We start from the raw sequence: 57,671 nt of genomic DNA, 5'->3' as shown, positions 1-57,671 counted from the left end.
CCACTGCTGGTACAGCTGGCCGCCGTAACGGTGCCGCCAGACCCGGGCGTACGCGGCGAGTTCCGTGGTGCCGGCGAGCACCGCGCCGCTGATGCCGCCGAGCGTCTTGTAGAACGACACGTAGGTGCTGTCGGCGAGGCCGGCGATCTCGCTGAGGGTGTGCGCCAGGTAAGGGGTTGACTCCCAGATCCGTGCACCGTCGAAGTGCACGCGCGCCCCGATGGCGTGCGCCGCGGCGGATGCCGCCACGAGTTCGTCCCAGGAGGGGAGTACGAAACCCGCGTCGCGCAGCGGGAGTTCGAAGACGACGGTGCTCACCGGCTCGGCCAGCGCGCTTATCTCGTCGGCGGTGGGGTTGCGGGGCATGGTCGTCGGCCAGGTGCTGCGCAGGCCGCCCAGGTGGGCGTGGGCGTGCCGCTCGTGCACCTCCTGGTGCCCGAGCGGGTGCAGGGCGGCCGTGCGACGCCCGCTGACATCGGCACCGAAGCGCAGTGCCACCTGCTGCGCCATCGTGCCCGTGGGGAAGAAGACAGCGGCCTCGGCGCCGAGGAGTTCCGCGGTCCGCTCCTCCACCGTGGCGACCGGTCCGTCGCCGTAGAAGTCGGGCTGGCCGTCCAGGTCCCCGCCGGCGGCCAGCGCGGCGAGGTGGTCCCGCATGGTGGCCGGCCGGGCCCCGGAGAGGATTCGGTCGGAGGCCGCCTGGGCGGCCAGCCGACGCTGCCTTGTGTCGTGCATTCGCAGATCGTCGCAGACGACCTACCGACCGGCGGCAGGTCATTCCCCTACAGCTGTGGTGGACGCTGCTCGCTGTCGAGCTGCCCCGGATATGGGGCGTCCCATTTCCGGGGCAGCTCGACAGGAGCTCAGCGCAGGTCGCGAGCGGTCGCCGACACGCGTCCGGCCCCGCCACCGGCCTGATCTGTCGCAACGGCCCTTGGTGTGGCGCTCCCGGCCGACCTTCGGATCTGGTGGGGGCTGTCCAACGGAGTCCGGCACGGTATCGGCCTACCAAGTGCAAGTCTGATCCCTGAGTTCTCAAGCCCATACCCCACGTCCATCGCCCTGAAGCGTGCCTTGTGGAGTTCTCCCGGGACCACCAGGGCACGACACGCGGTGGGAGTCCGTGACGCAGCTGTGGGTAGACGTCGCTGACGAGTTGGAGGCCGTCGACACCGACATGCTCCGCAGCGACCGCATTGACGACCTTGGGTTCGGCGGGTGGGTGCCTCCCTACTCCTAACCGGAACGTGCACCGCGCTACTGCGTGAAATAGGCGGCGCTCTCGGCGTCTGCGGGGTAGTAGGACTCGATCGCGACCTCGTCGATCGTGATGTCCATCGGGGTGCCGAATGTCGTGATGGTCGAGAACAGTCGCAGCTCTCGTTCGCCGACGCGAAGGATCATCGGGATCACGACGTCGGTGTCGATCCATTGATTCGAGGCATCGTCGGGTTCGGGCGCCAGCAGTTCCTCGTAGAGCGCGGTGAGTTCAGGGTCGGGAGCAGTGGCGAGCTGGCGTGAGATCCGGGTGCGGAACACCGCGCGCACGTCGGCCAGGTTGACGACCATGCGAGCGAACCCGCGCGGGTCCAGTCCCAGCCGCACCAGGTTGACCGGCGGCCGCAGCAGGTCGGGAGCCACCTGTGCGAAGAACGGGTCGACAGCGCGATTGGTCATCACGATGTTCCAGCGGCGATCGAAGACCACCGCTGGATACGGCTCGTGCGCGCGGAGCACCCTGCGGATCGCATCGTGGACGGCCGACAGTGCATTGTCGTCGAGCGGACGCTCGGCGTAGCGGGGTGCGAAGCCCCCGGCGAGCAAGAGCCGGTTGCGATCACGTAGCGGCACGTGGAGCTGGTCCGCGAGTCGGAGGATCATGTCGACGCTCGGCTTGGATTTTCCCGTCTCGACCAGGCTGACGTGACGGGCCGAGACGTCCGCAGCGATCGCGAGGTCCAGTTGGCTGAGTCCCCGGCGTTGCCGCCACTGCCGCAGAAGTTCCCCGACCGTGTACACGATCATGAAGCGTACGCATCGGTGAGCCGGACGCCATGAAATCCGAGTTCATCGACAACCGAAGCGGCCACGGAAACACTGCGTCCATGACCATGGAGAACAAGAGCATCGTCCAACGGGCGCTGGCAGGGCTGATCGAGACAGGTGACGTTGATGCACTCGCACAGTTCCTGAGTGATGACTTCGTCCACCACAGGCCGGGTTCAACCACATCGACCAAGGGGGAATGGCTCGCCGCCGTCCGCGCTGCGCTGGTGCCGCTCGTCGGCATGCAGGTCGAGATCCATCAGGTGCTGGCCGACGGTGATCACGTCGTGGTGTACTCGCGGCGCTGGCTTCCCGATGCACGACCAGAGATCGCGGTCGTCGACATCTGGCGAATCGAGGATGGGCTGATCACCGAAGGGTGGGAGATCATCGAGCCGGTGGCCCAGGTGGCCGCCAATCTGGTGTGGTGGGAATCAGCTCATCCCTGACCGTGCGTACGGCGCACACCTCGCCGAACGCCAGGCCAGGTCCATTCCTGCCGTGATTGTGGGAAAACGTGGTCCGCCTAGACGTTGAAGCGGAACTCCACGACGTCGCCGTCCTGCATGACGTACTCCTTGCCCTCGATCCGGACCTTGCCGGCCGCCTTGGCGGCGGCCATGCTCCCGGCCGCGACCAGGTCGTCGTAGGAGACCACCTCGGCCTTGATGAAGCCGCGCTGGAAGTCGGAGTGGATCACACCGGCGGCCTCCGGCGCGGTCGCACCGATCGGGACGGTCCAGGCCCGCGCCTCCTTGGGACCGGCCGTGAGGTACGTCTGGAGCCCGAGCGTGCGGAACCCGACCCGGACCAACTGGTCCAGGCCCGGCTCGTTCTGCCCGATCGACTCGAGCAGCTCGCGGGCCTCGTCCTCCGGCAGGTCCACCAGCTCCGACTCGATCTTGGCGTCCATGAAGATCGCCTCCGCCGGGGCGACGAGCGCACGCATCTCGTCGAGGAACTCGGCGTTGCCGAGCTCGGCCTCGTCGACATTGAAGACGTAGAGGAACGGCTTCGTGGTGAGCAGGTGCAGCTCCCGAAGGTGCTCCAGCTCGACGCCGGCTTCCTTGGCGCCCGCGTACAGGGTGACGCCGGTGTCCAGCAGCTCGACGGCCTTCTTCGCGGCGGTCAGCGCGGCCGCGCGGTCCTTGCGGAGCTTGGCCTCCTTCTCCAGCCGCGGCACCGCCTTCTCCAGCGTCTGGATGTCGGCCAGGATCAGCTCGGTGTTGATCGTCTCGATGTCGTCGGCCGGGGACACCTTGCCGTCGACGTGCACCACGTTCGGGTCGGAGAAGGCGCGGACCACCTGGCAGATCGCCGAGGCGTCCCGGATGTTCGCGAGGAACGCGTTGCCCCGCCCCTGCCCCTTCGAGGCGCCGCGCACCAGGCCGGCGATGTCGACGAACGACACCGGCGCGGGCAGCACCTTCTGCGAGCTGAAGATCTCGGCGAGCTTGTGCAGCCGCTCGTCGGGCAACCCGACAACGCCGACGTTGGGCTCGATCGTGGCGAACGGGTAGTTCGCCGCGAGCACGTCGTTCTTGGTCAGCGCATTGAACAGGGTGCTCTTGCCGACGTTGGGCAGGCCGACGATGCCGATGGTGAGACTCACGACGAGCCAGCTTACGCCGACGACCTCCGCCCTCGGGAACGCGGTGCGGTGTTCGCGCGGCGGGTCGTCAGACCGAGGCTTCTTCGGCGAGCAGGGACGCCGGAACTGCCACGCCCCGGTCGCTCAGGCCTGGAGCAGGCGCGGGGTGATGACAGTCTCCGATACGGTGCCGTCCGCGGCGCGGCTGACCTCGTACGCCGAGACGTCCGCCCGGTCCGCGACCGCCTCGACCAGCTTGTCGCCCCGGTAGACGAGGCCGACGCCGTCGTCCGTGCAGTGCGAGACGGGCAGCGTGCCGTCGCCGACCAGCCGATGGATCAGGGGGCGGCGCTGCTCCTCGCTGTCGTAGTGCACGCCGTTGCCGTACGGCAGCCAGCCGAGCCCGTCGGTGTACGCCCGCAACTGCGGCCCGAAGCTGTCGGTGGCACCGCCCTTGTGCCAGCAGATCGAGCCGGCGGACACCCCGCCCAGCACCACCCCGGCCTGCCAGCACTCGTGCAGGATCTCGTCGAGGCCGTGCACCCGCCAGACCGCGACCAGGTTGGCAACGCTGCCGCCGCCGACCCAGATGACGTCCTGGGCGAGCAGGTGGGTGCGGATGTCGTCGACGTTCGGCATCGGGAAGAGCGCCAGGTGCGACATGCGGAACCGGGTGCCCGCGAAGGCACCGTAGAGCGCGGTGAACGTGGTGGGCTGGTCGCCGACCGCCTGCCCCAGGTAGCAGATGCGCGGTTCCGGGCCGGCCTGGGCCAGCTCCGCGGCGAGCTCGAAGATCGGCCCCGGCCGCAGGTCGTAAGGCCCCCGGCGGCGGCTGAAGAAGCCCATGCTCGTGGCGAGGATGGTCGGTTCGCTGGCAGGCACGGTGGTCCTTTCCGTCGCGGGCGGCGGCCCCGCCGACCATCCTGCCCCAGCCGTCATCGGGGCGGCGACCCGGTGGGCACCGGGTCGGGGTGCTGACCACCGCTGCCCACGGCCGGCCGGTGCACCGCCATGCCGGTCAGGAGCGGCGCAGTTGGCGGGGCACGATCACCGACGGCTCGCCGACGGGACAACCCGCCAGGGTCAGCTCGGCGGCCGAGAGCTGCCCGGGCGCCAGCTCGCGAAGCGCGGCGAGCGGAAGGGTGAACCGGGCCTCGGCCGACGGGCCGGCCACCCGCGACTCGCGCAGCATCCAGCGCACCTCGTCCACCGTCCAGCCCAACCCGAACCGCTCGGCGATCTCCCGGACGAGGCGCAGGCCGGGCCGGGTGTCGTCGTCGTAGAAGCGCATGCACCAGTGGTGCACCCACATGCCGAGCGCCCGCAGCCCGTCGTGATCGAGGGAGCGCGCCAGCCGGCCGCAGGCGGTGTCGGCGAAGGGGCGGGCGGGGTCGTCGGCGCGGTCCCGCTCGATCGCGCCGAGGGCAGCCGGCGCCACGGCACGCATCCGGCGGTAGAAGCCCTGGAGCACGGCCCGGTCCAGCGGAGGGTGGTCGCTCCGCGTCGCTTCCGGACCCGCCACGCTCGCCATCGCCGTACCCCTTCTTGAGTTGGTGGCCGGACCGTACCTTCCACTACCGACACTTTCGACGGCGCGGGCGGAACCACCCAGACGGACCCGGACGTCGCAGGGGTGCGTCGACCGGCAGCAACGCCGCCCGAGTCGAGCTTCAGACGCTCGTCTGCTTTCCCGCGCCGGCCTGGGCGTGTGGGGCGCGTAGCCGCCGATGGCTCCAGTCGATCAACGGCTGGAGCAGCGACATCAGCTCCTGACCGTCGGCGGTGGGGGCGTAGCGGATCTGGACCGGCGAGGACGGAATCACCGTTCGCTCGATCAGGCCGTCGGATTCGAGTTCCTTGAGTCGTTGGGCGAGCAGCCGGTCGGAGATGCCGGTCACGGCGGCCCGGTACTCCCCGAACCGGCGCGCGCCACGCATCCCGGCCAGCAGGATCGCCCCGGTCCACCGCCGGCCGACCAGCTCGAGGGAGTCCTGGAAGACTCGGCAACCGGAGTCGTCGATGTTCTGGTACCGCCGCAGGGCGGCGACCTCTGCACTCATCACTTACCAAATGTTAGTAACTAACCTCGGGTTTGCCCACCCGGCGGTCGGTCCCCACGCTTGGTTCCATGACCGACTACCGACAACCGATCACCTTCGGACTGAGCCTCGACCCGTCGAGCGAAAAACTGCCCGAAACACGACATCTGGCCCGCGCCGCCGCCGAGAGCGGCTTGACGTACCTGGCCGTACAGGACCACGCCTACCAGCCCGGCTACCTCGACACCTGGACACTGATCAGCCACCTCGCCGCCGAGACCGACCGGGTCTCGTTCCTCACCGACGTGGCCGACCTGCAACTGCGCCCGCCGACCATGCTCGCCAAGGCCGGCGCGTCGCTGAGCGTGCTCACCGGCGGCCGAGTCGTCCTCGGCGTCGGCGGCGGCCCCAGCTCGGACGCCGTCGCGGCCATGGGCGGCCCCCGGCGCAGCGGCGCGGAGACGATCACGTACACCGCGGAAGGGCTGCAGATCATGCGCCGGGCATTGGCCGGGGACACCGTCCAGTACCTCGGTGAGCAGCACACCGTCGAGGGGTACCAGGGCGGGCCGGTACCACCCACACCGGTACCGCTCTGGCTGGGCGGCCAGCGGCCCCGCATGCTGAAGGTCGCCGGCCGGTACGCCGACGGTTGGATCTCGCCACTCAACATCTACGTGCCACCGGCCGAGGTACCGGCCCGGCAACAGATCATCGACGACGCCGCCCGCGCCGCCGGCCGCGCCCCGACCGAGATCCGCCGTATCTACAACGTCATCGGCGCGATCGGCCCGAACGGCGGCGGCACCGGCCTCGTCGGCGACGCCCAGCTCTGGGTCGACACCCTGACCCGGTGGGCGGTCGACCTCGGCTTCGACACGTTCATCTTCTGGCCGACCACGTCGCCGCGCTCGCAACTGCGTGCGTTCGCCGACCGGGTGGTCCCGGCCGTCCGTGAGCAGGTACGCGAGATCAGGGAGCAGCGATGATCACCCTTCCCGAGTCACTGAGCGGCAGGCTCGTCACACCCGGCGACCGCCGGTACGCGACGTTGCGCTCGACGTACACCACCAGACACTCCCCCGCCGAGGTCCTGCTGCCGCAGACCTCGCGGCAGGTGGTCGACGCCGTCCGGTACGCCCGCGAACGGGGGCTGCCCGTGGCGGTGCGCAGCGGTGGACACGGCCTCGCCGGCACCTCGTCCAACGACGGCGGCCTGGTGATCGACCTCTCCGCCCTGAACCGGGTCGAAGTGCTCGACGAGCGGTCCCGGCTGGTCCGGGTCGAGGCCGGCGCCCGCTGGGCCGAGGTGGCGAAGACGCTGGCCCCGTACGGCCTGGCGATCAGCTCGGGCGACCACGGCAACGTCGGCGTGGGCGGGCTCGCCACCGGCGGCGGCGTCGGCTGGCTGGTCCGCCGGTTCGGGCTGACCATCGACCGGGTCAGGGCGGTGGAGGTGGTGCTCGCGGACGGGACGCTGATCCGCGCGGACGCCGAGCACGAGCCCGAACTGTTCTGGGTCGTTCGCGGCGCCGGGGCGGGGGCCGGCGTCGTGGTGGCGTTCGAGATCGAGGCTGAGGAGATCCGTAACGTCGGGCTGGCGCAGCTCGCCGTCGAGGCCACCCCGGACGGCGCGCCGGTACGGCAGTGGGCGGAGTACATGGCGCTGGCTCCCCGGGAGCTGAGCAGTGCCGCCGTGCTCTTCCCGTACGGCCGCTCGGTCGTCATGCAGATCACCGCGGTGGTGGCCGTCGAGAGCCTGCGCCGGGCGCGCCCGATCCTCGAACCGCTGCTCGCCATCGGCCGGCTGCTCGACCAGCGCACCGATCTCGTGCCCTACCCGGCCCTGGTGCCGACCAGCCATCTGCACGCGAACGTCGGGCAGCAGGCGAACCTGACCACCAACAGCCTGCTCACCATGGACGACGCCGCCGCCCGGGCGATCATGCGGGCCGCGAGCGGCCCGCAGCGGGCGCTGGTGCAGTTGCGATCGGTGGGCGGCGCGATCAACGATGTCGCCCCGATGGCGACCGCGTACCCGCACCGGCACCAGGACACCCTGGCCGTCGGCTCGGTCTTCCCGCCGCAGGGCGGACCCGCGCTGAACGCCGCCTGGCGTGGGGTCGCGGCGCGCTCCGACGGCGCGTACGTCAACTTCGAGAGCCGGCCGGACCGGGCCGCGTTCGACCGGATCTACCCCGGCGAGACCGGCCGACGAGTGGCGGAACTGTGGCGGAGGTACGACCCGGACGGCGTGTTCCGCCCCGCGCTGCTGGGCGGACGGCGGGACCGCACGACCGACCGCAGCCGCTGACGACGGCCCCGCGCGGCCCTGCGGCTGATCGGCGGTACGGCCACGTCCGATTCCCGCCAGCCGGTATCCGCCGGTTGGGGGCATCATCGGTGGCGTGGAGTTGGACTTCGAGCGGTGCTACCGGGCGGTCGACAGCCGTGACCAGCGATTCGACGGCTGGTTCTACACCGGCGTGACGTCGACCGGGATCTACTGCCGGCCATCCTGCCCGGCCACCACGCCGAAGCGGCAGAACGTCCGGTTCTTCCCGTCCGCGGCGGCGGCGCAGGGTGCGGGACTGCGCGCCTGCCGCCGCTGCCGGCCCGACGCCGCGCCCGGCTCACCGCAGTGGGACGTCCGCGCCGACGTGGTCGGCCGGGCCATGCGGCTGATCGCGGACGGGGTGGTCGACCGGGAGGGTGTGCCGGGGCTGGCCACGCGGCTCGGCTACACCGAACGGCACCTGCACCGGATGCTGCACGCCGAGGTCGGGGCGGGACCGCTCGCGCTGGCCCGGGCGCAGCGGGCGCAGACCGCCCGGATCCTGATCGAGACGACCGGGCTCGGCATGGCCGACGTCGCGTTCGCGGCGGGGTTCGGCAGCGTACGGCAGTTCAACGACACCGTCCGGGAGGTCTACGGCGTAGCACCGACGGAGCTGCGCCGGGCCCGCGGCCAGCGGCGCGTCGCGGGCGGCGCGGGGACGATCACGCTCCGGCTCGCGTACCGCCCGCCGCTGCACGCCACCGCGTTGCTGGACTTCCTCGCGCTGCGTGCGCTGCCCGGCGTCGAGGAGGTCCGGGACGGGACGTACCACCGGGGGCTGCGGTTGCCGCACGGCTCGGGCGAGGTGGCGCTGACGCCGGCGGACGGTTTCGTGTCGGCGGTGCTGCGCCTGACCGACATGCGTGACCTGTCCCCGGCGGTGGCCCGCTGCCGCCGCCTGCTGGACCTGGACGCGGACCCGGAGGCCGTGGACGGCACGCTCGGCGCTGACCCGGCGTTCGCCGCCGCCGTCGCGGCCGAGCCGGGCATCCGGCTGCCCCGCTCGGTGGACGGCTTCGAGATGGCGGTACGCGCGATCGTCGGCCAGCAGGTCTCGGTGTCGGCCGCCCGTACGACCCTGACCCGCCTCCTGGCCCACGCCGTCGCCGAACCCCCGCCGCCAACCTCCGGTGATCATGAAGTTGTCGCCTCGGACGACGGCGTGTCGCGACGACAACTTCATGATCAAGCCGGATTCCGGCCGGCCGGGTACGGGTTGCGGGGATTTCCGGGGGCGGAAGCGGTGGCGGGGTTGCCGGACTCGGCGTTCCGGATGCCGGCGGGGCGGCGGGAGACGATCCGGGGGCTGGCCCGGGCGGTGGCCGAGGGCGAGCTCGAACTCGCGCCCGGCGGCGACCGGGAGGAGACCGTCCGCCGGCTGATGGCGCTCCCCGGAGTCGGTCCCTGGACCGCCGGATACGTCGCGATGCGTGCGCTCGGCGACCCGGACGTCCTGCTCCCCACCGACCTGGCCGTCCGGCGCGGCGCGGCCGCGCGGGGCCTGCCCGACGACCCGAAGACCCTGGCCGCGTACGCGGACCGCTGGCGACCCTGGCGGTCCTACGCGGTGATCAGACTCTGGAGAGCGATATGACCACTGTAGACACGAGTGTGCTGGCCACCCCGGCCGGCCCGCTGAGCATCCTGGCCGGCCCGGACGGAGCGGTTCGGGCGGCCGGTTTCACCGACACCCCCGAGGCCCTGCTGCCACTCGTCCACCCGGCGCTACGAGCGCCGCTCCGACACCGGGCCGACCTCGGCCCGGTGACCACGGCCGTCCGTTCCTATCTCGACGGTGACCTGACCGCGATCGACGCGGTGCCCGTCGAGCAACGCACCGGCGGCGAGTTCCTGACGCACGCCTGGCAGGTGCTGCGCGACGTGAAGCCGGGCGAGCCGGTCACGTACACCGGATTCGCCGGGCTCGCCGGACGGCCGCTGGCGGTACGTGCCGCCGCAGCGGCCTGCGCCCGCAACGCGGCCGCGCTGTTCGTGCCCTGCCACCGGGTGCTGCGTACCGACGGGACCCTCGGCGGCTACCGCTGGGGGCTCGACGTGAAGAAGTGGCTTCTCGGTCATGAGCGGCGGTTGACGGCAAGCTGACACCGGCGCGGAGCGCAGTTGACGCTACCGTCGGGTAGTGCTTGCGGAGCGCAACGGCGACCCGCCCGCCCGGGTCGCCGCGGGCCCCCACCCGGTGCACAACCTCTGGCGGCTGCGCCGCTACCTGCGCCCGTACGCGACCGAGTTCGCCTGGGTGCTGCCCGCGGCGTTGGCCGCCACCGGGGCGGGCATCGCCGTACCGCTCGTGGTGCAGCAGGTCGTGGACGGGCCGGTGGCCCGGCGGGACCCGGTCGGTCTGCTCCAGCTCGGCGCTCTGGCGCTGCTGCTGGGGCTGGCCGAGGCGGTGCTCATCTTCATCCGCCGCTGGGTGCAGTCCTCCTCCGCCGTCGGCATGGAGGCGGCGCTGCGGGCCGACCTCTACGCCCACCTGCAACGGCTGCCGGCGAGCTTCCACGACCGGTGGCACTCCGGCCAGTTGCTCTCCCGGATCACCAGCGACCTGTCGGTGATCCGGCGGTTCCTCTCCTTCGGCCTGCTGTTCCTCGTGCTCAACGTGCTGACCTACGCGGTCGTGGTGGTGCTGCTGATCCGCCTGCACCCGGCGTTGGGGCTGCTGGTGGCCGCCAGCGCGGTGCCGCTGTTCCTGATCACGCGCCGGTTCGCCCGGCAGTACCATGCCGCGTCCCGGCGGATGCAGGACCAGCAGGGCGACGTGGCCACCCTGGTCGAGGAGACCGCACAGGGTCTGCGCACCATGCGGGCGTACGGGCGGGGGCCGCAACTGGCCTCCCGGTTCGGGGTCGCCGCCCGCACCCTGCACGACACCGGGGTCGGTAAGGGTCGGCTGCTGGCCCGCACCTCGGCCCTGCTCGACCTGGTGCCGAACCTGACCCTGGGTGTGGTGCTGGCCGCCGGGGCGGCCGCCGCCGCCCGAGGCGTACTGACGATCGGCGAGCTGGTCGCGTTCGTGAGCCTCCAGCTCATGCTCATCTGGCCGGTGCAGTCACTGGGCTGGATCATCGCGAACGGTCAGGAGGCGGCGACCGCCGCGGACCGCGTCCAGGAGGTGCTCGACACTCCCCCGCGGATCGTCGACTCGCCCGGCGCCATCGCGCTGCCCCGCTCGGCCGTACGCGGTCGGCTGAGCTTCGAGCACGTGTCGTTCGCCTACCCGGGCGCGTCGGCGCCGCTGCTGCGGGACATCGACCTGACCGTCGAGCCGGGCGAGACGCTCGCCCTGGTCGGCGCGACCGGCTGCGGCAAGAGCACGCTGCTCTCGCTGGTGCCGCGGCTGCACGACGTGACCGGTGGACGGATCACCCTGGACGGGCACGACCTGCGCGAGTTGCGGCTCGACTCGCTGCGCCGGCTCGTCGGGGTGGCGTTCGAGGAGCCCATCCTCTTCTCCATGTCGGTCCGGGAGAACCTCACCCTGGGCCGCCCGGACGCCGGTGAGGAGGAGATCCGGGCCGCGCTCGCGCTCGCCCAGGCCGACTTCGCGGACGACCTGCCGTGGGGGCTCGGCACCAGGGTCGGCGAACAGGGGCTCTCCCTCTCCGGCGGGCAGCGGCAGCGACTGGCGCTGGCCCGCGCGGTGCTGGGCCGCCCCGCGCTGCTCGTCCTCGACGACCCGCTCTCGGCACTCGACGTGCAGACCGAGGCGCTGGTGGAAGCGGCCCTGAAGCGGGTGCTGCGCGACTGCACCGCGCTGCTCGTCGTACACCGGCCGTCGACCATCGCGCTGGCCGATCGGGTGGCGCTCATCGAGGACGGTCGCGTCACCGCGGTCGGCCGGCACTCCGAGCTGCTCGCCACCGTGCCCGCGTACCGCACCCTGCTCTCCGCCGAACCCCCGCACATCGCGCAGCCCGCCGGGCCGGCGGACGCGGGGAAACCGCCGACCGCGGACGCGTCGCCGGGAAGCAGCGCGCCACTTCCCGGTGGTACGCCGGACGGGAGCGGGTTGGTGCGGTCGTGACGATCAAAGTGGCCGGCCGGGGCGGCCGGTGGCGGCCGCGGGCCCGCCGTCCGCCCGCGCCGGCGGGACTGCCACCGGCTGCACGGGAATCCCCACCGCCCGGCGCTGGCGCGCCAACCGAGGCGGCCGGGGCGGCACCGGCCGACAGCGATGAGCCCGAACTGACCCGGTGGCGCGGGCAGGCCACCGACCCGGACGCCGACCGCAGCCGCGCCGAGGAGAACACGCCGGCAGCGCTCGCCCGGCTACGCGTACAGAGTCGCGTGCTCCTGGCGGACCTGCTGCGCCCGCACCGCGGTCGCCTCGCCGCGGCGGTGGCGCTGCTGCTCGCCCAGAACGGCGCCGCGATGGCCGGGCCGTACCTCGTCATGCTCGGTATCGATCGGGGCATCGCGCCCCTGCGGGCGGGCGACCCCCGACCGCTGGTCGCCGTGGCCGGTGCGTTCGGGGCGGCGGCGCTGACCGAGTACGCGGCCCGCCGCGGCTTCCTCACCCTCTCGGCACGGATCGGCCAGGCCGTCCTGCTCGACCTCCGCCAACGCGTGTACGCGCACTTCCTGCGCCTGTCGGTGGCCTTCCACGAGCGGTACACGTCCGGCCGGATGGTCTCCCGGCTCACCAGCGACCTGGACTCGATCGCCGAGCTGGCCGACGGTGGCATCGACAGCCTCGTGCTCGCCGTGCTCTCCATCGTCTCCGTGGCCGCCATCCTGCTCTGGCTCGACCTTCCGCTGGCCGCCGTGACGCTGCTCGCCTTCCCGTTCCTGTTCTGGCTGTCCCGCTGGTTCGCGCGCGCCTCGGCCGGGGCGTACCGGCGGACCCGCGAGGCGGTGGCCCTCGTCATCGTCCACTTCATCGAGTCGATGCACGGCATCCGTGCCGTCCAGGCCTACCGCCGCGAGCCGCGCAACCAGCGCATCTTCGTCGCGCTCAGCGACGAGTACCGCCGGTCGAGCCTGCGCACCTTCCGGCTGATCGCCACGTACTCACCGGGCATCAAGGTGATCGGCAACGTGACGGTGGCGGCGGTGCTCTGCTACGGCGGCTGGCGGGTGCTCGGCGGGCAGACCGAGATCGGCGTGCTCGCCGCGTTCCTGCTCTACCTCCGGCGCTTCTTCGAGCCGATGCAGGAACTCAGCCAGTTCTACAACTCGTTGCAGTCCGCCACGGCGGCGTTGGAGAAGCTCGCCGGCGTGCTCGCCGAGCGGCCGACCGTCGCCGAGCCGGCCACACCGGTGCCGCTGCCGTCCGGCCCCGGCCACGGTGAGCTGACGTTCCGTGCGGTCTCCTTCGGCTACCGCCCCGGCGCGGCCATCCTCACCGACCTGGAGCTGATCGTGCCGGCCGGGCAGACCGTCGCCCTGATCGGGCCGACCGGCGCCGGCAAGTCGACGATCGCCAAGCTGGTCGCCCGGTTCTACGACCCGGTCACCGGCACGGTCAGCCTGGACGGCGTCGACCTCCGCGAGGTGGCCGACGCCGACCTGCGCCGGGCCGTGGTCCTGGTGACCCAGGAGAACCACCTGTTCACCGGCACCGTCGAGGAGAACATCAGGTTCGGCCGCCCGGACGCCGACGACGACGCCGTGCGGGCGGCCGCGCGCGCGGTCGGAGCACACGACTTCATCGCCGCCCTGCCCGACGGGTACGCCACCCAGGTGCACCGGCGCGGCGGGCGGCTCTCCGCCGGGCAGCGACAGCTGGTCGCGTTCGCCCGGGCCTTCCTGGCCGATCCGGCCGTACTGGTGCTCGACGAGGCGACCTCGTCACTGGACGTGCCGACGGAACGGCTCGTACAGCGGGCCCTCGGCACGATCCTGCGGGACCGGACGGCGCTGGTCATCGCGCACCGGCTCTCCACCGTGGAGATCGCCGACCGGGTGCTCGTGCTCGACGGCGGACGGATCGTCGAGGACGGCCCGCCCGATCGGCTCGCCCAAGCGGGCGGTCGGTACGCCGCCCTGCGCCGGCAGTGGCAGGACTCTCTCCGCTGACCGGGAGGGCTACCAGCGGTCGACGTGCAGCACCTCGTCCAGCGGCTGCCGGGTCGCCGGCCGGAAGCCCTCACCGGTGTACCAGGCGGTCGGAACCAGCGCCGCCTGACGTACCTCCTCGGGAAGACCGAGCAGCTCGGCCACCTCCGCCTCGTACACCAGGTGCAGGGTGGTCCAGGCGGTGCCGAGGCCGCGCGCCCGCGCGGCGAGCATGTAGCTCCACACCGCCGGCAGCACCGATCCCCACAGCCCGGCCTGGTTGCCGGCGGTGAGCTCGCCGCCGCCGGACAACCGCAGGCACGGCACCAGCAACACCGGCACCTGCCCCATGCGGTCGCCGAGCCACTCCACACTCTCGGTCACCCGGCGCTGCACCGCCGCTCGGGCCGGGTCGTCCGCGAAGAGCCGGCCCGCCGAGGACTCCGAGTCGAGGTACGCGCGCACCGCTCGCTGGTAGAGCAGGCCGATCTCGGCCCGCAGCATCGGATCGGTGACCAGCACGAAGTGCCACCCCTGCCGGTTGGAGCCGCTGGGCGCCTGCAACGCGATCTCCAGGCACTCCCGGACCAGCTCCATCGGCACCGGACGGGTGAGGTCCAGCCGGCGACGGACCGTACGGGTGGTGGTGAGCAACTCGTCGGGGCTCAGCGGAAGCGTCGGCACGAATTGCATCGTGTCACGCCGTCAACCGCGTGGTCCGGCCGTTGGCGGCTGCCTACGATCGCAGGATGACTGATACGGGGAGTACGGCGCGCACCGGCGTCCCCGAGCGTCCGACCCTGGACGGCATCGAGGAGACGTGGGCGCGCCGCTGGCAGGAGGAGGGCACGTACGCGTTCGACCGGGCGAAGCAGCGGTCCGACGTGTACTCCATCGACACGCCACCGCCCACCGTATCGGGCGAACTGCACATGGGGCACGTCTTCTCGTACACGCACACGGACACGATCGCCCGGTTCCAGCGGATGCGCGGCAAGGCCGTGTTCTACCCGATGGGCTGGGACGACAACGGCCTGCCCACCGAGCGCCGGGTGCAGAACGTCTACGGCGTGTGGTGCGACCCGGAGCTGCCGTACGACCCCGCCTGGCGTCCGCCGGCCACTCCCGTGACGGACGAGGCCCGGAAGAACCCCACCCCGATCTCGCGGCGTAACTTCATCGAGCTCTGCGAACGACTCACGGTCGCCGACGAGCAGATCTTCGAGGCGCTGTGGCGGCGGCTCGGACTGTCGGTGGACTGGTCGTTGACGTACACCACGATCGGCCGGATGGCGCGCGCCACCAGCCAGCGGGCGTTCCTGCGCAACCTGGCCCGCGGCGAGGCGTACCAGGCGGAGGCGCCGACGCTCTGGGACGTGGGCTTCGCCACCGCCGTGGCGCAGGCCGAGCTGGAGGACCGGGAACGCCCCGGCGCGTACCACCGGCTACGGTTCACCGGCCCGGGCGGGCGCGAGGTGCTGATCGACACGACCCGGCCGGAGTTGCTGCCGGCCTGCGTGGCGCTGGTCTGCCACCCGGACGACGAGCGGTACGCCGATCTGGTGGGCACCACCGTGCGCAGCCCGCTGTTCGGGGTCGAGGTGCCGGTGCACGCGCATTCGCTCGCCGACCCGGCCAAGGGCACCGGCATGGTGATGGTCTGCACGTTCGGCGACCTCAACGACGTGACCTGGTGGCGGGATCTGCAACTGGACACCCGCGTGGTGATCGGGCGGGACGGCCGGCTGCTGCCGGAACCGCCGGCCGGCGTGCCGGCACAGCCGTACGCGGCGTTGGCCGGGCAGACCGTCAACGGCGCCCGCCGTGAGCTCGTCGGGATGCTGGCCGATGCGGGTGACCTGGTCGGCGAGCCACGCCCCATCACCCATCCGGTGAAGTTCTACGAGCGGGGTGACCGGCCACTGGAGATCGTCTCCACCCGGCAGTGGTACCTGCGCAACGGCGGACGCGACCTGCAGCTGCGCGAGGAACTGCTCGCCCGTGGCCGGGAGCTGCGCTGGGTGCCGGAGCACATGCGGCACCGTTACGACCACTGGCTGGGCGGGCTGACCGGCGACTGGCTGGTCAGCCGGCAGCGCTTCTTCGGCGTGCCGGTGCCGGTGTGGTACCGGCTCGACGACGCTGGCGAGCCGGACCGGTCCCAGCCTCTCACGCCGGACGAGTCCGCGCTGCCTGTTGACCCTTCCAGCGACGCGCCGGCCGGATACGACGAGTCCCAGCGCGGTCGGCCCGGCGGTTTCGTCGGTGACCCGGACGTGCTGGACACCTGGGCAACCTCGTCCCTCAGCCCGCAGATCGTCGGCGGCTGGGAGACCGACCCGGACCTGTTCGACCGGGTGTTCCCGATGGACCTGCGACCGCAGGGGCACGACATCATCCGCACCTGGCTCTTCTCCACCGTCGTCCGCTCGCATCTGGAGCACGGTGTGCTCCCGTGGCGGGACGCGGAACTGTCCGGCTGGATCCTCGACCCCGACCGGAAGAAGATGTCCAAGTCCAAGGGGAACGTGGTGACCCCGATGGCGCTGCTGGAGCAGAGTGGCTCCGACGCGGTGCGGTACTGGGCGGCCAGCGGTAAGCCCGGCATGGACCTGGCGTTCGACCCGGCCCAAATCAAGATCGGCCGCCGGCTGGCGACCAAGGTGCTCAACGCGTCGAAGTTCGCCCTCGGGCTGGGTGCCGGCGACGCGCTGCGCGCCGCCGCCACCGAGCCGCTGGATCGTGCCATGCTCGCCGAACTCTCCGGTGTGGTCACGGCCGCGACGACCGCCCTCGAGGCGTACGACCACACCGCCGCGCTGCTGGCGACCGAGTCGTTCTTCTGGCGCTTCTGCGACGACTACATCGAACTGGTCAAGGAGCGCGCCTACGGCTCCGGGTCGGGGGCCGACTCGGCCCGGGCGGCGCTGGCCACCGCTCTCTCGGTGCAGTTGCGGCTCTTCGCGCCGGTGTTGCCGTTCGTCACCGAGGAGGTCTGGTCGTGGTGGCGGTACGGCTCGGTGCACCGCGCGCCGTGGCCGACGACGTACGAGGTGGGCCGGGCGATCGAGGGCGAGGGGGATCCGGAGCTGCTCCGGATCGCCGGGGAGGCGCTCAGCCAGGTGCGCCGGGCCAAGTCGGAGCGGAAGCTCTCGATGCGGGCCGAGGTGCCGCTCGCCGAGGCGCTCGGTCCGGCCGCCCTGTTGCAGAAACTCACCTTGGTCTCCGACGACCTACGGGCGGCCGGCCGGATCACCAAGCTGGACCTCCTCCCCGACCGCACGACGGAGCTGGTGATCGCGTCCGCCTTCTGACGACCCCTGCCCGCACTTTCGCGCAAAGGGTGGCCATTCGCGCGCGGAAGGCCACCCTTTGCCCGAAAGAGTGGCCTTCCCCGGACGGGGGGGGTGGGTTACCAGGTACGGAGGAAGCGGAGGCCCAGGAGGAAGGCGACTGCGGCCGGGCCGACCAGCAGGGTGATCGCCTGGAGCCGGTACGGCATCCGGTGCCGGGTCAACTCGGCCGCGTTGCCGAGCACGATCACCCCGGCCAGCATCAGGAACGCGCCCCACCAGCCGGCGTCGCCGAAGTCCACGAGGTGGACGCGGAGCAGCTGGAAGGTCGCTCCGAGCAGGGCCCCGGTCAGCGCGAGCAGTGCCACGGCCCGGTGCAGACCTCGGGCCAGCGGATGCGCCGGCCGCCACACGTAGGTGCCGGCGACCGCCAGGCACGGCACCATGATCATGACAGGCCAGCCCCGTCCCATGACGCCGAACATGAGCAGCGCGCCGGTGGCGAAGACCAGCACGCCGGCACAGCCGACCACGTAGCCGGCGAACGCCCGCCCGCCGCCCCGGGCCAGCAACGGCCCGCCGCACGCCGCTATGAGCGCGCCGGGGATCAGCACGAAAAGCGCCCACCAGTTGAAGTGCCCGCTGCTCCGGGCCAGCGTGGTGGTCACCGCGGCGGCCAGGCCGGCGACCACGAGGCTCACCAGCCAGTGCCGCCCGGTCTCCGTGCCGGGCCGCCCCGCCATGACCTGTCCCACTTCTGCGCTCACCCGTCAAGCCTCGCCGACCGGTCCGGCCCGGTCCATCCAGCCAGCCCTACCTTCGGGAGACCGGTTAACAGGGGCCCCTGCCGTACGCGAAGCGTCGACAGGGGCCCCCGTTTCCGAGCCGTAGATGTCAGCTGGTTTCGCCCGCCACGCTGAACGAACGCAGCCGGTCGATCGCCAGGACGGTGAAGCCGATGCTCACCAGTGCGGTCATCACCGCCGCCACCGGCACCGAGACGGTCGTCTCCAGCAGGCTGGTCGGTGCCAGTCGGTCGGCGAGGGCGATCACGTACTGCTGGATCGACAGCACCTTCGTGCCGCTCACGAAGTTGCCGAGCAGCCCCTCCCAGATCAGGACGTAGACCAGGCCGAGCAGCACCGGCCGCCGGGTGAGCAGGCTGAGCGCCAGGAACAGCGCCGAGTACGCCAACGCCCCGAGGCACCCGGCCACGGCGAGCGCCAGACCGAGGCGTACCGAGTGGGCCAGCACGCCCGCGACGTAGAGCGGCACGGCGACGGTGGCCGCGGTGACGCCGGTCGCCACCGCGAGCTTCGGCAGCACGATCTGCCAGCGCGGAAGCGGCTTCGTGAGGATGTGCACGACGGTGCCGTCGTCGATCTCCGCGCCGAGCACGCCGGTGCCGACGATCAGCGCGACGACCGGCAGCACCACGGCCAACCCGAGGCCGACCAGCACCGGCGGTCCCCACTCGCCCGGGTCCACCCCGAGTGAGCGGGAGAGCACGGCGAGTAGCACCAGCACGACGGGAAGTGGGAAGAGCATCAGGAACCGGCGGCGGCCGAAGAGGCCCCGGGCGGTTATCCAGGAAACTGTCGACATCTCAGGCCTCCACCAGGTAGGAGAAGACGCTCTCCAGGGATTCGTCCTCGGGCACCAGTTGCCGGACCCGGATGCTCTTCGCCAGGGCGATCCGGGGCAGTGCCCGGGTGAAGGCGCCGTAGTCGCCGGCCCGCACGGTCAGGCCGGTGCGGCCCAGTTCGACCCCGGTGACGGAGGGCTCGGCCATCAGCGCGACGGCCAACGCCCGGTCGTCGGTGGAGTGCACCGTGAAGACGTGCGGACGGTTGGTCATCAACCGGCGGATCGTGCGGAAGTCGCCGGAGGCGGCGAGGCGGCCGGCGACCATCACCTGGACGGTGCCGGAGACCTGCTCGACCTCTTCCAGGATGTGCGAGCTGAACAGGATGGTCCGGCCGGCGTCGCCGAGGCGGTGCAGCAGCTCCATCATGTGCAGCCGCTGGCGCGGGTCCATCCCGTTGAACGGCTCGTCGAGCAGCAGCACCTGCGGGTCGTGGACCAGCGCCGCGGCCACCCTCGTCCGCTGCCGCATGCCCTTGGAGTACGTGCCGATCCGCCGCTCCTGCGCGCCCTCCATCTCGACCAGCGCGATGGCCCGGCGGGCCGCCTCCTTCGGGTCGGGCAGCCGGTGCAGCTTCGCGCTGGCCAGCACGAACTCGTACGCGGTGAGGAACGTGTGCACCGCCTCCCGCTCGCTGACCAGACCGAGCCGGCGGTAGACGGCGGGGTTACGCCAGGTGGGCTCCCCGTCGAGCGCGACCGTGCCGCGGGACGGGGCCAGGAAACCGGCCATCATGTGCAGCAGGGTGGTCTTGCCCGCACCGTTCGGACCGAGCAGTCCGGTGACGCCCGGCCCGAGGCTCATGCTCACGTCGTTTACGGCGACCACGTTCCCGTACCAGCGGGAGACGCCGTCCAGGTCGAGGGTGGAGGTGGGGGTGGCCGGGGCCGCCGGCTCCGCGCTGATCGTGGTCATCGGGCGGCCACCTTCCGGTATCGCATGAACAGAAGGGCGACGCAGGCGGCCACCAGCAGCACGGCGGCGGCCACGTAGACCGGCCCGAAGCCGCCGATTTGATTTCCGGTCTGCCCGCCGGGTATCAGCAGGTCACCGAGGGTGTATTGGCCGACGGCATGGACCAGGGCGGTGGGCGAGCCGAGCATCGCCAACTCGTTGACCGTGCGGGACGGCATGATCGACAGGATGCCGACGATCGGGGCGGTCATCAGGAACACGGCCACGACGCCGCCGGCCGCGAAGGCTCGTTTGCCGGTGAGCGAGGCGATGAGCAGCCCGACCGAGGCGAAGACCACCGCCCACAGCGCGGCGTAGAGCAGGCCGGGCAGCAGGTCGAGCAACTCGTCCCAGACACCGCTCATCCCGTCCTTGGTGGTGAACGCGGCACCCAGGAACATCACCAGCTGCGGTGCCCCGAGCAGCAGCCAGAGCGCGCTGCCCAGCGCGGCCAGCTTGGCCAGGGCGTAGTCGGCGCGGGGCAGCGGGCGGGAGAAGTAGAGCGGCAGCACGCCGCTGTGCAGATCGCGGGAGACCAGCTCGGGGGCGACCACCGCGACGAAGAAGATGACCAGCCAGCTCATGTTGTCGGCGAACTGGGCGTAGGTCATCACCACCTCGCCGATCTGGCTGCGCACCGCGGTGACGCCGGCGGCGACCAGGGTGACGATGCCGATCACCAGCCACGGGAAGATCTTGGCCTTGGCGCTGCGTCCCAGACCGAACGCGGTGCGCAGGCCGTGCAGGTAGAGCGCGCCGAAGACGTGCCGGCGACCCAGCCGCGGACCGGTGTAGCGCTGGTAGCCGATGTCGTGGATGACGCCGGTCGGCTCAGACATGGCTGGGCTCCCTCGTGGCGAACAGCTCGGCCACCCGGTGCCGGCGCTGGTCGAGCCGGTGCAGCGGCAGGTCCAGCTCGGCGACCGCGCCGAGGATCAGATCGTAGGTGGCGTCGTCGGCGAGCGGGACGAGCAGCAGCCGACCGTCGCGGGTAACCGGCAGCTGGAGCGCGGCCAGCCGCGCGGCGAGATCTTCGGTGCCCTCGCTGACCTCCACGGCGAGCACGTCGGTGCTCGACGTCATCGCCGAGATGCGGTCGGCCCGCAGCAACCGTCCGCCGTCGATGGCGACCAGCGTGTCGCAGATCCGTTCCACCTCGCCGAGCAGGTGCGAGCAGACCAGAACGGCGATGCCGAACTCGGTGCCGATCCGGTGCACCAGGGCCAGCATCGCGTCCCGTCCCGCCGGGTCGAGGCCGTTGGTCGGCTCGTCGAGCAGCAGCAGGTCGGGATCGTGCACCAGCGCCTGAGCGAGCTTGACGCGTTGCTTCATGCCGGTGGAGTAACCACCGACCGGCCGGTAGCGCTCCTCGTAGAGCCCGACGTGCCGCAGCGCCTCGGAGGCCCGCTCCCGGGCGACCGTACGCGGCAGACCGCTGATCCGCCCGAGATGGGTGACCAGCTCGGCGGCGGTGAGGTCCGGCGGGAGGGCGTCGTGTTCCGGCATGTATCCGACCCGGGCACGGACGGCCGCCGAGTCGGTGGTCGGGTCCAGGTCGAGCACCCGGACCCGACCACTGGTCGGGGTGAGCAGGCCGAGCAGGATCTTGATCAGGGTCGACTTGCCGGCGCCGTTCGCGCCGACCAACCCGATGATCCCCGGCTCGACCGCGACGGTGAGGTCGGCCAGCGCCGTCACCCCACCCCCGTACGTCTTGGTCAGCGAATCCGTCGCGATCAGTGTCACGCCGACCAGCGTAGGCAGGCTTCGCTGGTCGTGGGGGACGCCTCGCCCCCGGTCCTCCCCTGATCCTCGCGGGCGTGCCCCCTTAAGGAGAGCGGTCCTGAGGCAACCGCGCACGCCGTCCACCGGCCGGCCGTTGAGGTTCCCTCGTGGAGTGGCACCCTCGACCGATCGCGGGTCTGCTGCGAAACTGTGTGCCGATCAGCGAGTGGGGGTGTGATGAGCAACGGGTGGGTGCTGCCCGACGAGGTGCTCCGCGACGCGCCGGCGTACACGCCGCGCCCGGGGGAACTGGCCGACCTTGAGCTGCTGCTGACCGGGGCGTACGCCCCCCTCACCGGCTTCATGACGCGCGCCGACCTGGTCTCCGTGAGCCGGCGCGCGCGGCTCGCCGACGACACCCCGTGGCAGGTCCCGGTGACCCTCCAGGTGCCGGCGGCGCTCGCCCAGGGGCTCGATCCACGTGATCCGGCGCGCCGGGCACTGGTGCTCACCGACGGCGAGGGCGCCCCGGTGGCGGCGCTGGACGTGGCCGACACGTGGCCGGTCCGCGATGGGGTCGCCGGCGTCGGCGGCTCCCTGCGCCGCCTGGGCGACGGCGGTCACGGGCCGTTCCAGCGGCTGCGCCGCGCCCCGGAGGAGGTACGCGCGCTGCTACCTGCCGGCCGGGTGCTCGGGGTGATCGCCGACCGGCCGCTGCACCGCCCGCAGCTCGCCCAGATCGCGCACGCCACCCGCACCCTCGGTGCGCACCTGCTCGTCCTGATCCCTGTCGGCGAGGACGGGGTCGGCGGGCTGCCGCCCGAGTCGCTGGTGCGCGCCGTGTTCGCCGCCCGCGACCGGATGCCGCCGGCCACTCTCGTCGCCGTACCGCTCTCCCGCGGCCGCGACGAGATCAGCGAGGCCCTGCTGCGGGCCCGGGTCTCGGCCGCGTACGGGGTGACCCACCTGCTCTCCACCGGCGACATGCTCCCCGGGGCCGGGCTGCGGGTGCTGGTGCCACGTGAGCTGGCCTACGACAGCCGGGACGGGCAGTGGCGCTGGCGGGAGGACATCCCGCCGCGCAACCGGCGGCTGGCGCTGACCCAGGCGGAGATCGACGACCTGTTGGACCGGGGCTTCCCGCTGCCCGAGTGGCACACGCCGCCCGCGGTCGCCAGGGAGCTGGCCCGGGCCCGTCCGGCGCGCCGGTACCGCGGGCTGGTGGTCTTCCTGACCGGGCTGTCCGGCTCGGGCAAGTCGACCATCGCCCGGGGCCTGTCGGACGCGCTGCGCGAGGGCGGCGAGCGGACCGTCACCCTGCTCGACGGTGATGTGGTGCGCCGGGAGCTCTCCGCCGGGCTCGGGTTCACCAAGGCCGACCGGAACCTGAACGTACGCCGGATCGGCTGGGTCGCCGCCGAGATCGCCCGGCACCGGGGGGTCGCCATCTGCTGCCCGATCGCCCCGTACGCGGCCGCCCGGGCGACCGCCCGGGAGATGGCGCTGGCCGCTGGGGCGGGTTTCGTGCTGGTGCACGTCGCCACCCCGCTGGAGGTCTGCGAGCAGCGTGACCGCAAGGGTTTGTACGCGCGGGCGCGCGCCGGCCTGGTCACCGGCATGACCGGCGTCGACGACCCGTACGAGGAGCCGACCGACGCCGATCTGGTGCTTGACACCAGCGATCTAACCGTGGACGAGGCGGTTGAGGCGGTGCTGCACCACCTCACCGAGACCGGCTGGGTCGAACCCAAGCATCCGCCGCTCTGAGCGCCGGGGATTCGTCGTGGGTGCGGCGTCGGCCGCGCGAGCCCGGCCGGTGGGCGGTTCGGCCTCGCGGGCGGGTGGCCGACCAGGCTGAGCCGCGCGGCCCTGATCGCGCATGCTCGGCCGACGGCTGGTCCCTCCGGGTCACCGTCGGGCCCACCCCGCTCCTTTCACCGGCTTCGGCCACGCGCTAATGTTCATTCTTGTTGAAACACGTTTGACCACGTGAGAGTACGTGAGCGGCCGGGAGGTGCGGCGGATGCTGGCGCAGCAGCGGCAGGCGACGATTCTGGAGCGGGTCCGCGCGGCGGGCGGCGTACGCGTCAGCGAACTGGCCGCCGAGTTCGGCGTCTCGGACATGACGATCCGGCGTGACCTGGAGACGCTGCACGAGCGCGGCCTGCTGGCCAAGGTGCACGGCGGGGCCACGGTGGCCGGGCCGGGATCGACCGACGAACCCGGGTTCCGGGCGAAGTCGGTGCGGCAGCCGGCCGAGAAGGCGGCCATCGCCGGCCGGGCGGCCCAACTGGTCCGACCGGGCGCGGCGGTCGCGCTCTCCGCCGGCACCACCACCGCCGAGCTCGCCCGCCGCCTGGTGGACGTGCCCGGGCTGACGGTGGTGACCAACTCGCTCCCGGTGGCCGAGATCATGCACGCGGGTGGGCGGCCGGACCAGACGGTGGTGCTCACCGGCGGGGTGCGGACGCCGTCCGATGCCCTGGTCGGGCCGCTGGCCGTCGGGGCGATCCGATCGCTGCATCTGGACCTGCTCTTCCTCGGCGTCCACGGGATCAGCGAGCGGGCCGGGTTCACCACGCCCAACCTCATGGAGGCGGAGACCGACCGCGCCCTGGTCGCGGCGGCCGACCGGCTGGTGGTGCTCGCCGACCACTCCAAGTGGGGCACCGTCGGCATCTCCTCGATCGTCGAACTGTCGGCCGCGCACGTGCTGATCAGCGACGACGGGCTGCCGACCGAGGCACGACGGATCCTCGGCGATCGCGTGGGCGAACTGGTGATGGTGCCGCCGACGGGCGCGCCGACGAATGGAGGGGCGGCGGAGTGAAGCGCACCGAGGTCCGGCTGGCCGACGGCCGGGAACTGATCTACTTCGACGAGCGGGACGACGCCGTCCGTGACCAGCCGGACCGGCGAGAGCTGCCGCCTCCACCGCACGCGTCGCAGTTGCGCTACGACCCGCTGACCGAGGAGTGGGTGGCGGTCGCCGTGCACCGGCAGACCCGCACCTTCCTGCCGCCGGCCGACGAGTGCCCCCTCGACCCGTCGGTGGGTGACCGGCTCACCGAGATCCCGGCGTCGGACTACGACGTGGTGGTCTTCGAGAACCGGTTTCCGTCCCTGAGCAGCCGGGTCGCCGACGCGCCCGGGGAGATCACCCCGTTCACCCCGTTCCGGCCGGGGCTCGGTCGCTGCGAGGTCGTCTGCTTCACCTCCGACCACAACGCCTCGTTCGCGAGCCTCTCCCCCACCCGGGTCCGTACGGTGATCGACGCGCTCGCCGACCGCACCGTGGCTCTGGGCGAGTTGCCCGGGGTGGAGCAGGTGTTCTGCTTCGAGAACCGGGGCGTGGAGATCGGCGTGACGCTGCACCACCCGCACGGCCAGATCTACGCGTACCCCTTCGTCACGCCGCGGACCCGGACGATGCTCGCCGCCGCGCGCCGGCACGCCGAGCGCACCGGCGGCAACCTCTACGCCGATGTGCTCGCCGCCGAGCGGGCCGCCGGCGAGCGGGTGGTCCTGGCCAACGAGCACTGGACGGCGTACGTCCCGGCGGCCGCCCGCTGGCCGTTCGAGGTGCACGTGGCCCCCAACCGACCGGTGCCGGACATCCCGGCGCTCGACGACGCCGAGCGGGACGCCTTCGGGCCGCTCTACCTGGACCTGCTGCGCCGGTTCGACGGGCTCTTCGACATGCCCATGCCCTACATCGCGGCCTGGCACCAGGCGCCGGTACGGATCGACCGTGAGCTGGGCCACCTGCACCTACAGCTGTTCAGCATCCGCAGGGCGAAGGACAAGCTGAAGTACCTGGCCGGCTCGGAGTCGGGCATGGGCGCCTTCATCAACGACATCGCACCGGAACGCGCCGCCGAACTCCTCCGTGCCGCCTGACCGGAGCCGCTCCGTCCAGGGACAGACGTGAAAACCCCCGGAACAGGGCGCGGGGGGCCCGGGACAGGGCCCCCCGCGGGGAAGGGACGGCTGGCTGTGCACGACAGCCGGGAAGGCTGGCTGATTGGCACTCGTGCCGCGCGGTCACCGCGGCCAACCCTCCTGGACGCGACTGGCATCTCGTCCACGCTGGTCAACGAGGCGCGCCGAGTCGAGTGACGGAAAAATAATCCGTCCGGCACGACGAAGCCCGCCGGCGCGATGCCGGCGGGCTTCGTCGTTGCTGGTGGAGATCAGGCAGCCAGCTTGCGGGCCAGGTTCTCGTCGAGCGCGTTCATGAACTCGTCGGTGGTCAGCCACGGGGCGTCGCGCGAGATCAGCAGCGCGAGGTCCTTGGTCATCTGGCCGCCTTCGACGGTGTCGACGATGACCTGCTCCAGGGTGTTGGCGAACTCGGTGACCGCCGGGGTGCCGTCCAGCTTGCCCCGGTGGGCCAGGCCCCGGGTCCAGGCGTAGATCGAGGCGATCGGGTTGGTCGAGGTCTTCTCGCCCTTCTGCCACTGCCGGTAGTGCCGGGTGACCGTGCCGTGCGCGGCCTCGGCCTCGACGGTGCGGCCGTCCGGGGAGAGCAGGACGGAGGTCATCAGACCCAGCGAGCCGAAGCCCTGCGCGACGGTGTCGGACTGCACGTCACCGTCGTAGTTCTTGCAGGCCCAGACGTAGCCGCCCTCCCACTTCAGCGCGGCGGCGACCATGTCGTCGATCAGCCGGTGCTCGTAGGTGAGGCCGGCGGCGTCGAACTCCGCCTTGAACTCGTTCTCGAACACCTCGGCGAAGATGTCCTTGAACCGGCCGTCGTACGCCTTCAGGATGGTGTTCTTGGTCGACAGGTAGACCGGGTAGCCGCGGTCCAGGCCGTACCGGAACGAGGCCCGGGCGAAGTCCCGGATCGACTCGTCGAAGTTGTACATGCCCATGGCGATGCCGCCGCCGGAGAAGTTGGCGACCTCCATCTCCACCGGCGCGGAGCCGTCGGCCGGGGTGTAGGTGACGGTCACCTTGCCGGGGCCCGGCACCACGAAGTCGGTGGCCTTGTACTGGTCACCGTGGGCGTGCCGGCCGATGATGATCGGCTTGGTCCAGCCGGGAACCAGCCGCGGCACGTTGGACATGATGATCGGCTCACGGAAGACGACGCCGCCGAGGATGTTGCGGATGGTGCCGTTCGGCGACCGCCACATCTTCTTGAGGCCGAACTCCTCCACCCGGGCCTCGTCCGGGGTGATCGTCGCGCACTTGACGCCGACGCCGTGCTCCTTGATGGCGTTGGCGGCGTCGACGGTGACCTGGTCGTCGGTCTCGTCGCGGTGCTGGATCGACAGGTCGTAGTAGTGCAGGTCGACGTCGAGGTAGGGCAGGATCAGCTGCTCACGGATCTGCTTCCAGATGATCCGCGTCATCTCGTCGCCGTCGAGCTCCACGACCGGGTTGTTTACCTTGATCTTCGCCATCGGCCGGCGCTCCTCTCGGGGGACACGTGCTCAAGCAGTACGAGCGTACTGGAAACTTCCCGGCAGCCCCCAGCCGGCCTCGGTGGCACGGAGATCGGGGCGGCCGACGCGGAAGATCACTGGCATCATCGCCGGATGCCACTGAGCCGTACCCACGGGTCTATCACGGTCACCGCGATCACCGACGGCGAGGGGCCGTTCTTCGCGCCCCGCACGGAGGCGTTCCCGGGCGCCACCACCGAACAGTGGCGGGAGGCCGACCGCCGGGATCCGGACGCGGTGACCGCCGACGGCCGGTGGTGGCTGCACTTCCGCTGCTTCGCGATCCGGGCCGGCGACGGGCCGGCAACCCTGGTGGACGCCGGCATCGGGCCCGCCGACTCACCCGCCGCGACGTGGGCGCCGGTGCCGGGTCGACTCCCCGCCGAACTGGCCGCCGCCGGCATCGACCCGGCGGACGTACGGACCGTCGTGCTCACCCACCTGCACACCGACCACGTCGGCTGGGCCGTCACCGGGTCGCCCGGCACGCCGTACTTCCGAAACGCCACGTACCTGGTCCAGCGTGCCGAGGTAGCCGCCATCGACCGGGTCAACCCGGAGCTGCGGGCCGGGCTGATCGCACCGTTGCGCGCCGCCGGCCAGCTGCGGGAGGTCGACGGCGAGACCACCATCGGGCCCGGCGTACGACTGCTGCCGACGCCCGGGCACACTCCCGGGCACCAGTGCGTGCTGGTGGAGGCGGACGAGTCGCGGCTGCTGCTCACCGGCGACCTGCTGGTGCACGCCGTGCAGCTGGTCGCTCCCGAACTCGCGTACGCCCACGAGGAGGACCCGGCGACAGCCCGCGCGTCCCGCACAGACCTGCTACGCACCCTCTCCGAGGCCGGCCCCACGACCCTGGCCACCCCCCACCTAGGCACCCCCTTCCACCCCCTCCCTTGACCCCCTCCTCCCGCCGCATCCCCGGTGATCATGAAGTTGTTGCCCACCGACTCGGCGTGTCGAGGCAATAACTTCATGATCACCGGGGCGGGGGCGGGACGGGGACGGGGTGGGGTGGGTGGGGATGGCAGGAGGGGGGGGGCCCGGCGGGGGGGGCCCCCCCAGGGGGGGCGGGATGAACATTGATTGGGGGTCTGGGGGGGGGGGGGGGGGGGGGGGGGGGGGGGGGGGGGGGGGGGGGGGGGGGGGGGTGGGGGGGGGGGGGGGGGGGGGGGGGGCGCCCCCGGCCCCCCCCCCCCCCCTCCTGGGTGGTGCTCAAGTCACATGTTGGCGACGTCGGCCTGCTTGGCGCGGACGGCCTCGGCAGCCTCCTTGAGGCTGTTGAGCTCGTCGGCGTCGAGGTCGGTCTCGACGACCCGCTTCACGCCCTCGGCGCCGATCTGCGCCTCGACGCCCAGGTAGACGCCCGAGATGCCGTACTCGCCGTCGACCCAGGCGCAGACCGGCATGATCTCGCCCGAGTCCTCGGCGACGGCCTTCGCCATCTTGGCGGCGGCGGCGGAGGGGGCGTAGTACGCGGAACCGGTCTTCAGCAGCGCGACGACCTCGGCGCCACCGTTCCGGGTCTTGACCACGAGCTCCTCGATCTGCCCGTCGGGCATGACCTCGCGCAGCGGCTTGCCGTTGACGGTGCTCTTCGAGGGCACCGGCACCATGGTGTCGCCGTGCGAGCCGAGGGTGAGGGTCTTGACCGACTTCACCGGTACGTTCAGCGCCTCGGCCACGAAGTTGGTGAACCGGGCCGTGTCCAGCATGCCGGCCTGGCCGAGCACCCGGTTCTTCGGGAACTGGGTGGCGAGCTGAGCCAGGGCGGTCATCTCGTCGAGCGGGTTGGAGACGACGATCACGACGGCGTTCGGGGCGTACTTGGCGACGTTCTCGGAGACCTGGCGGACGATTTTGGCGTTCGTCTCCAGCAGATCCATCCGGCTCATGCCCGGCTTGCGTGGCAGACCCGCGGTGATGACGACGACATCGGAGCCCTCAATGGCCTCGTAGCCCTCGCCGTTCGGGCCGGTGGTGACGCCGACGACCTTGGTCTCGAAGCCCTCGACCGGGCGCGACTGGTTGAGGTCCAGCGCGAGGCCCGCCGGCTTGCCCTCCACGATGTCGGTGATCACAACGGTGTCGAAGACGTCGTACTCGGCCAGGCGCTGTGCGGTGGTGGAGCCGTAGAAGCCGGCCCCGACGACAGTGACCTTCTTACCCATGGTCGTCCCACTCCCTGATACCAGTCGGTTTTCCGGACCGTATCAGTCATCCTGGCACCGATCCGGCCAGGGGCGGACGGTTATGACGCCGTTGGACTGGAAGGGGTCCCCTATCCGGAATCCGTCGGCGGAGCGGGTCAGCCCTGCTCGGCGCGCTCGACCACGTTGGTGAGCAGCATGGCCCGGGTCATCGGCCCGACCCCGCCCGGCATCGGCACCAGCGCGCCGGCCACCTCCACCACTGCCGAGTCCACGTCGCCGGTGTAGCGGCCCTTGCCGTCCGGGCCGACCACCCGGGTGATGCCCACGTCGACCACCACCGCGCCCGGCGTGACCATGTCGGCGGTGAGCAGGCCCGGAACGCCGGCCGCCACGATGACGATGTCGGCGGCCCGGGTGTGCGAGGCCAGGTCGAGCGTGCCGGTGTGGCACAACGTCACTGTCGCGTTCTCGCTGCGTCGCGTCAGCAACAAGCCGAGCGGACGACCGACGGTGTTACCGCGACCGACCACCACGACCTTGGCGCCGCTCAGCGCGACGTCGTGCCGGCGGAGCAGCTCGACGATGCCGCGCGGGGTGCAGGGCAGCGGTCCCGGGTAGCCGAGCACCAGCCGGCCGAGGTTGACCGGGTGCAGGCCGTCGGCGTCCTTCGCCGGGTCGATCAGCTCCAGCACGCGCTGGGTGTCGAGGTGGCCGGGGAGCGGCAGCTGGACGATGTAGCCGTGGCAGGCCGGATCGGCGTTCAGTTCGGCGAGCACCTGCTCGACCTGTGCCTGGGTGGCGTCGGCCGGCAACTCCCGCCGGATGGAGGCGATGCCCACCTCGGCGCAGTCGCGGTGCTTGCCGTTGACGTACGCCTGTGATCCGGGATCGGACCCGACGAGGACCGTCCCCAGCCCCGGGGTGATACCGCGTTCGGCCAGAGCCTTGACCCGTGTCCGCAGCTCGTCCTTGATCTCGGCCGCGGTCGCCTTGCCGTCCAGAAGCGTCGCCGTCACGTGCAGATCGTCTCACGGCCGACGTCCTCCGGTTACGACGACCCGACGACCGCCGCCACCGGCGGGCCGCCTCCGCTTATCCCATCGGTAACCGTGCGTGACATGAATTGCGTCACTCTTCGTATTTTCTGTGGTCTGCCTCACGCCACCTCCGGACGGTTAGGTGGCTTAGGCAACAATCTGGGCACCGAGTTCACGATTCGCTCATTCGGGCAGCAAACAGGACACCCTCCGTCCCAGCTAAGGCTCAAAAGCGCTCGTCAGAGCCAAATTGACCGGGGTGCGCATAGCAGCAGGGCCACCCCCGTGCGGATACCGTCCGATCGCCCCGTTATCAGGTTGTGATCAAGTCGTTGCCGAAGTCCCGCGAACGGCCTACCGTTGCCGCTCGTTGCGCAGCGTTACCCAGCGTCGGGCTCGACTGCGCAGTGTGAGGAGATGAGGAGGCTTCATGCGAGTTCGTAGGCTCGCTGCCTGGACCGCCCTCCCGCTCGCTGTGACGCTGGGCCTCGCGGCCTGCGGCAGTGGCGGCGACGGTGGTTCCGGCGGCAGTGGCTCCGACACGGTCAGCATTCAGATCGCCGAGCCGCAGCACCTGGTCCCGACCAACACCACCGAGACGTCCGGCAACCAGGTGATCTCCGGTCTGTTCAGCCCGCTCGTGGACTACGACGCGCAGAACAAGCCTGTCGAGGTCGCCGCCGAGTCGGTCACGTCGACCGACAACAAGGTCTGGACGATCAAGCTCAAGGACGGCTTCACCTTCCACAACGGCGAGAAGGTCAAGTCCGACAACTACATCAACGCCTGGAACTACGGCGCCTACGCGCCGAACGGCCAGGGCGGCAGCTACTTCTTCGAGAAGATCGCCGGCTACGAGGACCTCCAGGGCAAGGAGCCGAAGGCCAAGACCCTGTCCGGTCTGAAGAAGCTGGACGACCTGACCTTCCAGGTGACCCTGGGCGCGCCGTACATCGACTTCAAGACGATGCTCGGCTACAACGCGTTCTACCCGCTGCCGGACGCCGCATTCTCCGCGCCCGGTGTGCTGAAGAGCGACTACGAGCAGTCGCCGATCGGCCAGGGCCCGTTCAAGATGAAGGGCACCTGGCAGCACGACAGCAAGATCGACATCGAGCGGTACGACGCCTACCCGCTCGACAAGCCGAAGGCCAAGAACATCGAGTTCCGGATCTACCAGCAGCTCACGGCCGCGTACGCGGACCTGCTGGCGGACAACCTGGACGTTCTCCCGACGATCCCCACGGAGAACCTGAGCACCGCGCAGACCGACCTCGGCGACCGGTACCAGACCAGCCCGATGTCGTCGTTCCAGTTCCTGGCCTTCCCGACGTTCGACAAGGACTTCGCGAACCCGGACGTGCGCAAGGCGATCTCGATGGCGATCGACCGGGACGAGATCACGAAGTCGATCTTCAAGAACTCGCAGGCACCCGCCCGTTCGTTCGTCTCGCCGGTGCTGCCGGGCTACCGGGAGAACACCGCGGGTGCGGCCGGTGAGTTCAACCCGACCGAGGCCAAGAAGCTCTACCAGGCCGCCGGCGGCCCGTCGAAGATCGTCATCTCCTACAACGGCGACGGCGGTCACAAGGACTGGGTCGACGCCACGGCCAACCAGCTCAAGGCCAACCTGGGCGTCGAGGTCGTCGGCTCCGCCGAGCCGAAGTTCGCGGACCTGCTGAACAAGGTCGAGAAGAAGCAGCCGGTGGGCATGTTCCGGCTGGGTTGGGTCATGGACTACCCGTCCATGGAGGACTACCTCGGCCCGCTGTACACCACCAACGGCTCGTCGAACTACTACGGCTACAGCAACCCGGAGTTCGACCGGCTGGTCAAGGAGGGCTCTGCGGCCTCCACCCAGGAAGAGGCGATCAAGAAGTACCAGCAGGCCGAGGACATCCTGGCCAAGGACATGCCGGTGATCCCGCTCCGCTTCGGCGAGAACGTGTTCGGGCACTCGTCCAAGGTCAAGAACGTCGAGATGGACCTGTTCCAGCGCGTCAACCTGGTAAAGGTCGAGGCGGCCAGCTGAGCTGACCGCGGCGCGGGCCACCCGGGAAAGCCCGGGTGGCCCGGGCACATCCGAACCGGCCCGGTCGCTCGGCGTCCGGGCCGGTTCCGGCGCCGGCCTCGTTCGGGGCCGAGGACCGGGTCGCAGTTGTTTCCGGTTCGACCAGAGATGTCGTCTCGCGACCCTTTCGCATTTTTCCGGAGAGACTGGAAAGTATGTTCCGCTACATCCTGCGGCGCCTCCTACAGATGGTCCTGGCCTTCCTCGGGACCACGCTGATCGTCTACGCGCTGATGTTCGCCGGCCAGGGCGACCCGATCCAGGCACTCGCCGGCGAGCGACCGGTGACGGCCGCTCAGCGCGCATACCTGACGGAGAAGTACCACCTCGACGCGACCGGTATCGGCGGCTTCTTCTACCGCTACTTCGACTACGTCAGGAGCCTGCTCCAGGGCGACCTCGGCCAGTCGCTGACCGGCCGGCAGATCGGTGACATCCTCCAGCAGGCCTGGCCGGTCACCGTGAAGCTCGCCCTCATCGCGCTCGCGGTCGCGGTGATCTTCGGCGTCACCGCCGGCGTGATCGCCGGCATCCGCCGCGCCGGCATCTTCGACAACTCCACGCTGGTACTGACGCTGCTGGTGCTCGGTATCCCGACCATCGTGCTGGCGCCCCTCGCCCAGTACTTCCTGGGCGTCAAGTGGCAGCTCTTCCCGCCCACCGCCGGCGCGGAACCCGATTTCTACGCGCTGCTGCTGCCCGGCATCGTGCTCGGCTCGCTCTCACTGGCCACCGCGCTGCGGCTCACCCGTACGTCGGTGGCGGAGAACCTGCGGGCCGACTACGTCCGCACCGCGCGGTCGAAGGGCCTGGTGAAGCGGCGCATCGTCAGCGTCCATGTGCTGCGCAACTCGCTCATCCCGGTGGTGACCTTCCTCGGTGTCGAGCTGGGCAACCTGATGAGCGGCGCGATCATCACGGAGGGCGTGTTCAACATCCCCGGCGTGGGCTTCAACCTCTTCCGCGGCATCCGCACCGAGGACGGCCCGCTGGTGGTGGGCATCGTCAGCGTGCTCGTCGTGGTCTACCTGGTCTCGAACCTGCTGGTGGATGTCCTGTACGCCGTACTCGACCCGAGGATCCGCTATGAGTGAGCGCAGCGAACGAATCATCAGCGCACTGTTCCGCGGCTCGGCGTGCCCCGGAACGCAGCGCGGGGGTGCGCCGACAGGGCGCGGCGAACGAATCATCAGCGCAGCGTGCTTGGGCGCTCATGCCGGCACAGAGCGGAGCGAGGTGCAGGCATGAGTGATTTCGAAACGGTGGCGGCCAGCGAGAACCAGGCCGCGCGGCGGGGACCCTCCGGCGAGCCGGGCACGCCCAACCAGGTCGGCGCGAACAAGCCGCGCAGCCTGGCCGGGGACGCATGGCGTGACCTGCGTCGTAAGCCGATCTTCTGGATCGCGCTCATCCTGGTCCTGATCGTCACGCTGATGGCGATCTTTCCGAGCCTGTTCACCGCCAACGATCCGAAGGACTGTGCGCTCGACCGGCAGAACCACGGACCGTCCGGTGGGGCCATCTTCGGGTTCGGGTTCCAGGGCTGCGATACCTACGCGCGGGCGGTCTACGGGACCCGGGCGTCGCTGCTCGTCGGCGCGCTCTCCACGCTGATCACCGGCGTCATCGCGCTCACGGTCGGGCTGCTCGCGGGCTATTTCGGCGGCTGGGCCGACGCGGTGCTCTCCCGGATGATCGACATCGTGCTCGGCATCCCGCTGCTGCTCGCCGCAATCGTCCTGCTCAAGCGGATCGGCACGGACAACCCGAACTTCCGGCTCGGCGCGGTCGTCCTGGTGCTGGCCGTTCTCGGCTGGACCACCGCCGCCCGGGTAGTCCGCTCCTCGGTGATCACCGCAAAGGAACAGGACTACGTCGCAGCGGCCCGGATGCTCGGCGCCGGCCACGGCCGGATCATGCTGCGGCACATCCTGCCGAACGCGCTCGCCCCGGCCATCGTGGTGCTGACCATCGCGCTCGGCTCGTTCATCGCCGCCGAGGCGACCCTCTCCTTCCTCGGCATCGGCCTCAGCCAGGAGACCATCTCCTGGGGCCAGGACATCGACACCGGCCGGGTCCACATGCGGGAGTCGGCGACCCCGCTGCTCGTCCCCTCGGCGTTCCTCGCGCTGACCGTGCTGGCCTTCATCATGCTCGGCGACGCGATCCGTGACGCCTTCGACCCGAAGCTGCGGTGAGTTCATGCGAGCGCGAGAAGTGAGCGAAGCGAGCCCCGCAGTCGCGAGCGGAAAGGCAGATCAGTCATGACCGACGCCGTCACCCAACCCACGCCCGCCTCCGCGACACCCGAGGGCGGCCACCTGCTCGAGGTCCGGGACCTGCACGTCGAGTTCCGCACCCAAGAGGGCGTGGCCAAGGTGATCAGGGGAGTGTCGTACCACCTCGATGCCGGAGAGACGCTCGCCGTACTCGGCGAATCCGGCTCCGGCAAGTCGGTGACCGCCCAGGCGATCATGGGCATCCTGGACACCCCGCCCGCGCACATCCGCTCCGGTCAGATCCTGTACCAGGGGCGTGACCTGCTCACCCAGCCGGAGGCGCAGCGGCGGCAGGTGCGCGGCAAGGAGATCGCCATGATCTTCCAGGACGCGCTCTCCGCGCTGAACCCGGTGTTCCCGGTCGGCTGGCAGATCGGCGAGACGCTGCGCACCCGCGAAGGGATGTCCCGGGCGGACGCCCGTCGCCGGGCCATCGAGCTGATGGACCTGGTGAAGATCCCGGCCGCCGAGCGGCGGATCGGCGACTACCCGCACCAGTTCTCCGGCGGTATGCGGCAGCGCGTCATGATCGCGATGGCGCTGGCGCTCAACCCGAAGGTGCTGATCGCCGACGAGCCGACGACAGCGCTGGACGTTACCGTGCAGGCCCAGATCATGGACCTCCTCGCCGACCTGCGCCAGGAGCTCGGCATGGCGATGATCCTGATCACCCACGACCTGGGTGTGGTCGCCGGCGTCGCCGACCGGATCGCGGTCATGTACGCCGGCCGCATCGTCGAGCACGCCGACGTCCAATCGCTCTACCGGTCGCCGGCGCACCCGTACACCAAGGGGTTGCTGGAGTCGATCCCGCGCCTGGACGTCAAGGGCCAGAAGCTCGCGACGATCAAGGGGCTCCCGCCGAACCTGATGCGGATCCCGTCCGGCTGCCCGTTCCACCCCCGGTGCCCGTACGTGCAGCAGGTCTGCCTGGACGTGGTGCCGAACAGCCTGGTCCTCGGCGACGGCCGAACCAGCGAATGCCACTTCGCGCAGGAGGTGCTTGATGACAGCGCCCGCTAGCTCCACCAAGGTCCGCGGCGAGACCATCCTCTCCGTCGACAACCTGATGAAGCACTTCCCGATCACGCAGGGCGTGCTGTTCAAGAAGCAGGTCGGCGCGGTCAAGGCCGTGGACGGGGTGAGCTTCGAGCTGCGCCGGGGCGAGACCCTCGGCATCGTGGGCGAGTCCGGCTGCGGAAAGTCGACGCTCGCCCGGATGCTGATGCGGCTGGAGACGCCGACCTCGGGCAAGGCCACGCTGGAGGGGCAGGACCTGTTCAAGGCCTCCGGCAGCGAGCTGCGCCGGCTGCGACGCAACATGCAGATGGTCATGCAGGACCCGTACACCTCGCTCAACCCGCGGATGACGGTCGGCGACATCATCGGTGAGCCGTTCGAGATCCACAAGGACGCGGCGCCGAAGGGTAGCAAGCGCAAGCGGGTGCAGGAGCTGCTCGACCTGGTCGGGCTCAACCCGGAGCACGTCAACCGGTACCCGCACCAGTTCTCCGGCGGCCAGCGGCAGCGCATCGGCATCGCCCGTGCCCTCGCGCTGCACCCGGAGGTCATCGTCTGCGACGAGCCGGTGTCGGCCCTGGACGTCTCCATCCAGGCCCAGGTGATCAACCTCCTGGAGCAGCTCCAGGACGAACTCGGGCTCTCGTACATCTTCATCGCGCACGACCTGTCGGTGGTCCGGCACATCGCGGACCGGGTCGGCGTCATGTACCTCGGCAAGATCGTGGAGATCGGCACCGAGGACGAGATCTACGAGCGGGCCACCCACCCCTACACCCAGGCGCTGCTCTCCGCCGTGCCGGTGCCGGATCCCGAGGTACGCCACGAGCGGAACATCATCCGCCTGACCGGTGACGTGCCCTCGCCGGCCGACCCGCCGTCGGGCTGCCGGTTCCGTACCCGGTGCTGGAAGGCGCAGGACATCTGCGCCCGGGAGGAGCCGCTGACGGTCCCGCGTGCCGCCGACCCGCACCCCTCGGCCTGCCACTTCGCCGAGCTGCGCCCGACGGTCGCCTGACCCGCGTACGTTCGCGCCCCGCGTTCCACGAGCCCTGCCCTGGCAGGTGTGGAGCGCGGGGCGCTTTCGTTTCCGGTGTGGCGCAGACTCGCCTTCCGTCGCGTCACCGCGGCTACGCGATCGCTGCGGGAGCGCGAGCAGTCCGTCGACCGGCGCGCCGGTGACCGCCAGCCGCCGCGTTCGGGTGACGTCGCCGCGGCACGGGCCGCGGCCGTCACCGGGAAGCGCAACCACGACCGGGCCGGACTGCCAAGCAGCCGGCCCGGTCGGTCGGGGAATCAGTGGAAGAAGTGACGGGTGCCGGTCAGGTACATGGTCACGCCGGCCTCCTTGGCCGCGGCGATGACCTCCTCGTCGCGGATCGAGCCGCCCGGCTGAACGATGGCCCGTACGCCGGCCTCGATGAGGATCTTCGGGCCGTCGGCGAACGGGAAGAACGCGTCCGACGCACAGACCGAACCACTGGCCCGGTCGGCACCGGCCCGACGGACCGCGAGCTGCGCCGAGTCGACCCGGTTCACCTGGCCCATGCCGACGCCGACGGTCGCGCCGTCCTTCGCCAGCAGGATCGCGTTGCTCTTCACGGCACGGACCGCCCGCCACGCGAAGACGAGATCGCGCAGCGTCTCCTCGTCGGCCGGGTCGCCGGCCGCGAGCTGCCAGGTGGCCGGGTCGTCGCCTGCCGCGTCGATCCGGTCCGCCATCTGCACCAGCACGCCACCGCTGACCTGCCGCCACTCCGCCGCCGGCGGGTTCCACGCCGGGGCGCGCAGCAGACGGATGTTCTTCTTCGCCTGGAGGATCTCGACCGCGCCGGCCTCGAACTCCGGCGCCACCACCACCTCGGTGAAGATGTCGGCCACCTGCCGGGCCATCTCGACCGATACCGGCCGGTTGACCGCGATCACCCCGCCGTACGCGGAGACCGGGTCGCACGCGTGCGCCCTGCGGTGCGCCTCGGCCACGTCCGCGCCGATCGCGATGCCGCACGGGTTGGCGTGCTTGATGATCGCGACCGCCGGCTGGTCGGTGAAGTCGTTCGCGGCCCGCCACGCGGCGTCCGCGTCGACGTAGTTGTTGTAGGACATCTCCTTGCCGTGCAGCTGCTCGGCCTGGGCCAGCCCCGCCGGCGCGTCCGGGTCGGTGTAGAGCGCCGCCGCCTGGTGCGGGTTCTCGCCGTAGCGCAGCGCCCGGTCCGCCCGCAGCGCCAGTCCGGCGAAGCCCGGCCACTCCGGCTCGCCGCTCAGCTGCACCGCGCACCAGTTCGCCACGGCCACGTCGTACTCGGCGATGTCGGCGAACGCCCGCGCGGCCAGGGCGCGGCGCTGCGCCAGGGTGAAGCCACCGGCCTCGAGCGCGGCGAGCAGCACCGGGTACGCCGACGGGTCGGTCAGCACGGCGACCGAGGCATGGTTCTTCGCCGCGGCACGGACCATCGCCGGGCCCCCGATGTCGATCTGCTCCACGCACTCGTCGAGGCTCGCGCCGGAGGCGACCGTCGCCTGGAACGGGTAGAGGTTGCTCACCAGCAGGTCGAACGCGGCCACGCCCAACTCGTCGAGCTGGTCGACGTGCGACTGCTTGCGCAGGTCGGCCAGGAGGCCGGCGTGCACCTTCGGGTGCAGCGTCTTGACCCGCCCGTCGAGGACCTCGGGGAACCCGGTGACGGTCTCCACCGCGGTGACCGGCACCCCGGCACCCGCGATGGTCGCCGCGGTGCTTCCGGTCGACACGATCTCCACGCCGGCCGCGTGCAGCGCCTGGGCCAGCTCGACCAGGCCGGTCTTGTCGTAGACGCTGACCAGCGCGCGCCTGATCGGGCGGCGCTCGTCCTCAGTGGAGCTCACGGGATCGTGACCTTTCTTCCGATGATCGTCCAGCCGTTCCGGACGAGGCGGCCGACCTGCTCGACGAGCTGGTGCCGCTCGGCCGATTTGATGCGCTCGGTGAGCGTCTCCTCGTCGTCATCGTCGAGCACCGGCACGGCGACCTGCGCGACGATCGGGCCGGTGTCGGTCCCGGCGTCGACGAAGAAGAGCGTGGCGCCGGTGACCTTCACGCCGTAGGCGAGGGCGTCGCGCGGGCCGTGGATGCCCGGAAACGCGGGCAGCAACGTGTTGTGCGTGTTCAGGTAGCGGTCACCGAAGGCGGCGAGGAAGTGCGGCCCGACCAGCTTGAGGAACCCGGCGGAGATGACGAGGTCGGGGCGGTGCTCGGCGACCTGCGCGGTGAGCGCCCGGTCCCAATCCTCCCGGGTGTCGTACGCCTTCAGCGGCACCACGAAGGTCGGCACTCCGGCCGCGGCGGCCCGGTCCAGCCCGCCGATACCGTCCCGGTCGGCGCCGACCGCGACCACGACCGCGCCGTACGCCGGATCGGTGGCGGCGTCGAGCAGCGCCTGGAGATTGCTTCCGGAACCGGAGACGAGGACGACGATACGGGCGGCGGACACGGGCTCGGGCACGCGGCAACCCTATCGGGCAGGCCGGAGTGATCAGCGTCTGGGCGGCGTGCCGCCGACCGGGACGGCGCGAAGGCGGTACGCTGCCGCACGCCCCGGGTCGGCGCGTCTTCAGCCGCGCACCGCGCGTGACCGATCCGCCGTGCCGACGACAGGAGGCCGCCCACCGCCGTGAACACTCCCGGCCCGGTGCCCAGTTCACCGCCCGGCTGAGAAGGCGAGCCGGTGGACACCGGCCCTGCGCCCGCTCCGACAGTCGGCCGGCCGTCCCCACGTCGAGTCGACCTCCCGGCAGGGGGACCCGGGCCGCGCACGCGGCCACATCAGCGTCGGGGTGAACCCGAATCGTCGGCAGCACGTGTTGCGGGTGGTGCGTGGCCGGGCTCTCGGCGCGATCATGAGTAGCAACACCGACACGAACCGACGGACACAGCCAAGGAGCCTCGTCGAATGCAGCCCGGTTACCCCGGTCAGGACCCACACGGACAGCAGCCCAACCAGGATCCGACCGCTCAGCCGCACGATCCGTACGCCCCGCCGCCGGCCGCTCCCTACGGGCAGCAGCCCACCTCAGGGCAGCCCTACGGCCAGCCGCAGCCTCCGCAGCCCCCGTACGGCCAGCAGCCCACCTCCGGCCAGCCGTACGGCCAGCAGCCCACCTCGGGCCATCCCTACGGCCAGCAGCCCACCTCCGGCCAGCCCTACGGCCAGCAGCCGACCTCGGGGCAGCCGTACGGCCAGCCCTACCAGGACCCGTACGGGCAGCAGCCGCAGCAGCCGTACGGTGCGGCGCCCACGTACCCGAACGCCGGCTACCCGCAGGCTGGCGGCCAGAACAACACGCTCGGCCTGGTGGCGATGATCCTCGGCATCGCGTCGATCCCGCTGGCGTGCTGCCCTTACCTGGGCATCCCGGTCGGCATCGCCGGCATCATCACCGGATACCTGGGCAAGCAGAAGGCCGAGCGCGGACAGGCCAGCAACGCCGGGCAGGCCAAGGCCGGTCTCATCTGCGGCATCGTCGGCCTGGTCCTGGGCATCCTGGTCATCATCCTCAGCATCGTCGCGAACGTGAGCCTGCCGACGGAGCCCTGATCGTCGGTTGACCGAAGGGGGCGTTCCGCGGCTCGCGGGGCGCCCCTTCGTCGTTCACGTCACGGGCGCGCCGACCCGACGAAGCCCGCTGCGCGATGCTCCCCGTCAGCGGACGGAGCTGCGGGTGAAGGCGCGGGTCGCGGCGGCACCGAGCAGCGCGCTGGCCGCGACGACCGCAGCGGTCACCACCCCCACCTGCCAGGCGACCGGACCCATCTCGGCGAGCCGGCCGCCGCCGAGCGGCCCGCCGGAGAGGGCCGCGGCCGCGCCGAGCAGCACGCCGGCCACGGGGCCGCCGATCGCGGCCGACCAGAGCAGTGGCCCCCAGGCCGGCGGCGTGCGGGTGTCCGCCGCGAGCCGCATCAACCGGCGGGCGAGCAGCCAGCCGGCGGCCATTCCGGCCAGTACCGGCACCGCGAGCAGAGCGGCGCCGAGCCCGTCCATCGGTCCGCGTGGCAGACCGGCGAGCAGCGGTACGGCCGGCAGCGCGCCCACCGAGACCTCGCTGGTCCGTACGGCGGTGTCGGTGCCGACGGCGAACCCGGGGCCGAGCAGGTAACTGGTCGACCAGACCATGGCATTGGGGGCGTACGCCAGGCTGATCAGGATGATCCCGGCCTGCCCGGCGACCCCGGTCCGGTACGCCCCGATCATGTCGGCCGCGTCGCCACCACCGGTCGCCACGGCCAGCCCGGCCGCGCCCGCCCCCGCCGCGAGCAGCAGCAGCCCGGCGACCAGGCCCGTGCGGGCCCCGTCGCGCAGCACCGCCGGGGCGCGTTCGGCGATGAGCGCCGCGACTCCGGTGATCCGTACGGAGCCGATCAGTGCGGCGAGCGCGCCGAGTAGGGCGAAGGTCACCCCGGCGCGGACCGGCGAGGCGGCCGGGCCGCCCGTGCCCGCCAGCATCGCGGCGAGGACGCCGAGCAGCGCGTAGCCGGCGGCGACCGCACCGGCGGCGACGAGGGCCGCCCGGGGCGACCGTCCGCCGCGTGCGCCGACCGCCCGGCTGACGTGCACGCCGGCCCGCGCCAGCCGCCAGATCACCAGCGCGGTGAGCGCCAGCGGGGCGAGCCCGATCGGCCCGGCATCGGTCCGCAGCGGAACGCCGTGCCCGAGCAGCCAGCCGGCCAGCCCGGCCCGCAGCGCACCGGTGAACGACCCGGCGTCCTCGGTGAGCTGGCCCAGGCCGAGCACGAGCGTTACCGGCAGGTAAGAGGTGAGTGCGGCCCCGATGGCGGCCACCGCGGCGGCCACCGCCAGCGGGGCCCGAGCGCGCGACGATCCGTCGGAGCGCGTTGCCGCCACCCGCCTGCCGGCGACGCGGCCGGCAGGCCGTTCGTCGGCGGCGACCGCACCGGAACGGCGGGTTTGCTCAGGGGTGTCGGGGGACATCGTGGTCTACTCTGGCACGTCGCGCCCGCGACGGCAGTCCGATACCGCCCCGGCGCGGCCGCGAGTTCCCCGATCGCCACACCCGTCGGCGCCGCTCATGCCCGGAAGAGGCTCGGCGGCGGGACGTGCCGGGTCGTGGCGCGCGGGTGCCGATCGACGGCGTACGTCCGGAACGGCTGAGGGGGCCGACCGGTCCGGTCGACCCCCTCGTCAGGCATGCCGTTCAGCTGGCGGACATGATCTCCCGCATCAGGCGGGCGGTCTCGGTCGGCGTCTTGCCGACCTTGACGCCGACCGCCTCCAGCGCCGCCTTCTTCGCGTCGGCGGTGCCTGCGGAGCCGGAGATGATCGCGCCGGCGTGGCCCATGGTCTTGCCGGGCGGCGCAGTGAAGCCGGCGATGTAGCCGACCACCGGCTTCGTCACGTTGGCCTTGATGAACTCGGCGGCCCGCTCCTCGGCGTCGCCACCGATCTCACCGATCATGACGATCGCGTCGGTGTCCGGGTCGGCCTCGAACGCGGCGAGGGCGTCGATGTGGGTGGTACCGATGATCGGGTCACCGCCGATGCCGACGCAGGTCGAGAAGCCGATGTCGCGCAGCTCGTACATCATCTGGTAGGTCAGCGTGCCGCTCTTGCTGACCAGGCCGATCCGGCCGGAGCCGGTGATGTCGGCCGGGATGATGCCGGCGTTGGAGGCACCCGGAGACGCGATGCCCGGGCAGTTCGGCCCGATGATCCGGGTCTGCTCGCCCTTGGCCACGTTGTACGCCCAGAACGCGGCGGTGTCGTGCACCGGCACGCCCTCCGTGATCACCACGGCGAGCTCGATCCCGGCGTCGATCGCCTCGATGACCGCACCCTTGGTGAACTGCGGCGGGACGAAGATCACCGTGACGTCCGCCCCGGTCTCCTTCATCGCGTCCGCGACGGAGGCGAAGACCGGCAGCGCGGTGCCGTCGAAGTCGACGGACTGGCCCGCCTTGCGCGGGTTCACACCGCCGACGACGTTGGTGCCGGCGGCGAGCATCCGCCGCGTGTGCTTGGAACCCTCGGAGCCGGTCATCCCCTGCACGATGACCTTCGAGTCCTTGGTCAGCCAGATTGCCATGATCAGACCCCCGCAGCGGCCAGCTCGGCGGCCCGCTCGGCCGCGCCATCCATGGTGTCGACCCGCTCGATCAGCGGGTTGTTAGCGCCGTCGAGGATCGCCCGGCCGGCCTCGGCCTTGTTGCCGTCGAGCCGCACGACGAGCGGCTTGGTGACCTTCTCACCACGCTGCTCCAGCAGGGCGAGCGCCTGCACGATGCCGTTGGCGACCTCGTCGCAGGCGGTGATGCCGCCGAAGACGTTGACGAAGACGCTCCGCACCGACGGGTCGGTGAGGACGATCTCCAGTCCGTTGGCCATGACCGCCGCGCTCGCGCCACCGCCGATGTCGAGGAAGTTGGCCGGCTTGACGTTGCCGTGCCGCTCTCCGGCGTACGCGACCACGTCGAGGGTCGACATGACCAGACCCGCGCCGTTGCCGATGATGCCGACCTCGCCGTCGAGCTTGACGTAGTTGAGGTCTTTCTCCTTGGCGGCCTGCTCCAGCGGGTCCACCGCGGCCTGGTCGACCAGGCCCTCGTGGTCCGGGTGCCGGAACGCGGCGTTCTCGTCCAGGCTCACCTTCGCGTCGAGCAGCAGCAGCTTGCCGTCGCGGGTCTTGGCCAGCGGGTTCACCTCGACCAGGGTGGCGTCCTCGGCGACGAACGCCTGCCACAGCCCGACCGCGACCTCGACGACCTGGTCGGCGACCTCGGCCGGGAAGCCGGCGGCGGTGACGATCTCGCGCGCCTTCGCCTCGTCCACGCCCTTGACGGCGTCGATCGGGGCCTTGACGACCTTGTCCGGGGTCTCGGCGGCCACCTGCTCGATGTCCATGCCGCCGGCCACGCTGGCGATGCAGAGGAAGGTGCGGTTCGCCCGGTCGAGCAGGTAGGAGAAGTAGTACTCCTCGGCCACGTCCGCGGTCACGGTGATCATGACCTTGTGGACGGTGTGCCCTTTGATGTCCATGCCGAGGATGTCGGTGGCGCGGGCCACCGTCTCCTCCGCGCCCTCGGCCAGCTTCACGCCGCCGGCCTTACCCCGGCCGCCGACCTTCACCTGCGCCTTGACGACCACCCGGCCGCCGAGGCGCTCGGCGATCGCGCGGGCCTCCTCCGGGGTGGTGGCGACGCCGCCGGCGAGCACGGGCAATCCGTGCCGCTCGAACAGGTCCCGCCCCTGGTACTCGTACAGGTCCACGATTGCGCGTCCCGTCCCGTCTCCGCGGCGCGCCGTCGCGCCGCCACCAGCGTTCAGAAAACAGTTTGACGCCTGTCATCACTTGAAACAGGCCATTGGCCGCAGCCTAGCGAGGTGGGTACCGGCGGCAACCGAGCGGGTGCGCGGTGTGCGGTAATACACAACCGCGCAGTGAGGACGGTCTCCACCACCGCACATTCCGCCGTCCGGGCGATGTTGCCGGAAGTGCGTAACCCCTCCGCCGGGGCGTCGTTGAGTCAGATGTCGGAGCGCTGATCAGCGCGATGACGGGAGACGGCCGATGCCCTGTCGGTCGAGGGGTGGCGGCGGGGCATCGTGCATAGAGGGGCCGGACGTGTGAGGGGTGCGTCCGGCCCCTCCCCCCGTGTCCGGAGCCGGCCGGCCCTGAGTGTCCGAGGTTCCCGCCGTCGTTGTCAGCTGACGGGCTGAGCCACGTTCTGGCGCACCCAGTCCACGATCGAAGCCGTCGTGGCACCCGGGGTGAAGATCTTGGCGACACCCAACCGCTCAAGCTCGGGAATGTCGCCGTCGGGGATGATGCCGCCACCGAAGACCACGATGTCCCCCGCCTCGCGCTCGGCGAGCAGTTCGAGCACCCGACGGAAGAGCGTCATGTGCGCGCCGGAGAGCACGGAGAGCCCGACCGCGTCGGCGTCCTCCTGGATCGCCGTCTCCACGATCTGCTCCGGAGTCTGGTGCAGGCCCGTGTAGATGACCTCCATGCCCGCGTCCCGCAGCGCGCGGGCCACCACCTTCGCTCCTCGGTCGTGGCCGTCCAGGCCTGGCTTGGCGACGACGACCCGAATACGAGAGCTCATCAGCGCACACCTTTCACCGGCTCCACGGCCACTCACCTGAACGAACGGTAACCCGGACGACGGGGCCCGGGAAATCCGGGCCGGGATCCTCGACCCACCGGGCCGGACGGTCGACCCCGGCCGCAGGGCACGGGGCGGTGCCGCATCGCGGGTCCCCGGACGAGGCGGGCCGGACGGTCCGGGTCGCCGTCGGCACGGGAGCCGCCGCGGCCGCGGACCGGTTCACCGGGACGCGTCCCAACACCGGCGACCAGCACCGCGACAGCGGACAGGCGCCCGGGGTCAAGCCGGACGACTCCGCCGTACCGGTCACGCTCGGCGACGAACGGGCAGTAAATGGCACGCCGACCGGCGACGCAAGGCGTTGCAATACCGGACGCAAACGGACAGATCGGCGCGCCGATTCGGCGCTTTGGCTTGTGACTCGTGTGGCGGTTGGCTAACGTGTCCACGGTTGTCATCGAGTCCATGGACGGGTGACGACGCAGCCAACAGAGGTTCACCCGAGCGTCACCGAACGTCCGACGGCTGCTTCGGTACCCCGACAACGGAGGGTGTGCGTGCGCCAGCGCCTGTCGTCTGAGCCCGATAGATATCGTGGTCGCCGCCGCGTACCCACCCCACCGCGGAGCCGCTACGCCGCAGTCGTCACCACCGCCTTCGTCGGTGCCGGCATCGTCGCGCTCGGCGCAGGCGCTATGCCGGACGCCAAGAGCATCAGCCCGTCGGCCCTCGACGAGATCCACCAAGCCTCCGTCGCCAGCCAGGACGCGGCCGCGCGTGCCAATTCCGCCGACCGCGCCTCCCGTGACAGCGCCCGGGGCGAGGAGGCTTCCGAAGCCGACGTCTGGCTACTGCCCGTCCAGGGCTACGACCTGAAGTCGTCCTACGGGGAGCGCTGGGGCAAGCTGCACACCGGCGTCGACATGGTCGCGCCAGAGGGCACCCCGTACGTCGCGATCCACGACGGCACCGTCACCAAGGCCGGCTGGTTCGGCGGCTACGGCTACGCGGTGATCGTCCGGCACGCGGACGGCAGCGAGGCGATCTACGGTCACTCCTCCGCTCTGAGCGTGCAGGAGGGGCAGCAGGTCAAGGCCGGCGACCAGCTCGGACTGATCGGCATGACGGGTCACGCCTACGGGTCGCACCTGCATCTCGAGCTCCATGTCAAGGGCGAGCCGATCGACCCGAAGCCGTTCCTCAAGGAACGCGGAGTGGACATCGAGCTACAAGTCGAGGCTTACTACAACGAGGTAGCCGCGTCCTAACGCTGCGTATCGACCGTTGACCGCCCGGATCACTCGATCCGGGCGGTTTTTCGTTGACGGAAGTGACCTGGATCATCGGTCCGAATGTGACCGGCACCACCGACGGCCATGATCACTTAGGGGGTCAGACCGGTCGGCGAGGGCGGATCCGGACAGCCTGCGGCAGGGCGGCGGCGTGACCCGCCAGCCCCGTCGGCCTTCGCCGCGCCGGCGCTCAGCAGGATCGGTCGGGTCCCACCCCTCGACACGTGAAGGTCCACCCGTGCAGGAAGACAGCACCACGCAGAACGAGCAGCCCGCCGACGCGGAGGCCGTCCGGCACCGGCGGTCGCCCGGCCGGGTCCGGCTCCTCGTGGTCGGGGCAGCCGCCCTGGTCGGCATCGGCGTCGCCGGCGCCGCGATCGTCACGACCGGGGACGACCCCAACCCGGCCCCGGTCTCGCTCGACGCTCAGGCCCGCACCGAGGCCGCCGCCCGCGCCGACCGTTCCGCGCGGGAGTCGACCGCGCCGGTCACGCCTTCGACCGGCCCGACGAGCGTCAGCCCCTCCCCACTGGTCGAGCCCGCCACCCCGAAGGCGAAGCCGAAGCCGAAGAAGACGGCGAAGCCGAAACCGGCCTGGGTCATCCCGATGAAGGGCGCAACGATCACCTCGTGCTTTGGTCCCCGCTGGGGCACCCAGCACCAGGGCATCGACTTCGCCATGCCCGCCGGCACACCCATCCACGCCGCCTTCGGCGGCACGGTGGTCAAGGCGGGGGACGCCGGTGACGGGTACGGCAACTCGGTCTTCATCGACCACGGCAACGGCTACCTGACCCACTACGCGCACCAGAGCCGGCTCGTCGTCAGCGTCGGTGACAAGGTCGCCGCCGGTCAGGTCATCGGCTACGAGGGCGCGACCGGCGACGCCACCGGCCCACACCTGCACTTCGAGGTGCACCAGGGTCAGATGTGGAACCAGATCGACCCGGCGCCGTTCCTCCGCGCCCACGGCATCGACGTGGCCTGCTGAGGTGGCGAAAGGCGACGCTCGGCCCGGCGGCACGCCGGGCCGAGCTTCGCCGTGATCAGGCGGCCGGGCCGAGCGTCGCCGTGACCAGGCGGCCGGGCGGGGCTTCGCCACGATCAGCCGACCGGGCCGGTCTTCGCCGTGATCAGCCGACCGGGCCGGTCAGAGCTTGTCGATCGGGGCGTGCCGCAGCACCAGCCAGAGCGTCTGGTCACCGAAGTCGATCTGCGCACGGGCGGAGGGCCCCTGCCCCTCGACGACGAGCACCCGACCCAGTCCGTAGCGCTGATGGTTGACCCGGTCGCCCGCAGCCACCTTGGGTACCTGCCGCAGCTCGCTCGCCGTGCTCAACCGGCTGGCGTCCACGCCGAGCCGTCGCGCCAGTTCAGCCGCCTTCGGCGTACCACCGGTGAAGCCGCCACGCCCGCCGGGCGCGCGGTCCGCGCGGCCGCCGACACCGCCTCCCCCGCCGGCCCACGAGGTGTACGACCCCTCGGTGCGCTCCCAGCGCACCAGCTCCGGCGGTAGCTCCTCGAGGAAACGCGACGGCGGGTTGTAGGCCGGCTGTCCCCACGCCGAACGGGTCACCGCCCGGGACAGGTAGAGGCGCTGCCGGGCCCGGGTGATCCCCACGTACGCCAGCCGCCGTTCCTCCTCCAGCTCGCGGGTGTCACCGAGCGAGCGCAGATGCGGGAAGACGCCGTCCTCCAGGCCGGTCAGGAAGACCACCGGGAACTCCAGCCCCTTCGCCGTGTGCAGCGTCATCAGGGTGACGACACCCTGGTGCTCCGGGTCGTCGGTGGGCACCTGGTCCGCGTCGGCGACGAGCGCGACCTGCTCGAGGAAGCCCGCCAACGTGGCCCGCTCCCCCTCCTCGCCGGGCGCCTCGATCCGCTCGGTGTACTCCCGGGCCACACTCACCAGTTCCTGGAGGTTGTCGACCCGGCCGGCGTCCTGCGGGTCGACGCTCTCCTCCAGCTCGCTTAGGTAGCCCGAGCGGGTCAACAGCGCCTCCAGCACCTCCTCCGGAGTACCGGTCTCCGCCAGCTCACGGGCGCCGTCGAGCAGGGCGACGAAGTCGGCGATGCTGTTCGCGGCGCGGGTGGAGATGCCCGGCGCCTCCTTGGCCCGGCGCAACGCCGCGCCGAAGGAGATCCGCTCCCGGCCGGCGAGCGCCTCGACGCACGCCTCCGCCCGGTCGCCGATCCCGCGACGCGGAGTGTTCAGGATCCGGCGCAGACTGACCGTGTCGTCGTCGTTGACCACGGCGCGCAGGTAGGCCAGCGCGTCCCGGACCTCCTTGCGCTCGTAGAAGCGCACCCCGCCGACCACCTTGTACGGCAGGCCGACCCGGATGAACACCTCCTCGAAGACACGGGACTGGGCGTTGGTGCGGTAGAAGACCGCCACGTCGCCCGGGCGGGCCTCATCGTCGTCGACGAGCCGGTCGATCTCCCGGGCCACCCAGTCCGCCTCCGCGTGCTCGGTGTCCGCGACGTAGCCGACGATCTGCTCACCGGGGCCGGCGTCGCTCCACAGCCGCTTGGGCTTGCGGGAGGTGTTCCGGTCGATGACCGCGTTGGCGGCGTTGAGGATGGTCTGGGTGGAGCGGTAGTTCTGCTCCAGCAGGATCGTCCGGGCGTCGGGGTAGTCCCGCTCGAACTCCAGGATGTTGCGGATGGTCGCGCCCCGGAAGGCGTAGATCGACTGGTCGGCGTCACCGACCACGCAGAGCTCGGCCGGCGGCAGCCCCTCGGTGCCCGAGACCAGCTCCTTGATCAGCACGTACTGGGCGTGGTTGGTGTCCTGGTACTCGTCGACCAGCACGTGCCGGAAGCGCCGGCGGTAGGTCTCCGCGACATGCGGGTGCGACTGGAGCAGGTGCACCGTCGTCATGATGAGGTCGTCGAAGTCGAGCGCGTGGGCTTCGCGCAGCCGGCGCTGGTAGAGCGTGTACGCCTCGGCCAACGCCCGCTCGTTGGGGCCCTTCGCCCGGGTCGCGAACTCCTCCGGGTCGACCAGTTCGTTCTTCAGGTTGGAGACCTGGGCGGCCAGCCCGCGCGCCGGGTAGCGCTTCGGGTCGAGATCGAGCTCCCGGGCGACCAGCTGCATCAGCCGGCGGGAGTCGTCCGCGTCGTAGATCGAGAAGGTGGACTTGAGCCCGGCGTGCTCGTGCTCGGCGCGCAGGATCCGTACGCATGCGGAGTGGAAGGTCGACACCCACATGAGTCGGGCCCGTGGGCCGACCAGGGCGGCGACCCGGTCCTTCATCTCACCGGCAGCCTTGTTGGTGAAGGTGATCGCGATGATCTCCCCCGGATGCACGTCCCGCGCCGCGAGCAGGTGGGCGATCCGGTGGGTGAGCACCCGGGTCTTGCCGGAGCCGGCGCCCGCCACGATCAGCAGGGGCGAGCCGGCGTGGGTGACTGCGTCGCGCTGCGGTCCGTTGAGCCCGATGAGCAGTTCCTGGGGGTCGAGACGGTGGCCAGCGGGCCCGGACCGGTGCGGGCGGGCCGGCTCCGGCGCGGACGGGGACGCGGGAATGTCGAAGAGAGGATGCATCGCACGGCGAGTCTATGCCGCCGGCCGGACACTCCCCGACCGCGCACGCCCGTCCGCTTCGGTGCGGATGGGCACCTTCCTGACGCCTTCGGTGCCGATCGGGCCCCGATCACCCACCGGCCCCTGCCTGGTCGCTGGCGGTGGCGGCGCTGCCGCTGACGGGCAAACCCGGCTGGTGGGAATTCTTGCGCCCGGGCCGCCGACGTGGGCATACTCGACGGCGTGTTCGGTCAGCGCTACTACTTTTACTACGGCACCGGGAGTCCGGCAGCCGTAGGTCGCGCCTGATCGACAGACCTGCGAAAAGCCCCGGGCTCCTGAGCCCGGGGCTTTCTCGTTCCCGGGTTCCGGCACCGGGGCACGACGTCCGAGGGATACGGCGAAGATGACAGACGTGGTGCAGCAGAACGGCGGACCGGCCCGGAGCAACGACGGGGAGCCCGACGAACCGGCGGGCGGTGAGCCGGCCTCCTCCGGTGAGACGGGCAGCTCGGGGCCGGGGCGGGTGATGGACGCCGGCACGCAGGAACCCGAGACGGCCGCCCGGATCCGGCAGATCCGCACCCGGATCGACCAGATCGACCAGGCGATCATCGACCTCTGGCAGGAGCGGGCGAGCCTCTCCCAGGAGGTCGGCACGATGCGGCGTGCCTCCGGGGGCACCCGGCTGGTGCTCGCTCGGGAGCGGGAGATCCTGGAGCACTTCCGGGCGGCGCTCGGCCCCGACGGCACCCAGCTCGCGCTGCTGCTGCTGCGCGCCGGCCGCGGCCCCCTCTAAGCCCTCGGCTGGGCCGCGAGGCCAGCTGTCGATCATGAAGCTATTGCCTGGCGTATCGGCGTGTCCGGGCAATAACTTCATGATCAACGGGGCTTGGGTGGGGAGAGACGAAACCGCCTGCCGGTGTCCACGACACCGGCAGGCGGTTCAGGGGTACGTCAGGCGGCCTCGTGGGTCGCCACGATTTCCCGCTTCTCGGCGAAGTGGCAGGCGCTCGGGTGGTCCGAGCCCGAGCGGATCTGCAGCAGCGGCTCCTCCCGGGCGCAGATGTCCTGCGCCTTCCAGCACCGGGTACGGAACCGGCAGCCCGACGGCGGGTCGGCCGGCGAGGGCACGTCACCGGTCAGGCGGATGATCGCCTTGTGCTCGCGGACGGTCGGGTCCGGCACCGGCACCGCGGAGAGCAGCGCCTGGGTGTACGGGTGGGTCGGCCGCTCGTAGATCTCGTCCTCGGTGCCGATCTCCACGACCTTGCCGAGGTACATGACCGCGACCCGGTCGCTGAGGTGCCGCACCACCGACAGGTCGTGCGCGATGAAGATGTACGCCAGGCCGAACTCGGCCTGGAGCTTCTCCAGCAGGTTCATCACCTGCGCCTGGATGGACACGTCCAGCGCCGACACCGGCTCGTCGCAGACGATGATCTCCGGACGCAGCGCGAGCGCCCGGGCGATGCCGATACGCTGACGCTGCCCGCCGGAGAACTGGTGCGGGTACCGGTTGATGTGCTCCGGGTTGAGGCCCACCAGGTCGAGCAGTTCCTTGACCTTGCCCCGCCGGCTGCCCTTCGGCGCCACCTCGGGGTGGATCTCGAACGGCTCGCCGATCAGGTCACCGACCGTCATCCGCGGGTTCAGCGAGGTGTACGGGTCCTGCATCACCAGCTGGATCTGCCGGCGCAGGCGCCGCAGCGCTCCACCGGAGAGCTTGGAGATGTCCTGCCCCTTGTAGTGCACGCTGCCGGCGGTCGGCCGCTCCAGGTTCATCAGCACCCGGGCGAGCGTCGACTTGCCACAGCCGGACTCGCCCACCACGCCCAGGGTCTCGCCCTGACGCAGCTCGAACGAGACGCCGTCGACCGCCTTGACGTGACCGACGGTCTTTCGGAACACCACGCCACGGGTGACCGGGTAGTGCTTGACCAGGTCACGGACCTCGAGAATGTTCTCAGTCACGGTTCACCAGCTCCTCGGCGAAGTGGCAGGCGCTGGCACGGCCGGCGCCGATCTGCAGCAGCGGCGGCAGCTTCTCCCGGCAGACCGGCTGCACCATGGGGCAGCGCGGGTTGAACGGGCAGCCCGACGGGATGTTCATCAGGTTCGGCGGCAGGCCCTTGATGGTGCGGAGCTCCTGCCCCTTCTCGTCCAACCGGGGGATCGAGTTCAGCAGGCCGAGGGTGTACGGGTGCGCCGGCTTCGCGTACAGGTCGTACACGTTGGCTTCCTCGACGATCCGGCCGGCGTACATGACCGCGATCCGGTCCGCGACGTCGGCGACCACGCCGAGGTCGTGGGTGATCAGGATCATGCCCATCTGCCGTTCGCGCTGAAGCTCGGCCAACAGGTCCATGATCTGGGCCTGCACGGTCACGTCGAGCGCGGTGGTCGGCTCGTCCGCGATCAGCACCTCCGGGTCGAGCGCGAGCGACATGGCGATCATCGCCCGCTGCCGCATACCACCCGAGAACTGGTGCGGGTAGTTGTTGAACCGCCCCTTGGCGTTCGGGATCTTGACCTGGTCGAGCATCTCGATCGCGCGCTTCTTGGCGTCCGCGCGGCTCATGCCGCGTCGGATGCGGTACTGCTCGGCGATCTGGAACCCGACAGTGAAGACCGGGTTCAGCGCGGAGAGCGCGTCCTGGAAGATCATCGCGATCCCCTCGCCGCGGATGCGGCGACGCTCCTCGAAGGACATCGCGAGCATGTCCTTGCCGTGGTAGCGCACCTGCCCGCCGGTGACGTGACCGGGCGGGGTGTCGAGGATGCCCATGATGGTCTGCGCGGTGACGCTCTTGCCGGAGCCGGACTCGCCGAGCACGGCGAGGGTCTCCCCCGCGTCGACGTGGTACGTGACCCCGTTGATGACCTTGGCGACGCCGTCGCGGGTACGGAACTCAACCCGGAGGTCGTCGACTTCGAGCAGGCGGCCGGCCGGACGCCCGGAGGCACCTGCTGCGGACTGCTCGGACACGAGAATGTCGGACAACTGGATCTCCCCTAGCGGAGTTTCGGGTCGAGCGCCTCGCGGACCGCCTCGCCGAGCATCACGAAGCTCAGCACGGCGGCGACGAGGAACGCGGCGGGGAAGAAGAGCAGGTGCGGGGCGACCCGGATCAGGCTCTGCGCCTCGTTGATGATGATGCCCCACGAGACCACCGGCGACTTCAGCCCGACGCCCAGGAAGGAGAGCGTCGCCTCGGCGCCGATGAACGAGCCGACCATGATCGTGCCGTACACCAGGATCGGGGCCAGGGTGTTCGGCAGCAGGTGCTTGAGGATGATCCGGCCGGTGCCGGCACCCAGCGCCCGGGCCGCCACGATGTAGTCGGCCTCCTTCGTGGCCAGCACCGAGGAGCGCATGAGCCGCATCACGACCGGCCAGCTGAGCACGACCAGCGACGCGATGACGAGGCCCTTGACCTCCCATTCGCTGTTGTTCGTCCCGGTGCCGTTGAACGTGGTCAGGATGACGATCGCGCCGAGCACGAACGGCAGGCCGAAGAACACGTCGGCGATCCGGGAGAGCAGCGCGTCCAGCCAGCCGCCACGGAAGCCGGCGATCATGCCCATCGCGCCGCCGATCAGCAGCGTGCCCAGCACCGAGAGCAGGGCCACCACGATGGAGGCGTTGGCGCCGTAGATGGTTCGGGCGAAGACGTCCCGGCCCTGGATGTCGTAGCCGAACCAGGCGTGCCCGGACGGTTTCTCGAGGCTGCGGCTCAGCTCACCGGCCGTCGGATCGGCCGAGGTGAAGAGCGAAGGAAAGGCCGCCATCACCACGAAGAGCAGGATGAAGGCCGCGGAGATCCAGAAGAGCGGCTTACGCCGCAGGTCCCGCCAGGCGTCGCCGAGCAGGCCGCGGGGCTTCTCCTGGCGCGCGTTCGCGGGCAGGCCGGCGTCGGTCGGACCGCCCATCTCGGTGGGTTGGTGCGACGGTGGCGCACCGACGATCGAAGCAGCAGTCGGGTCGCTCATGCCGGCACCTCGCTCCGCTCGGTGCCGCCCTGAACCGCTCGGCACACCGCGTTGATGATTCGTTCGCTTCGGTCACTCATAGCGGATCCTCGGGTCCAGGGCGGCGTAGAGCAGGTCCACCAGCAGGTTCATCAAGAGATAGACGAGCACCAGGATCACCACGATGGAGACCACGGTCGCGCTCTCCTTGGTGGTGATCGACCGGTAGACGGTCCCGCCGATGCCCTTGATGTTGAAGATGCCCTCGGTGACGATGGCGCCGCCCATCAGCGCACCGAGGTCGGTGCCGAGCAGGGTGACCACCGGGATCAGCGAGTTGCGCAGCAGGTGCACACCGACCACCCGGCGCATCGGCAGGCCCTTGGCGATCGCCGTGCGGACGTAGTCGGAGCGGCGGTTCTCCGAGATGCTGGTGCGGGCCACCCGGGCGATGTAAGCCATCGAGATACTTCCGAGCACGAAACCCGGCATGATCAGTTCGGTGAGCCGCATCTCGTTCGAGACGGTGGGCTCGACGATGTGCCACTGCACGCCGAGCAGCCACTGGAGCAGGAAGCCGATGACGAAGATCGGCAGCGCGATGAGGAAGAGCGTGGAGACCAGGACCAGGTTGTCCAGGAAGCCGTTACGCCGCAGGCCGCTCAGCACACCCGCTGTCAGGCCGATGACCGCCTCGATCGCCAGGGCCACCAGGGCCAGCTTCAGCGTGTTGGGGTACGCCGAGGCGATGATGTCGTTGATCGATCGGCCGCTGAACGTCGTGCCGAAGTCCCCCTGGAAGAGGTTCTGCATGTAGTGGGCGTACTGCACGTACCAGGGCTGATCCAGATGGAACTTCTCGGTCATCATCGCGACGAATCCGGGCGGGCAGGGCCGCTCACCGCACTTGCCGGCAAACGGGTCGCCGGGCACCATCACCCAGACGAGCACGTAGATCAGCAAGGTCGTTCCGATGAAGACCGGGACGAGTTGGAGCAGCCGTCTCAACAGATAACGGCCCATGGGGTGGTCCTCCAGACAGGGGGCGGGTCGGCGACCGACACGCTTGTTGACGTCGAGGGATCTTGTGGCATCCCTCGTGGAACGGCCCCAGGTCGGACTCACCTGGTGTGGTGAGCCCGACCTGGGTCAGACCGTACGGATCAGAGCTCGACGGAGGTGATGTCGATCTCGCCGACGTTGGTCAGTTCGACCTTCTTGATCTTGTCCGAGTGGCCGGACTGCTGGCCCTGGAAGTAGACCGGGATCGACGGGACGTCCGCGTCGATGATCTTGACAGCCTCGGCGAACTTGGCGTGCGCCTCGTCGAGGTTGGCGGCGCCGCTCGCCTCCTTGGCCAGCGCGTCGACCTGCGGGTTGCTGTACTGACCGTCGTTCGACGAACCACCCTTGACGTAGAGCGGGTTGACCCAGTTCTCCACGTCCGGGTAGTCCTGCTGCCAACCGGCGCGGTACGGGCCGGTCATCTTGTGGGCGTTGATCTGCTCACGGAAGACCGCGAAGGTCGGGATGCCCTCGGCCCGGGCGTTGATGCCGAGCACGTTCTTCACGCTCTGCGCGACGGCCTCCATCCACTCCTTGTGGCTGGCGTCCGCGTTGTAGTAGAAGACCATGTCGCCCTGGTAGCCGCTGGACTCGGCGAAGAGCCGCTTGGCCTCGTCCGGGTTGTACTGGCAGGCGGTGCAGTTGCCGGCCACGGCGCCCGGGGTGAGCGGGTTGGCCCAGCTGTCGGCCGGGGTGCGGTTGCCGAAGAAGATCTTCTCGGTGATCTCCTGCCGGTTGACGGCCAGCGAGATGGCCTTACGCAGCTTCTGGTCCTTGAACTTGGGGTCGTACATCGGGAAGGCGATGATGCCCGTCGACGGCGTGGTCGACTGGATCGCCCGATCGGCCAGGTCCGTCTTCCACTTGTCACCCGCGAGCGCGGAGACCGGGACCTGCTGCTGGAAGTCGAGGTTGCCAGCGAGGAGGTCGTTGTAGGCCGCCGTGTCCTCCTGGTAGAGCTTGACCTCGACGTCCTTGATCTTCATCTTGTCGCGCAGCGTGTAGTCGTCGAAGCGCGTCAGCTTGATCGAGACGTCGTCTTCCCACGACACGAACTTCACCGGTCCGTTGCCGACCGGCTTCTTGCCGAACTCGTCCGGCGTCTGGGTGAAGAACACGTCCGGCAGCGGCACGAAGGCGCTGTAGCCGAGCTTGGTCGGGAACACCGCGGTCGGCGCCCCGAGGGTGACCTCGAAGGTGTAGTCGTCGACGACCTTCAGGCCGGACATCTCCTGGGCCTTCGGCGGCGGCGCCTTCTGCGGACCCTCGCCGTCCGGGTCCTCGGACTGGACGTCGGCGAAGCCCTGGATGTCGGCGAAGAAGCTGGAGTTCTGCGCGCCGTTCGGCGAGTAGGCCGCCCAGTTCCAGGCCTTGGTGAAGTTCGCAGCCTTCACCTCGGTGCCGTCGTGGAACTTCAGGCCCTTCTTGATCTTGATGGTGTAGACCTTGGAGTCGGTCGTCTCGATCGACTCCGCGACCGCGTTCTGCGGCGCGCCACCGTTGTTCGGGTACTCGACCAGCCCGGTCCACAGGTAGTCGATGATCGCGCCACCACCGGTCTCGGTGGTGTTCGCCGGAACCAGGGGGACCTCCGGCTGGGTGCCGTCGATGACGATGGCGCCGTCTGCACTGTTGCCGGCGTCGCCGCCGTCGTCGCTGCCCGAGCACCCGGACGCGATGAGCGCGACCGCCGCGCCCAGCGCGACCGCGCTGCTCGTCCGCTTCGAGACTCTCATTCCGAGGGGCCTCCTCTTTCTAACCTGGTTCCGTCGTGGGTATCACGCACGTCTGGGGGGTGACGCCAACGGCGGCCCCGGTAGCGCAGACCGCCGAACACCACTGGGAAGTCGGGACACCCCTGGTGCACCGATCCGCCGGGCCACCCCACCGGCTCGGGCTCGACACCGGGCACGCGTCGCCCCCACGGCACCGCGGTTTTCAGCGACGAGCGTGGGGGTCAGATCGTGCGGGGTGCCTCACACCGGGGGCGAGGTGCTGCCACTGTGACACCAACCGGCCTCTTCCGTGAAGGTGCCGTTATCAAGACGTTAGTTGGCCGCCACGTTGCCGATACTTGAGAAAAGATCATGAAACGTGCAGCTCATGCCGCTCTGAGCAGGTAAGACCTTGTCCCACCGACACGTCCCTCGCGCGCCCGCTCTCGGGCCCTGTGAGCTTTCCCGCGTCCGCCCCAGTACTCGCCGACGTCCATCGCGCGCTAGCGATTTTCGCCCATCCGGACGATGTCGACTGTGCCTGCGCGGGCACGATCACCGACTGGAAGGACGACGTATCGAGGACGCCTACGCCGCGACATCACCGCGGCGATCCGCCGGTTCCGGCCCGACCGGGTGCTGACCCACGCGCCGCTGCGGCGCTGGAAGCAACTCACCGGCGCGAACTCGCGGCGATGCGCGCCCACGTTCGCAGACCGGGCACTTCGATGTGGAGAGTCGGACCCGGGGGCCGGATCACCACCGCCGCGGACAACGCGGGCCTGCCGCCCGGTCGGCTGGTCGAGGCGATCACCGTGCCGCGCACGGAGTAGAGATCGACGCCGGCGGGCGCGCCGATCACACCAGCCGGCGGTCGGCGGCCCACCGGGACAGCTCGTACCGGTTGGACATCTGCAGTTTGCGGAGCACGTTGGAGACGTGCGTCTCGACCGTCTTGATCGAGATGAACAGCTCCTTGGCGATCTCCTTGTACGCGTACCCCCGGGCGAGCAGCCGGAGCACCTCGCGCTCGCGATTGGTGAGCTGATCCAGCTCGGGATCGGCGACCGGAGCGTCCGGTCGGGCCGCGAAGGCGTCCAGCACGAACCCGGCCAGCCGAGGGCTGAACACGGCGTCCCCGTCGGCCACCCGGCGAATCGCCGCGGTCAGCTCGTCCGGGGAGATGGTCTTGGTGACGTAGCCGCGCGCCCCGGCCCGGATGAGCCCGATGACGTCCTCGGCGGCGTCCGAGACGCTCAGCGCCAGGAACTTGACCTGGGGGTGGGTACGCCGCATCGCCTCCAGCACCGCGCGCCCGCCACCGTCGGGCATGTGC

49 protein-coding genes (2 of these 49 only partly in view) are annotated in these 57,671 nt (G+C 70.9%); 21 read left to right on the top strand and 28 right to left on the bottom strand.

From position 1 onward, the window contains the following. Both AB0F98_RS06960 and AB0F98_RS06955 read right to left on the bottom strand, forming a co-directional pair. Positions 1–735: the 5' portion of a beta-eliminating lyase-related protein gene (locus tag AB0F98_RS06960; protein WP_357729893.1), read on the bottom strand. The gene continues 369 nt to the left of window position 1, outside the view; only the first 735 of its 1,104 coding nucleotides appear in the window; the start codon lies at positions 733–735; its stop codon lies beyond the left edge, outside the window. A gap of 522 nt (positions 736–1,257) precedes the next feature. Then, positions 1,258–2,025 carry a helix-turn-helix transcriptional regulator gene (locus AB0F98_RS06955; RefSeq protein ID WP_357729890.1) on the bottom strand — a complete coding sequence of 256 codons (768 nt, stop codon included), beginning with the start codon at positions 2,023–2,025 and terminating at the stop codon, positions 1,258–1,260. An 80-nt stretch (positions 2,026–2,105) separates the two neighbouring features. Here AB0F98_RS06955 and AB0F98_RS06950 point away from each other — a divergent pair, with 80 nt between their 5' ends. Next, the gene (locus tag AB0F98_RS06950) at positions 2,106–2,495 is read left to right on the top strand and encodes a nuclear transport factor 2 family protein (RefSeq protein WP_357729887.1); all 390 of its coding nucleotides are present in this window, start codon (positions 2,106–2,108) and stop codon (positions 2,493–2,495) included. Positions 2,496–2,572: 77 nt separating this feature from the next. On the opposite strand, the gene ychF is transcribed toward AB0F98_RS06950, so the two are convergent. From ychF to AB0F98_RS06930, 4 genes are all read right to left on the bottom strand, one after another. After that, positions 2,573–3,658, bottom strand: coding sequence for a redox-regulated ATPase YchF (ychF, locus tag AB0F98_RS06945; protein ID WP_357729884.1), 1,086 nt, complete (start codon positions 3,656–3,658; stop codon positions 2,573–2,575). A 123-nt stretch (positions 3,659–3,781) separates the two neighbouring features. Further along, positions 3,782–4,519, bottom strand: coding sequence for a peptidase E (locus AB0F98_RS06940; RefSeq protein ID WP_357729881.1), 738 nt, complete (start codon positions 4,517–4,519; stop codon positions 3,782–3,784). 136 nt (positions 4,520–4,655) lie between these two features. After that, entirely contained in the window at positions 4,656–5,168 is a 513-nt protein-coding gene (locus AB0F98_RS06935; RefSeq protein WP_357729878.1) for a hypothetical protein, read from the bottom strand. Between the two features lie 139 nt (positions 5,169–5,307). Further along, positions 5,308–5,697, bottom strand: coding sequence for a helix-turn-helix domain-containing protein (locus tag AB0F98_RS06930; protein ID WP_357729875.1), 390 nt, complete (start codon positions 5,695–5,697; stop codon positions 5,308–5,310). 68 nt (positions 5,698–5,765) lie between these two features. Here AB0F98_RS06930 and AB0F98_RS06925 point away from each other — a divergent pair, with 68 nt between their 5' ends. From AB0F98_RS06925 to AB0F98_RS06900, 6 genes are all read left to right on the top strand, one after another. Beyond that, positions 5,766–6,665, top strand: a complete 900-nt coding sequence (locus AB0F98_RS06925) for an LLM class flavin-dependent oxidoreductase (protein ID WP_357729872.1) — start codon at positions 5,766–5,768, stop codon at positions 6,663–6,665. Then, positions 6,662–7,990, top strand: coding sequence for an FAD-dependent oxidoreductase (locus AB0F98_RS06920; protein WP_357729869.1), 1,329 nt, complete (start codon positions 6,662–6,664; stop codon positions 7,988–7,990). Before AB0F98_RS06925 ends, AB0F98_RS06920 begins: the two co-directional genes overlap by 4 nt. Before the next feature lie 94 nt (positions 7,991–8,084). Further along, positions 8,085–9,608: an AlkA N-terminal domain-containing protein gene (locus AB0F98_RS06915; RefSeq protein ID WP_357729866.1), complete on the top strand. Its 1,524-nt coding sequence runs from the start codon at positions 8,085–8,087 to the stop codon at positions 9,606–9,608. Continuing rightward, on the top strand, positions 9,605–10,117 hold the full coding sequence (locus tag AB0F98_RS06910) for a methylated-DNA--[protein]-cysteine S-methyltransferase (RefSeq protein ID WP_357729863.1): 513 nt from the start codon (positions 9,605–9,607) through the stop codon (positions 10,115–10,117). Before AB0F98_RS06915 ends, AB0F98_RS06910 begins: the two co-directional genes overlap by 4 nt. 37 nt (positions 10,118–10,154) lie before the next feature. Next, positions 10,155–12,056: an ABC transporter ATP-binding protein gene (locus tag AB0F98_RS06905; protein WP_357729860.1), complete on the top strand. Its 1,902-nt coding sequence runs from the start codon at positions 10,155–10,157 to the stop codon at positions 12,054–12,056. Between the two features lie 161 nt (positions 12,057–12,217). After that, positions 12,218–14,050: an ABC transporter ATP-binding protein gene (locus AB0F98_RS06900; protein ID WP_357730883.1), complete on the top strand. Its 1,833-nt coding sequence runs from the start codon at positions 12,218–12,220 to the stop codon at positions 14,048–14,050. 9 nt (positions 14,051–14,059) lie between these two features. Here AB0F98_RS06900 and AB0F98_RS06895 read toward each other — a convergent pair whose 3' ends face one another. Further along, entirely contained in the window at positions 14,060–14,713 is a 654-nt protein-coding gene (locus AB0F98_RS06895) for a nitroreductase family protein (RefSeq protein ID WP_357729857.1), read from the bottom strand. Between the two features lie 65 nt (positions 14,714–14,778). Between AB0F98_RS06895 and valS the strand changes: the two genes are divergently transcribed. Next, the gene (valS, locus tag AB0F98_RS06890; protein ID WP_357729853.1) at positions 14,779–17,343 is read left to right on the top strand and encodes a valine--tRNA ligase; all 2,565 of its coding nucleotides are present in this window, start codon (positions 14,779–14,781) and stop codon (positions 17,341–17,343) included. A gap of 98 nt (positions 17,344–17,441) precedes the next feature. Here valS and AB0F98_RS06885 read toward each other — a convergent pair whose 3' ends face one another. From AB0F98_RS06885 to AB0F98_RS06865, 5 genes are all read right to left on the bottom strand, one after another. Beyond that, entirely contained in the window at positions 17,442–18,089 is a 648-nt protein-coding gene (locus AB0F98_RS06885; RefSeq protein WP_357729850.1) for a hypothetical protein, read from the bottom strand. Positions 18,090–18,216: 127 nt separating this feature from the next. Next, a complete protein-coding gene (locus tag AB0F98_RS06880; RefSeq protein WP_357729847.1) occupies positions 18,217–18,927 on the bottom strand; it encodes an ABC transporter permease in 711 nt (236 codons plus the stop codon). A 1-nt stretch (position 18,928) separates the two neighbouring features. Beyond that, positions 18,929–19,882, bottom strand: a complete 954-nt coding sequence (locus AB0F98_RS06875) for an ABC transporter ATP-binding protein (protein ID WP_357729844.1) — start codon at positions 19,880–19,882, stop codon at positions 18,929–18,931. After that, the gene (locus AB0F98_RS06870) at positions 19,879–20,760 is read right to left on the bottom strand and encodes an ABC transporter permease (protein WP_357729841.1); all 882 of its coding nucleotides are present in this window, start codon (positions 20,758–20,760) and stop codon (positions 19,879–19,881) included. Before AB0F98_RS06870 ends, AB0F98_RS06875 begins: the two co-directional genes overlap by 4 nt. Next, positions 20,753–21,667 carry an ABC transporter ATP-binding protein gene (locus AB0F98_RS06865; RefSeq protein WP_357729838.1) on the bottom strand — a complete coding sequence of 305 codons (915 nt, stop codon included), beginning with the start codon at positions 21,665–21,667 and terminating at the stop codon, positions 20,753–20,755. Before AB0F98_RS06865 ends, AB0F98_RS06870 begins: the two co-directional genes overlap by 8 nt. 216 nt (positions 21,668–21,883) lie before the next feature. On the opposite strand from AB0F98_RS06865, the gene cysC reads away from it, so the two are divergent. From cysC to galT, 3 genes are all read left to right on the top strand, one after another. Beyond that, a complete protein-coding gene (cysC, locus tag AB0F98_RS06860) occupies positions 21,884–23,413 on the top strand; it encodes an adenylyl-sulfate kinase (RefSeq protein WP_357729833.1) in 1,530 nt (509 codons plus the stop codon). A gap of 256 nt (positions 23,414–23,669) precedes the next feature. Further along, positions 23,670–24,476, top strand: coding sequence for a DeoR/GlpR family DNA-binding transcription regulator (locus tag AB0F98_RS06855; protein WP_357729830.1), 807 nt, complete (start codon positions 23,670–23,672; stop codon positions 24,474–24,476). Beyond that, entirely contained in the window at positions 24,473–25,546 is a 1,074-nt protein-coding gene (galT, locus tag AB0F98_RS06850; protein ID WP_357729827.1) for a galactose-1-phosphate uridylyltransferase, read from the top strand. Before AB0F98_RS06855 ends, galT begins: the two co-directional genes overlap by 4 nt. Positions 25,547–25,839: 293 nt before the next feature. Here galT and AB0F98_RS06845 read toward each other — a convergent pair whose 3' ends face one another. Further along, positions 25,840–27,057: an NADP-dependent isocitrate dehydrogenase gene (locus AB0F98_RS06845; protein ID WP_357729824.1), complete on the bottom strand. Its 1,218-nt coding sequence runs from the start codon at positions 27,055–27,057 to the stop codon at positions 25,840–25,842. A 135-nt stretch (positions 27,058–27,192) separates the two neighbouring features. On the opposite strand from AB0F98_RS06845, the gene AB0F98_RS06840 reads away from it, so the two are divergent. Continuing rightward, the gene (locus tag AB0F98_RS06840) at positions 27,193–28,002 is read left to right on the top strand and encodes an MBL fold metallo-hydrolase (protein WP_357729821.1); all 810 of its coding nucleotides are present in this window, start codon (positions 27,193–27,195) and stop codon (positions 28,000–28,002) included. Positions 28,003–28,322: 320 nt separating this feature from the next. On the opposite strand, the gene mdh is transcribed toward AB0F98_RS06840, so the two are convergent. Beyond that, positions 28,323–29,273 carry a malate dehydrogenase gene (mdh, locus tag AB0F98_RS06835; protein ID WP_357729818.1) on the bottom strand — a complete coding sequence of 317 codons (951 nt, stop codon included), beginning with the start codon at positions 29,271–29,273 and terminating at the stop codon, positions 28,323–28,325. Between the two features lie 137 nt (positions 29,274–29,410). Then, positions 29,411–30,271 (bottom strand): bifunctional methylenetetrahydrofolate dehydrogenase/methenyltetrahydrofolate cyclohydrolase, encoded by an 861-nt coding sequence (locus tag AB0F98_RS06830; RefSeq protein ID WP_355141271.1) that lies wholly within the window; start codon positions 30,269–30,271, stop codon positions 29,411–29,413. Between the two features lie 451 nt (positions 30,272–30,722). On the opposite strand from AB0F98_RS06830, the gene AB0F98_RS06825 reads away from it, so the two are divergent. The 5 genes from AB0F98_RS06825 (at position 30,723) to AB0F98_RS06805 (ending at position 36,680) form a co-directional block, all read left to right on the top strand. Beyond that, positions 30,723–32,324: an ABC transporter substrate-binding protein gene (locus AB0F98_RS06825; RefSeq protein ID WP_357729814.1), complete on the top strand. Its 1,602-nt coding sequence runs from the start codon at positions 30,723–30,725 to the stop codon at positions 32,322–32,324. A gap of 194 nt (positions 32,325–32,518) precedes the next feature. Beyond that, the gene (locus AB0F98_RS06820; protein ID WP_357729811.1) at positions 32,519–33,457 is read left to right on the top strand and encodes an ABC transporter permease; all 939 of its coding nucleotides are present in this window, start codon (positions 32,519–32,521) and stop codon (positions 33,455–33,457) included. Between the two features lie 150 nt (positions 33,458–33,607). Continuing rightward, a complete protein-coding gene (locus AB0F98_RS06815; protein WP_357729808.1) occupies positions 33,608–34,561 on the top strand; it encodes an ABC transporter permease in 954 nt (317 codons plus the stop codon). A 66-nt stretch (positions 34,562–34,627) separates the two neighbouring features. Then, on the top strand, positions 34,628–35,665 hold the full coding sequence (locus AB0F98_RS06810) for an ABC transporter ATP-binding protein (protein WP_357729805.1): 1,038 nt from the start codon (positions 34,628–34,630) through the stop codon (positions 35,663–35,665). Then, a complete protein-coding gene (locus AB0F98_RS06805) occupies positions 35,649–36,680 on the top strand; it encodes a dipeptide ABC transporter ATP-binding protein (RefSeq protein ID WP_357729802.1) in 1,032 nt (343 codons plus the stop codon). The genes AB0F98_RS06810 and AB0F98_RS06805 overlap by 17 nt, the downstream gene beginning before the upstream one ends. Positions 36,681–36,958: 278 nt before the next feature. Here AB0F98_RS06805 and purH read toward each other — a convergent pair whose 3' ends face one another. Together purH and purN are read right to left on the bottom strand one after the other, a co-directional pair. After that, a complete protein-coding gene (gene purH / locus AB0F98_RS06800) occupies positions 36,959–38,527 on the bottom strand; it encodes a bifunctional phosphoribosylaminoimidazolecarboxamide formyltransferase/IMP cyclohydrolase (protein ID WP_357729799.1) in 1,569 nt (522 codons plus the stop codon). Further along, positions 38,524–39,144 (bottom strand): phosphoribosylglycinamide formyltransferase, encoded by a 621-nt coding sequence (gene purN, locus AB0F98_RS06795; RefSeq protein ID WP_357729796.1) that lies wholly within the window; start codon positions 39,142–39,144, stop codon positions 38,524–38,526. Before purN ends, purH begins: the two co-directional genes overlap by 4 nt. Before the next feature lie 447 nt (positions 39,145–39,591). Between purN and AB0F98_RS06790 the strand changes: the two genes are divergently transcribed. After that, complete coding sequence (locus AB0F98_RS06790; RefSeq protein WP_357729793.1) at positions 39,592–40,236, top strand: DUF4190 domain-containing protein; 645 nt, start codon at positions 39,592–39,594, stop codon at positions 40,234–40,236. 105 nt (positions 40,237–40,341) lie between these two features. Here the strand turns inward: AB0F98_RS06790 and AB0F98_RS06785 are convergent, their stop codons facing one another. The 4 genes from AB0F98_RS06785 to AB0F98_RS06770 form a co-directional block, all read right to left on the bottom strand. After that, positions 40,342–41,628 carry a DUF6350 family protein gene (locus tag AB0F98_RS06785; RefSeq protein WP_357729790.1) on the bottom strand — a complete coding sequence of 429 codons (1,287 nt, stop codon included), beginning with the start codon at positions 41,626–41,628 and terminating at the stop codon, positions 40,342–40,344. Between the two features lie 223 nt (positions 41,629–41,851). Further along, a complete protein-coding gene (gene sucD / locus AB0F98_RS06780; RefSeq protein WP_357729787.1) occupies positions 41,852–42,739 on the bottom strand; it encodes a succinate--CoA ligase subunit alpha in 888 nt (295 codons plus the stop codon). A 2-nt stretch (positions 42,740–42,741) separates the two neighbouring features. Then, positions 42,742–43,920 carry an ADP-forming succinate--CoA ligase subunit beta gene (gene sucC, locus AB0F98_RS06775; RefSeq protein ID WP_357729783.1) on the bottom strand — a complete coding sequence of 393 codons (1,179 nt, stop codon included), beginning with the start codon at positions 43,918–43,920 and terminating at the stop codon, positions 42,742–42,744. A 434-nt stretch (positions 43,921–44,354) separates the two neighbouring features. Beyond that, positions 44,355–44,759, bottom strand: a complete 405-nt coding sequence (locus AB0F98_RS06770) for a cobalamin B12-binding domain-containing protein (RefSeq protein ID WP_076466570.1) — start codon at positions 44,757–44,759, stop codon at positions 44,355–44,357. 560 nt (positions 44,760–45,319) lie between these two features. On the opposite strand from AB0F98_RS06770, the gene AB0F98_RS06765 reads away from it, so the two are divergent. Together AB0F98_RS06765 and AB0F98_RS06760 are read left to right on the top strand one after the other, a co-directional pair. Beyond that, positions 45,320–46,030: a M23 family metallopeptidase gene (locus AB0F98_RS06765; RefSeq protein WP_357729780.1), complete on the top strand. Its 711-nt coding sequence runs from the start codon at positions 45,320–45,322 to the stop codon at positions 46,028–46,030. Positions 46,031–46,292: 262 nt separating this feature from the next. Then, positions 46,293–47,045: a M23 family metallopeptidase gene (locus tag AB0F98_RS06760; protein WP_357729777.1), complete on the top strand. Its 753-nt coding sequence runs from the start codon at positions 46,293–46,295 to the stop codon at positions 47,043–47,045. A 159-nt stretch (positions 47,046–47,204) separates the two neighbouring features. Here the strand turns inward: AB0F98_RS06760 and pcrA are convergent, their stop codons facing one another. Beyond that, the gene (gene pcrA, locus AB0F98_RS06755) at positions 47,205–49,604 is read right to left on the bottom strand and encodes a DNA helicase PcrA (protein WP_357729774.1); all 2,400 of its coding nucleotides are present in this window, start codon (positions 49,602–49,604) and stop codon (positions 47,205–47,207) included. A gap of 508 nt (positions 49,605–50,112) precedes the next feature. On the opposite strand from pcrA, the gene AB0F98_RS06750 reads away from it, so the two are divergent. Further along, entirely contained in the window at positions 50,113–50,382 is a 270-nt protein-coding gene (locus AB0F98_RS06750) for a chorismate mutase (RefSeq protein WP_357730880.1), read from the top strand. A 158-nt stretch (positions 50,383–50,540) separates the two neighbouring features. Here AB0F98_RS06750 and AB0F98_RS06745 read toward each other — a convergent pair whose 3' ends face one another. From AB0F98_RS06745 to AB0F98_RS06720, 6 genes are all read right to left on the bottom strand, one after another. After that, the gene (locus AB0F98_RS06745; RefSeq protein WP_357729771.1) at positions 50,541–51,557 is read right to left on the bottom strand and encodes a dipeptide ABC transporter ATP-binding protein; all 1,017 of its coding nucleotides are present in this window, start codon (positions 51,555–51,557) and stop codon (positions 50,541–50,543) included. Continuing rightward, complete coding sequence (locus AB0F98_RS06740) at positions 51,550–52,572, bottom strand: ABC transporter ATP-binding protein (protein ID WP_357730877.1); 1,023 nt, start codon at positions 52,570–52,572, stop codon at positions 51,550–51,552. The genes AB0F98_RS06745 and AB0F98_RS06740 overlap by 8 nt, the downstream gene beginning before the upstream one ends. Before the next feature lie 26 nt (positions 52,573–52,598). Then, positions 52,599–53,576, bottom strand: coding sequence for an ABC transporter permease (locus AB0F98_RS06735; RefSeq protein WP_357729768.1), 978 nt, complete (start codon positions 53,574–53,576; stop codon positions 52,599–52,601). A 72-nt stretch (positions 53,577–53,648) separates the two neighbouring features. After that, positions 53,649–54,578, bottom strand: coding sequence for an ABC transporter permease (locus tag AB0F98_RS06730; protein WP_357729765.1), 930 nt, complete (start codon positions 54,576–54,578; stop codon positions 53,649–53,651). 140 nt (positions 54,579–54,718) lie between these two features. Then, entirely contained in the window at positions 54,719–56,356 is a 1,638-nt protein-coding gene (locus AB0F98_RS06725; RefSeq protein ID WP_357729762.1) for an ABC transporter substrate-binding protein, read from the bottom strand. Positions 56,357–57,193: 837 nt separating this feature from the next. After that, positions 57,194–57,671: the 3' portion of a response regulator transcription factor gene (locus AB0F98_RS06720; protein WP_357730874.1), read on the bottom strand. 209 nt of this gene lie beyond the right edge of the window; 478 of the gene's 687 nt are visible here — the last part of the coding sequence; its start codon lies off the right edge, out of view; it ends in the stop codon at positions 57,194–57,196.

The sequence above is a fragment of the Micromonospora sp. NPDC023737 genome (genome assembly GCF_040639715.1).
In the GTDB taxonomy this organism is placed as follows: Bacteria; Actinomycetota; Actinomycetes; order Mycobacteriales; family Micromonosporaceae; genus Micromonospora.
Note: the sequence above shows the minus strand (reverse complement) of the source record. Positions and strands in the feature narration are given on the sequence as shown.

Bases quoted from the DNA above. Each gene is read 5' to 3' on its own strand.
- AB0F98_RS06955 (WP_357729890.1), bottom strand. From the start codon at position 2,025: ATGATCGTGTACACGGTCGGGGAACTTCTGCGGCAGTGGCGGCAACGC.
- AB0F98_RS06950 (WP_357729887.1), top strand. From the start codon at position 2,106: ATGACCATGGAGAACAAGAGCATCGTCCAACGGGCGCTGGCAGGGCTG.
- AB0F98_RS06935 (WP_357729878.1), bottom strand. From the start codon at position 5,168: ATGGCGAGCGTGGCGGGTCCGGAAGCGACGCGGAGCGACCACCCTCCG.
- AB0F98_RS06930 (WP_357729875.1), bottom strand. From the start codon at position 5,697: ATGAGTGCAGAGGTCGCCGCCCTGCGGCGGTACCAGAACATCGACGAC.
- AB0F98_RS06925 (WP_357729872.1), top strand. From the start codon at position 5,766: ATGACCGACTACCGACAACCGATCACCTTCGGACTGAGCCTCGACCCG.
- AB0F98_RS06920 (WP_357729869.1), top strand. From the start codon at position 6,662: ATGATCACCCTTCCCGAGTCACTGAGCGGCAGGCTCGTCACACCCGGC.
- AB0F98_RS06910 (WP_357729863.1), top strand. From the start codon at position 9,605: ATGACCACTGTAGACACGAGTGTGCTGGCCACCCCGGCCGGCCCGCTG.
- valS (WP_357729853.1), top strand. From the start codon at position 14,779: ATGACTGATACGGGGAGTACGGCGCGCACCGGCGTCCCCGAGCGTCCG.
- AB0F98_RS06880 (WP_357729847.1), bottom strand. From the start codon at position 18,927: ATGTCGACAGTTTCCTGGATAACCGCCCGGGGCCTCTTCGGCCGCCGC.
- AB0F98_RS06875 (WP_357729844.1), bottom strand. From the start codon at position 19,882: ATGACCACGATCAGCGCGGAGCCGGCGGCCCCGGCCACCCCCACCTCC.
- AB0F98_RS06870 (WP_357729841.1), bottom strand. From the start codon at position 20,760: ATGTCTGAGCCGACCGGCGTCATCCACGACATCGGCTACCAGCGCTAC.
- cysC (WP_357729833.1), top strand. From the start codon at position 21,884: ATGAGCAACGGGTGGGTGCTGCCCGACGAGGTGCTCCGCGACGCGCCG.
- AB0F98_RS06855 (WP_357729830.1), top strand. From the start codon at position 23,670: ATGCTGGCGCAGCAGCGGCAGGCGACGATTCTGGAGCGGGTCCGCGCG.
- AB0F98_RS06845 (WP_357729824.1), bottom strand. From the start codon at position 27,057: ATGGCGAAGATCAAGGTAAACAACCCGGTCGTGGAGCTCGACGGCGAC.
- AB0F98_RS06840 (WP_357729821.1), top strand. From the start codon at position 27,193: ATGCCACTGAGCCGTACCCACGGGTCTATCACGGTCACCGCGATCACC.
- mdh (WP_357729818.1), bottom strand. From the start codon at position 29,273: ATGGGTAAGAAGGTCACTGTCGTCGGGGCCGGCTTCTACGGCTCCACC.
- AB0F98_RS06825 (WP_357729814.1), top strand. From the start codon at position 30,723: ATGCGAGTTCGTAGGCTCGCTGCCTGGACCGCCCTCCCGCTCGCTGTG.
- AB0F98_RS06820 (WP_357729811.1), top strand. From the start codon at position 32,519: ATGTTCCGCTACATCCTGCGGCGCCTCCTACAGATGGTCCTGGCCTTC.
- AB0F98_RS06815 (WP_357729808.1), top strand. From the start codon at position 33,608: ATGAGTGATTTCGAAACGGTGGCGGCCAGCGAGAACCAGGCCGCGCGG.
- AB0F98_RS06810 (WP_357729805.1), top strand. From the start codon at position 34,628: ATGACCGACGCCGTCACCCAACCCACGCCCGCCTCCGCGACACCCGAG.
- AB0F98_RS06805 (WP_357729802.1), top strand. From the start codon at position 35,649: ATGACAGCGCCCGCTAGCTCCACCAAGGTCCGCGGCGAGACCATCCTC.
- AB0F98_RS06790 (WP_357729793.1), top strand. From the start codon at position 39,592: ATGCAGCCCGGTTACCCCGGTCAGGACCCACACGGACAGCAGCCCAAC.
- AB0F98_RS06785 (WP_357729790.1), bottom strand. From the start codon at position 41,628: ATGTCCCCCGACACCCCTGAGCAAACCCGCCGTTCCGGTGCGGTCGCC.
- sucD (WP_357729787.1), bottom strand. From the start codon at position 42,739: ATGGCAATCTGGCTGACCAAGGACTCGAAGGTCATCGTGCAGGGGATG.
- AB0F98_RS06770 (WP_076466570.1), bottom strand. From the start codon at position 44,759: ATGAGCTCTCGTATTCGGGTCGTCGTCGCCAAGCCAGGCCTGGACGGC.
- pcrA (WP_357729774.1), bottom strand. From the start codon at position 49,604: ATGCATCCTCTCTTCGACATTCCCGCGTCCCCGTCCGCGCCGGAGCCG.
- AB0F98_RS06750 (WP_357730880.1), top strand. From the start codon at position 50,113: ATGGACGCCGGCACGCAGGAACCCGAGACGGCCGCCCGGATCCGGCAG.
- AB0F98_RS06735 (WP_357729768.1), bottom strand. From the start codon at position 53,576: ATGAGCGACCCGACTGCTGCTTCGATCGTCGGTGCGCCACCGTCGCAC.
- AB0F98_RS06730 (WP_357729765.1), bottom strand. From the start codon at position 54,578: ATGGGCCGTTATCTGTTGAGACGGCTGCTCCAACTCGTCCCGGTCTTC.
- AB0F98_RS06725 (WP_357729762.1), bottom strand. From the start codon at position 56,356: ATGAGAGTCTCGAAGCGGACGAGCAGCGCGGTCGCGCTGGGCGCGGCG.